65 protein-coding genes (2 of these 65 only partly in view) are annotated in these 55,304 nt (G+C 67.1%); 9 read left to right on the top strand and 56 right to left on the bottom strand.

The window, feature by feature from the left end:
* On the top strand, window positions 1–202 hold the end of the coding sequence (locus H074_RS15960; protein WP_007031064.1) for a type VII secretion-associated serine protease mycosin. It extends 1,448 nt beyond the left edge of the window; 202 of the gene's 1,650 nt are visible here — the last part of the coding sequence; its start codon lies beyond the left edge, outside the window; the stop codon is at window positions 200–202.
* A 100-nt stretch (window positions 203–302) separates the two neighbouring features.
* On the opposite strand, the gene H074_RS15955 is transcribed toward H074_RS15960, so the two are convergent.
* The 3 genes from H074_RS15955 to eccB form a co-directional block, all read right to left on the bottom strand.
* Window positions 303–1,451 carry a WXG100 family type VII secretion target gene (locus H074_RS15955; RefSeq protein ID WP_007031063.1) on the bottom strand — a complete coding sequence of 383 codons (1,149 nt, stop codon included), beginning with the start codon at window positions 1,449–1,451 and terminating at the stop codon, window positions 303–305.
* 5 nt (window positions 1,452–1,456) lie between these two features.
* On the bottom strand, window positions 1,457–1,771 hold the full coding sequence (locus H074_RS15950; RefSeq protein ID WP_007031062.1) for a hypothetical protein: 315 nt from the start codon (window positions 1,769–1,771) through the stop codon (window positions 1,457–1,459).
* Between the two features lie 68 nt (window positions 1,772–1,839).
* The gene (eccB, locus tag H074_RS15945; RefSeq protein ID WP_083920422.1) at window positions 1,840–3,453 is read right to left on the bottom strand and encodes a type VII secretion protein EccB; all 1,614 of its coding nucleotides are present in this window, start codon (window positions 3,451–3,453) and stop codon (window positions 1,840–1,842) included.
* Window positions 3,454–3,993: 540 nt separating this feature from the next.
* Between eccB and eccE the strand changes: the two genes are divergently transcribed.
* The 3 genes from eccE to H074_RS15925 all read left to right on the top strand — a co-directional run bounded on the left by eccE (window position 3,994) and on the right by H074_RS15925 (window position 7,098).
* A complete protein-coding gene (eccE, locus tag H074_RS15935) occupies window positions 3,994–5,175 on the top strand; it encodes a type VII secretion protein EccE (protein WP_007031059.1) in 1,182 nt (393 codons plus the stop codon).
* Window positions 5,172–5,894 (top strand): hypothetical protein, encoded by a 723-nt coding sequence (locus H074_RS15930; protein ID WP_007031058.1) that lies wholly within the window; start codon window positions 5,172–5,174, stop codon window positions 5,892–5,894. The genes eccE and H074_RS15930 overlap by 4 nt, the downstream gene beginning before the upstream one ends.
* Window positions 5,895–6,138: 244 nt before the next feature.
* Complete coding sequence (locus H074_RS15925) at window positions 6,139–7,098, top strand: endonuclease domain-containing protein (protein WP_007031057.1); 960 nt, start codon at window positions 6,139–6,141, stop codon at window positions 7,096–7,098.
* Here the strand turns inward: H074_RS15925 and truA are convergent.
* From truA to H074_RS41010, 40 genes are all read right to left on the bottom strand, one after another.
* On the bottom strand, window positions 7,068–7,901 hold the full coding sequence (gene truA, locus H074_RS15920) for a tRNA pseudouridine(38-40) synthase TruA (RefSeq protein WP_083920424.1): 834 nt from the start codon (window positions 7,899–7,901) through the stop codon (window positions 7,068–7,070). The genes H074_RS15925 and truA overlap by 31 nt on opposite strands.
* Before the next feature lie 73 nt (window positions 7,902–7,974).
* Window positions 7,975–8,538: a 50S ribosomal protein L17 gene (rplQ, locus tag H074_RS15915; protein WP_007031055.1), complete on the bottom strand. Its 564-nt coding sequence runs from the start codon at window positions 8,536–8,538 to the stop codon at window positions 7,975–7,977.
* A gap of 75 nt (window positions 8,539–8,613) precedes the next feature.
* Complete coding sequence (locus tag H074_RS15910) at window positions 8,614–9,687, bottom strand: DNA-directed RNA polymerase subunit alpha (RefSeq protein ID WP_005166811.1); 1,074 nt, start codon at window positions 9,685–9,687, stop codon at window positions 8,614–8,616.
* Window positions 9,688–9,814: 127 nt separating this feature from the next.
* Window positions 9,815–10,420, bottom strand: a complete 606-nt coding sequence (gene rpsD / locus H074_RS15905) for a 30S ribosomal protein S4 (RefSeq protein WP_007031054.1) — start codon at window positions 10,418–10,420, stop codon at window positions 9,815–9,817.
* Between the two features lie 23 nt (window positions 10,421–10,443).
* Window positions 10,444–10,851: a 30S ribosomal protein S11 gene (gene rpsK / locus H074_RS15900; RefSeq protein WP_004558885.1), complete on the bottom strand. Its 408-nt coding sequence runs from the start codon at window positions 10,849–10,851 to the stop codon at window positions 10,444–10,446.
* 18 nt (window positions 10,852–10,869) lie between these two features.
* Window positions 10,870–11,055, bottom strand: a complete 186-nt coding sequence (locus tag H074_RS15895) for a hypothetical protein (RefSeq protein ID WP_005166807.1) — start codon at window positions 11,053–11,055, stop codon at window positions 10,870–10,872.
* Window positions 11,052–11,432, bottom strand: coding sequence for a 30S ribosomal protein S13 (rpsM, locus tag H074_RS15890; RefSeq protein WP_005166805.1), 381 nt, complete (start codon window positions 11,430–11,432; stop codon window positions 11,052–11,054). The genes H074_RS15895 and rpsM overlap by 4 nt, the downstream gene beginning before the upstream one ends.
* 205 nt (window positions 11,433–11,637) lie before the next feature.
* A complete protein-coding gene (gene rpmJ, locus H074_RS15885; protein ID WP_004558882.1) occupies window positions 11,638–11,751 on the bottom strand; it encodes a 50S ribosomal protein L36 in 114 nt (37 codons plus the stop codon).
* A 36-nt stretch (window positions 11,752–11,787) separates the two neighbouring features.
* Entirely contained in the window at window positions 11,788–12,009 is a 222-nt protein-coding gene (infA, locus tag H074_RS15880) for a translation initiation factor IF-1 (RefSeq protein ID WP_005166804.1), read from the bottom strand.
* A gap of 474 nt (window positions 12,010–12,483) precedes the next feature.
* Window positions 12,484–13,260, bottom strand: coding sequence for a type I methionyl aminopeptidase (map, locus tag H074_RS15875; RefSeq protein ID WP_039922464.1), 777 nt, complete (start codon window positions 13,258–13,260; stop codon window positions 12,484–12,486).
* Between the two features lie 44 nt (window positions 13,261–13,304).
* Window positions 13,305–13,859 carry an adenylate kinase gene (locus H074_RS15870; protein WP_007031052.1) on the bottom strand — a complete coding sequence of 185 codons (555 nt, stop codon included), beginning with the start codon at window positions 13,857–13,859 and terminating at the stop codon, window positions 13,305–13,307.
* Entirely contained in the window at window positions 13,856–15,163 is a 1,308-nt protein-coding gene (gene secY / locus H074_RS15865; protein ID WP_007031051.1) for a preprotein translocase subunit SecY, read from the bottom strand. The genes H074_RS15870 and secY overlap by 4 nt, the downstream gene beginning before the upstream one ends.
* Window positions 15,164–15,484: 321 nt before the next feature.
* Window positions 15,485–16,117 carry a LysE family translocator gene (locus H074_RS15860; protein WP_007031050.1) on the bottom strand — a complete coding sequence of 211 codons (633 nt, stop codon included), beginning with the start codon at window positions 16,115–16,117 and terminating at the stop codon, window positions 15,485–15,487.
* A gap of 50 nt (window positions 16,118–16,167) precedes the next feature.
* Window positions 16,168–16,974, bottom strand: coding sequence for a hypothetical protein (locus H074_RS15855; protein WP_235096774.1), 807 nt, complete (start codon window positions 16,972–16,974; stop codon window positions 16,168–16,170).
* Window positions 16,975–17,304: 330 nt separating this feature from the next.
* The gene (gene rplO, locus H074_RS15850; RefSeq protein ID WP_007031048.1) at window positions 17,305–17,751 is read right to left on the bottom strand and encodes a 50S ribosomal protein L15; all 447 of its coding nucleotides are present in this window, start codon (window positions 17,749–17,751) and stop codon (window positions 17,305–17,307) included.
* Complete coding sequence (rpmD, locus tag H074_RS15845) at window positions 17,748–17,933, bottom strand: 50S ribosomal protein L30 (protein ID WP_007031047.1); 186 nt, start codon at window positions 17,931–17,933, stop codon at window positions 17,748–17,750. The genes rplO and rpmD overlap by 4 nt, the downstream gene beginning before the upstream one ends.
* A 1-nt stretch (window position 17,934) precedes the next feature.
* Window positions 17,935–18,579 (bottom strand): 30S ribosomal protein S5, encoded by a 645-nt coding sequence (gene rpsE / locus H074_RS15840; protein ID WP_007031046.1) that lies wholly within the window; start codon window positions 18,577–18,579, stop codon window positions 17,935–17,937.
* A gap of 31 nt (window positions 18,580–18,610) precedes the next feature.
* Window positions 18,611–19,009 carry a 50S ribosomal protein L18 gene (gene rplR, locus H074_RS15835; protein ID WP_007031045.1) on the bottom strand — a complete coding sequence of 133 codons (399 nt, stop codon included), beginning with the start codon at window positions 19,007–19,009 and terminating at the stop codon, window positions 18,611–18,613.
* Between the two features lie 2 nt (window positions 19,010–19,011).
* Complete coding sequence (rplF, locus tag H074_RS15830; RefSeq protein ID WP_007031044.1) at window positions 19,012–19,551, bottom strand: 50S ribosomal protein L6; 540 nt, start codon at window positions 19,549–19,551, stop codon at window positions 19,012–19,014.
* Between the two features lie 16 nt (window positions 19,552–19,567).
* Window positions 19,568–19,966, bottom strand: a complete 399-nt coding sequence (rpsH, locus tag H074_RS15825) for a 30S ribosomal protein S8 (protein WP_007031043.1) — start codon at window positions 19,964–19,966, stop codon at window positions 19,568–19,570.
* An 80-nt stretch (window positions 19,967–20,046) separates the two neighbouring features.
* Window positions 20,047–20,232 carry a type Z 30S ribosomal protein S14 gene (locus H074_RS15820; protein WP_005166789.1) on the bottom strand — a complete coding sequence of 62 codons (186 nt, stop codon included), beginning with the start codon at window positions 20,230–20,232 and terminating at the stop codon, window positions 20,047–20,049.
* Window positions 20,233–20,236: 4 nt separating this feature from the next.
* A complete protein-coding gene (rplE, locus tag H074_RS15815; RefSeq protein WP_007031042.1) occupies window positions 20,237–20,800 on the bottom strand; it encodes a 50S ribosomal protein L5 in 564 nt (187 codons plus the stop codon).
* 2 nt (window positions 20,801–20,802) lie between these two features.
* Window positions 20,803–21,117, bottom strand: a complete 315-nt coding sequence (rplX, locus tag H074_RS15810; RefSeq protein WP_005166786.1) for a 50S ribosomal protein L24 — start codon at window positions 21,115–21,117, stop codon at window positions 20,803–20,805.
* A gap of 3 nt (window positions 21,118–21,120) precedes the next feature.
* Window positions 21,121–21,489: a 50S ribosomal protein L14 gene (gene rplN, locus H074_RS15805; RefSeq protein ID WP_005166785.1), complete on the bottom strand. Its 369-nt coding sequence runs from the start codon at window positions 21,487–21,489 to the stop codon at window positions 21,121–21,123.
* Window positions 21,490–21,568: 79 nt separating this feature from the next.
* Window positions 21,569–21,850, bottom strand: coding sequence for a 30S ribosomal protein S17 (gene rpsQ / locus H074_RS15800; protein WP_007031041.1), 282 nt, complete (start codon window positions 21,848–21,850; stop codon window positions 21,569–21,571).
* Window positions 21,847–22,095: a 50S ribosomal protein L29 gene (rpmC, locus tag H074_RS15795; protein ID WP_007031040.1), complete on the bottom strand. Its 249-nt coding sequence runs from the start codon at window positions 22,093–22,095 to the stop codon at window positions 21,847–21,849. Before rpmC ends, rpsQ begins: the two co-directional genes overlap by 4 nt.
* Window positions 22,095–22,514, bottom strand: a complete 420-nt coding sequence (gene rplP / locus H074_RS15790) for a 50S ribosomal protein L16 (protein WP_005166782.1) — start codon at window positions 22,512–22,514, stop codon at window positions 22,095–22,097. The genes rpmC and rplP overlap by 1 nt, the downstream gene beginning before the upstream one ends.
* A 3-nt stretch (window positions 22,515–22,517) precedes the next feature.
* Window positions 22,518–23,369, bottom strand: coding sequence for a 30S ribosomal protein S3 (rpsC, locus tag H074_RS15785; protein ID WP_007031039.1), 852 nt, complete (start codon window positions 23,367–23,369; stop codon window positions 22,518–22,520).
* Window positions 23,369–23,785 carry a 50S ribosomal protein L22 gene (gene rplV / locus H074_RS15780; protein WP_007031038.1) on the bottom strand — a complete coding sequence of 139 codons (417 nt, stop codon included), beginning with the start codon at window positions 23,783–23,785 and terminating at the stop codon, window positions 23,369–23,371. The genes rpsC and rplV overlap by 1 nt, the downstream gene beginning before the upstream one ends.
* 29 nt (window positions 23,786–23,814) lie before the next feature.
* The gene (gene rpsS / locus H074_RS15775; protein ID WP_003102083.1) at window positions 23,815–24,096 is read right to left on the bottom strand and encodes a 30S ribosomal protein S19; all 282 of its coding nucleotides are present in this window, start codon (window positions 24,094–24,096) and stop codon (window positions 23,815–23,817) included.
* A gap of 18 nt (window positions 24,097–24,114) precedes the next feature.
* Window positions 24,115–24,948, bottom strand: a complete 834-nt coding sequence (rplB, locus tag H074_RS15770) for a 50S ribosomal protein L2 (RefSeq protein WP_005166779.1) — start codon at window positions 24,946–24,948, stop codon at window positions 24,115–24,117.
* Window positions 24,949–24,964: 16 nt separating this feature from the next.
* Window positions 24,965–25,276: a 50S ribosomal protein L23 gene (gene rplW / locus H074_RS15765; protein WP_005166778.1), complete on the bottom strand. Its 312-nt coding sequence runs from the start codon at window positions 25,274–25,276 to the stop codon at window positions 24,965–24,967.
* On the bottom strand, window positions 25,273–25,959 hold the full coding sequence (gene rplD, locus H074_RS15760; RefSeq protein WP_007031037.1) for a 50S ribosomal protein L4: 687 nt from the start codon (window positions 25,957–25,959) through the stop codon (window positions 25,273–25,275). Before rplD ends, rplW begins: the two co-directional genes overlap by 4 nt.
* A gap of 2 nt (window positions 25,960–25,961) precedes the next feature.
* A complete protein-coding gene (rplC, locus tag H074_RS15755; protein WP_007031036.1) occupies window positions 25,962–26,612 on the bottom strand; it encodes a 50S ribosomal protein L3 in 651 nt (216 codons plus the stop codon).
* A gap of 34 nt (window positions 26,613–26,646) precedes the next feature.
* Window positions 26,647–26,952: a 30S ribosomal protein S10 gene (rpsJ, locus tag H074_RS15750; protein ID WP_003102098.1), complete on the bottom strand. Its 306-nt coding sequence runs from the start codon at window positions 26,950–26,952 to the stop codon at window positions 26,647–26,649.
* A gap of 397 nt (window positions 26,953–27,349) precedes the next feature.
* Window positions 27,350–28,543 carry an elongation factor Tu gene (gene tuf / locus H074_RS15745; protein WP_007031035.1) on the bottom strand — a complete coding sequence of 398 codons (1,194 nt, stop codon included), beginning with the start codon at window positions 28,541–28,543 and terminating at the stop codon, window positions 27,350–27,352.
* Between the two features lie 124 nt (window positions 28,544–28,667).
* A complete protein-coding gene (gene fusA / locus H074_RS15740; protein WP_007031034.1) occupies window positions 28,668–30,767 on the bottom strand; it encodes an elongation factor G in 2,100 nt (699 codons plus the stop codon).
* 63 nt (window positions 30,768–30,830) lie between these two features.
* Window positions 30,831–31,301: a 30S ribosomal protein S7 gene (rpsG, locus tag H074_RS15735; RefSeq protein WP_007031033.1), complete on the bottom strand. Its 471-nt coding sequence runs from the start codon at window positions 31,299–31,301 to the stop codon at window positions 30,831–30,833.
* Window positions 31,301–31,675, bottom strand: coding sequence for a 30S ribosomal protein S12 (gene rpsL / locus H074_RS15730; RefSeq protein WP_003102113.1), 375 nt, complete (start codon window positions 31,673–31,675; stop codon window positions 31,301–31,303). The genes rpsG and rpsL overlap by 1 nt, the downstream gene beginning before the upstream one ends.
* A 344-nt stretch (window positions 31,676–32,019) precedes the next feature.
* Window positions 32,020–32,166 (bottom strand): hypothetical protein, encoded by a 147-nt coding sequence (locus H074_RS41010; protein ID WP_007031032.1) that lies wholly within the window; start codon window positions 32,164–32,166, stop codon window positions 32,020–32,022.
* Window positions 32,167–32,345: 179 nt separating this feature from the next.
* Here H074_RS41010 and H074_RS15725 point away from each other — a divergent pair, with 179 nt between their 5' ends.
* The 4 genes from H074_RS15725 to H074_RS15710 are packed head-to-tail and all read left to right on the top strand — an operon-like array spanning window position 32,346 to window position 35,882.
* Window positions 32,346–32,924: a YbaB/EbfC family nucleoid-associated protein gene (locus H074_RS15725; RefSeq protein ID WP_007031031.1), complete on the top strand. Its 579-nt coding sequence runs from the start codon at window positions 32,346–32,348 to the stop codon at window positions 32,922–32,924.
* A complete protein-coding gene (locus H074_RS15720; RefSeq protein ID WP_007031030.1) occupies window positions 32,921–33,259 on the top strand; it encodes a hypothetical protein in 339 nt (112 codons plus the stop codon). Before H074_RS15725 ends, H074_RS15720 begins: the two co-directional genes overlap by 4 nt.
* Window positions 33,260–33,272: 13 nt before the next feature.
* The gene (locus H074_RS15715; protein ID WP_007031029.1) at window positions 33,273–34,436 is read left to right on the top strand and encodes a hypothetical protein; all 1,164 of its coding nucleotides are present in this window, start codon (window positions 33,273–33,275) and stop codon (window positions 34,434–34,436) included.
* Window positions 34,437–34,445: 9 nt separating this feature from the next.
* The gene (locus H074_RS15710) at window positions 34,446–35,882 is read left to right on the top strand and encodes a hypothetical protein (protein ID WP_007031028.1); all 1,437 of its coding nucleotides are present in this window, start codon (window positions 34,446–34,448) and stop codon (window positions 35,880–35,882) included.
* Between the two features lie 4 nt (window positions 35,883–35,886).
* On the opposite strand, the gene H074_RS15705 is transcribed toward H074_RS15710, so the two are convergent.
* The 6 genes from H074_RS15705 to H074_RS15680 all read right to left on the bottom strand — a co-directional run bounded on the left by H074_RS15705 (window position 35,887) and on the right by H074_RS15680 (window position 41,235).
* The gene (locus tag H074_RS15705) at window positions 35,887–36,387 is read right to left on the bottom strand and encodes a GNAT family N-acetyltransferase (RefSeq protein WP_007031027.1); all 501 of its coding nucleotides are present in this window, start codon (window positions 36,385–36,387) and stop codon (window positions 35,887–35,889) included.
* A gap of 97 nt (window positions 36,388–36,484) precedes the next feature.
* Complete coding sequence (locus tag H074_RS15700; protein ID WP_007031026.1) at window positions 36,485–37,000, bottom strand: hypothetical protein; 516 nt, start codon at window positions 36,998–37,000, stop codon at window positions 36,485–36,487.
* Window positions 37,001–37,055: 55 nt separating this feature from the next.
* Window positions 37,056–37,289: a hypothetical protein gene (locus tag H074_RS15695; RefSeq protein ID WP_007031025.1), complete on the bottom strand. Its 234-nt coding sequence runs from the start codon at window positions 37,287–37,289 to the stop codon at window positions 37,056–37,058.
* Between the two features lie 26 nt (window positions 37,290–37,315).
* Window positions 37,316–37,549, bottom strand: coding sequence for a hypothetical protein (locus H074_RS15690; protein ID WP_007031024.1), 234 nt, complete (start codon window positions 37,547–37,549; stop codon window positions 37,316–37,318).
* Between the two features lie 45 nt (window positions 37,550–37,594).
* Window positions 37,595–39,355, bottom strand: coding sequence for a hypothetical protein (locus tag H074_RS15685; protein ID WP_007031023.1), 1,761 nt, complete (start codon window positions 39,353–39,355; stop codon window positions 37,595–37,597).
* An 80-nt stretch (window positions 39,356–39,435) separates the two neighbouring features.
* On the bottom strand, window positions 39,436–41,235 hold the full coding sequence (locus H074_RS15680) for a hypothetical protein (RefSeq protein WP_007031022.1): 1,800 nt from the start codon (window positions 41,233–41,235) through the stop codon (window positions 39,436–39,438).
* A gap of 610 nt (window positions 41,236–41,845) precedes the next feature.
* Between H074_RS15680 and H074_RS42360 the strand changes: the two genes are divergently transcribed.
* Window positions 41,846–42,046, top strand: coding sequence for a M15 family metallopeptidase domain-containing protein (locus H074_RS42360; RefSeq protein ID WP_007031021.1), 201 nt, complete (start codon window positions 41,846–41,848; stop codon window positions 42,044–42,046).
* Here the strand turns inward: H074_RS42360 and H074_RS42355 are convergent.
* The 7 genes from H074_RS42355 to H074_RS15645 form a co-directional block, all read right to left on the bottom strand.
* Window positions 42,043–42,231: a hypothetical protein gene (locus tag H074_RS42355; RefSeq protein WP_420805382.1), complete on the bottom strand. Its 189-nt coding sequence runs from the start codon at window positions 42,229–42,231 to the stop codon at window positions 42,043–42,045. The genes H074_RS42360 and H074_RS42355 overlap by 4 nt on opposite strands.
* A 356-nt stretch (window positions 42,232–42,587) precedes the next feature.
* Complete coding sequence (locus H074_RS15670; RefSeq protein ID WP_051071945.1) at window positions 42,588–43,712, bottom strand: serine hydrolase domain-containing protein; 1,125 nt, start codon at window positions 43,710–43,712, stop codon at window positions 42,588–42,590.
* 188 nt (window positions 43,713–43,900) lie between these two features.
* Window positions 43,901–47,812: a DNA-directed RNA polymerase subunit beta' gene (locus H074_RS15665; RefSeq protein WP_007031018.1), complete on the bottom strand. Its 3,912-nt coding sequence runs from the start codon at window positions 47,810–47,812 to the stop codon at window positions 43,901–43,903.
* 85 nt (window positions 47,813–47,897) lie between these two features.
* Complete coding sequence (gene rpoB / locus H074_RS15660) at window positions 47,898–51,398, bottom strand: DNA-directed RNA polymerase subunit beta (protein ID WP_039922458.1); 3,501 nt, start codon at window positions 51,396–51,398, stop codon at window positions 47,898–47,900.
* Between the two features lie 1,074 nt (window positions 51,399–52,472).
* Window positions 52,473–53,453: a hypothetical protein gene (locus tag H074_RS15655; protein ID WP_039922456.1), complete on the bottom strand. Its 981-nt coding sequence runs from the start codon at window positions 53,451–53,453 to the stop codon at window positions 52,473–52,475.
* Between the two features lie 84 nt (window positions 53,454–53,537).
* Window positions 53,538–54,059: a hypothetical protein gene (locus H074_RS15650; RefSeq protein WP_007031015.1), complete on the bottom strand. Its 522-nt coding sequence runs from the start codon at window positions 54,057–54,059 to the stop codon at window positions 53,538–53,540.
* 31 nt (window positions 54,060–54,090) lie between these two features.
* Window positions 54,091–55,304, bottom strand: the 3' portion of a protein-coding gene (locus tag H074_RS15645; RefSeq protein ID WP_007031014.1) for an MCE family protein. 52 nt of this gene lie beyond the right edge of the window; only the last 1,214 of its 1,266 coding nucleotides appear in the window; its start codon lies beyond the right edge, outside the window; the stop codon is at window positions 54,091–54,093.

Below are 55,304 nucleotides of genomic sequence, written 5' to 3'. Positions count from 1 at the left end.
CGTGCCGTCGGAGGCGGACAAGGCGAAGCCGGTCCAGCTGCCCGCGAACCTGCCGCCCGCGAACGACCGTGACCCCGCCCCGATGATCGTCGCGCTCGCCGGAACGGGCGGGGGTCTCGTGGCGCTGCTCGTCACGCTGTTCGTGGTGCACTCGGTCCGCCGCAACCGGCAGACCGCCTCACCAGGCCGCAAGACCCCGTAGGACTTGCGTTTAGCGGGCTAAGTGCGATCTGAGCCGGATTCGACTCCGAGCCGTCCAGATCACACTTAGCCCGCTAAAGTCGCTCGGCCCCTGGGGGCACCTACTTGGCGGGCTTGGGCTTCGGAGCGGGCTTCGCCGGGGTCTCGTCCTCGCCGATCACGGGCGGGACGACCTGACCGGGCTCGCCGACCACATCGGACGGCTTCGACGCGGGCCGCGTCTTCGACTGGTGAGCCGTCTGGCCTCCCCCGCCCATGCCGCCCATCCCCATCATGGGCGCCATCCCCATCGGCATCATCGCCGATCCGGCCCCGGCGACACCCTGTCCGTGAGCCGGAGCGGCCTGAACGGGCGCGACCTCCGGGATCAGTGCCTGCCCTTGTTCGATCAGAGGTTCCTGCGATCCGGTCTGCCTGCCGTCGGCCGCGGACGGCGCCGTCGACTGTTCCTCGGACGCGGCACCGGAATCCGCCTCTGCGGCGGCCTTCTCCGGCACCGGCGCACCGTGCGCCTCGGATTCGTCGTGGAGCTTGAACTCGTCCTGCGGGTACCGGTGAGCGATCTCGATGCTCCGCGAACCGGCGTCAGGATCGTCGACGCCGTCGCAAAACCGCGCGAAGCCTTCGAGGACGTTACGAGCGGCTTCGAACAGCGCTTTGGCCGACTCCTGCGCCTCTTCCAGCTGGGTTCGCGCCCGCCGGACGCCGCCGACCGGCAGCATCGCGGTCTCGGAGGTCAGTTCCGCCGTGTCGACCAGTACCTCGACGAGGTCGGTCAGGATGCGACGGATCGACAGCACCAGCTCGTCGAGCGAGCTCGCCAGCGTGGTGAGGGCGTCTTCGACATCAGAACCCGCGGCGTTGATGTCCACGATGTACGCGACGAACGCGTCAGCGTCCTTGCCTGACCACCCGGCGTCGAGGCGCCCGAGGTCCTCGGACAGCTCTTTCGACACGTTGCCCGCGGTCTTCGCCGCTTTCCGGAGCAGGTCCGCCTCGACCTTCAAGTCCTCCCAGCGCCCAGCCAGCGGGGTCAGATAGGTCTCGACCGGATCGATCAGCCCCAGATGGCCGGACAGCTCCGAAACGAAGGCGAGATGCGGTGCCGCGGCCTCGACCAGCTCCTCACCGCCCGAGCCTGTCGCGTTTAGCGGGCTAACCGTGATCGGGGGCGCCGCGGGAGCAGTGGGGCGTGCGGCCGCCATCGGGTGCGGGATGGAATCCGTCGGGTTCTCCGACTCGGCGATCATGCGGTTCAGAGCTCCACGGCGCGCTTGATCATCTGCGCGGCCTCGTCGTCGTGCCCGGCATGCCGCGCGGTCACCGTGTGCAGGGCCTCCGACGCCGACCTCAACGCGGCCGCGCCTTCCACAAGCTGACGCCGGATGGCCTCGGCCGCGCGCCCGTAGGACGCGCCAAGGCCTAGTTCCTCCCCCAGCGTGCCGTAGGACTCGACGGTGACACCCTCTCCCGTCACCTCCGCGGCCGCCAGATCGAGCTCTCCGGCGGCCGCGTCCACCCGCTTCGCATAGTCACCGACGGCACTGCCGTCGATCTTCAGGCCGGCCACTGCACCCTCCACTCACCCGATACCGCTCGGGCGTTGAGACGCTCGCGCCGTCCGAGGGGTTCCCGTGATCAGTTACCCGCCGGAGCCTGCTGCGACTGCGTGACGACCGAACCGGCCCTGTCGTCGATCGGCACCGTGTCGAACGTCCGGAGCACGTCCTGCGTGTTCAGCGAAGCCCCGGTGGGCAGGATCCTGACGATGGACTCGGGCGCGGGTACCCGCTTGTTGAGCCCGATCGAATCCGCCGTGACGGCGTCGGGGACGCCGTAGCGGATCCCGCGATCGGAGATCAGCTGAATCGGTCCCTTGTCGAAGGTTTCCTTGCCGGTCGCCGACTGGACGACGGCCGCGAAGCCGGGCTCCATGTAGAAGCTGTTGATCGGCGCGCCGACCGGACCGGGGGTGCCGATCTTGACGCCCGGGGCGGATCCGTCGGCGTTCCTGCCCTTCGGCAGCTTGTCGTCGACGAACACCGCCGTGTGCCCGTCCCGGCCGGCGCCTTCGCCCGTGATGGACCAGCTCAGGCAGGAGACCCGGGAACCCTGGGTCGCGTTGAGCACCGTCGGCACGGTCTGGGGGTAGGCATCGAGCTCGACGACCTGGGAGACACGTGTGAGGTTGCGGATCTTGCCCAGCGGCACGGACATGACCGAGGTGCTGCCGTCGTTCTTCCCGGTCTGCACGATGTCCGCGACGGCCGGGGAAATGGCCTGGATGCCTTCCCTCGTGATGAGGTAGAAGTCCTTGCGCCCTTCGGCCTGCTCCGTCGAGAAGACGTCGCCGACCTTCATGCCTTCGATCTCGTAGTTGGGGCTCTCGCCCTTGCCCGGAACGTCCGGGAGCTTCAGCTCCGGCACCTCGGGAATCGCGTCCAGCAGGCCCTGGGAGATACCGCGGGGCTGATCGGACAGCTTCAACGCGGAACGGACGGCGTTGGCGTCGACCTTGATCTCGGCCTTGACGGCGTTCGCGTTCCGGAGGTTGGGGTCCGGCTTCTGCCGGTAGATCAGGTACTCCCGACCGTTGGCGCCTTTGGCCAGCAAGGCTTCGTTCTGGCCGAGTTCGCGGTTCCCGAGCTGCTTCACGCCCGCGTAGACGGTCGTCTCCGTCTTCGAGAGGTCCGGCTGGGGTACCGACGGGTCGTACATGACCTCGTCGCACACGCCCCAGTCCGGGGAGGCGCGCTGGGTGTCCGTCGGCATCAGCTGCGGGCCGTTGGGAATGCCCATGAGCTGGCCCCGGGGAATGTTCTTCAGCTGTTCATCCGAAACGACTGTGGGGTTCTTCACTTCGGATGCCTGCGCGGGCCCGGAAGGCTTGCTGCCCGACTGCTGCGCCCCTTGCTTCGATTGCGCGATGATCAGCAGCCGCGCGGAAGCGAGGTTGAAAGTCGGAATCAGTTTCTTCGGGTTTCCGGCCACGACGTACACCGTTCCGGACTGCTCGCCGATGACGATGTTGCCCGCCTCCGGCACGGAGGGCTTCGGGCTCAGCAGGCCCCAGATGACGAAGACCAGGACGCCCAGCGCGGCCAGCACGACACCCACGATGGTGGCCCGTGTGTGCGTGCGCATCGGATCGTGGAGCATGACGGCGTCGCGACGGACCAGCGCGGATTGCATCCGTCGCAGAACGAACTGATAAGCCTGAACTTGAGACTTAGTAGTCGGTGTTGATGGCATTCTCGACCTACAGTCCTCCCCGTCGCGGTACGGTTCCGCAGGATAGCCGTACGGGGACCGTCTGGTGTGGGGTTTCTACCAACTCCAGCTAGTGTCAAGTTCCTCGGGACCGGCTTTCCGGGTACGCAGCAAGCACGAGGGGAAGAGAAAGCGCGGATGTCCGTCACCACTCCTCCACGTCCGCCCGGCCCTCCGGGGCCGCAACCTCCTGGTCGTCCGCCGGGGCCGCCGCCAAGGCCCGGCAGACCGGGTGGTCCGGGCGGCCCGGCCGGAGGCCCGGGAGGTCCCGGTGTTCCTCGCGGTCCCGGGGGCCCGGGCGGCCCTGGAGGGCCTGGCGGACCGCAGGGTCCTGGCGGCCCCGGTGGTCCCGGAGGCCCCAAGGGCCCCGGCGGACCTGGTGGTCCGGGAGGACCAGGCGGCCCGGGCGGTCCCCCGCCCGGCGGCCCCGGCCCGCAGTCCGGCCCTCCGCCCGCTCCGGCGGCACGGATCGCCGCGCCCGCGCGGCGCCGGACCGGCGGGATCAACCTCGGCCCGCTGCCCGTGGCGAATCTGGTCGTGCTCGAACTCGGGCTCGCGATCGGCCTCGTCCTGCTGGCCATCGACATGAAGCTGAAGTACGTCGCGATCGGCGTACTCGGGTTAGCGATCATCATCGCGTTCCTGCGCTGGGGCGGCCGCTGGTTCACCCAATGGGCTGGACTCACCATGCGGTACATGCTCCGTTCGCACGATCGTGTGGCGAATCCGCTTCCGCCGAGCAGCATCGAGTCGCTCGCCGCCGAAGAGGACGCCGTCACCGGCCCCGACGACGCCCGCGTGAACCTGCTTCGCCTCGCCGTTCCCGATCTCGTCGTCGCGCACGGTGTGGACCACGAACGCCAGCAGGTCGGCATCGCATGGAACGACGGGACGTGGACCGCTGTCCTGCTCGTCGAACCCGCGCCCGCGCTGATCACCCAGGCGGGTGGCGCGCCGAGCCTGCCGCTGTCCGCGCTCGCGCCGTGCCTCGAAGACCGCGGTGTGGTCCTCGACTCGATCCAGATGATCTGGCACTGCTACCCGGGCAGTGCCGCGCTTCCGTCGGACTCGCCGGCCCTCAGCTCCTACATGGAGGTGCTCGGCCCGCTTCCCGCGGCCGCGCGGCGGACGACTTGGGTCGCCATCCGGCTCGACCCGCGCCGGTGCCCGGCCGCCATCCGCGAACGTGGCGGCGGAGTCGTCGGTGCGCATCGCGCGCTGATCGGCGCGCTCTCGCGGGTGCGCAACGCCCTGGAATCGCAGGGTGTGCCGACCCGGCCGCTCGATCCGGACGAGCTGTTGCGGTCCAGTATTTCGGCCGCGGAGCTGACCGCCGTCGCCGGTTCGCAGGGGAAGGTCGGTCTGCAGGAACGCTGGACCGGCGTCACCGCGGCGGGCATCGGGCACGCGAGCTACGCGATCACCAGCTGGCCGAAGGGCAAGATCAGCGGCAGCCTGAACGCGCTGACCAGTGTTCGCGCGCTGTCGGCGACGGTGGCTATGTCGATTTCGCCGTCCGCGGACGAAGGCAAGATCGGACTGCGGGGAATCGTTCGACTGAGCGCGCGGAACCCGCGTGAACTGGACGCGGCCGACCAGCGGCTGCAGGGCATCTCGGATCGGCTGGGTGTGACGCTGACGCCGCTGCGCGGCCTGCAGATCTCCGGGTTCTCCGCGACTTTGCCGATCGGAGGCACGGCATGAGCACCCGCATGCGCGACGCCGGCCAGAGCGCCGGTGTCGCCCCGGAGTTCACCGTCGACCCGGCGATGCTCGACGCGATCAGCCCGTCCGGTGACCGAGGCGGGATCGTCCTCGGCTCAGGACTCAAGGGTGAGCCGCTGACGATCTCCGCGCTGCGCTCGACGCCCACCCGGATCGTGCTGGTCGGTGGTCTCTATCTGGCCCGCCAGGTGGCGCTGCGGGCGATGGCGGTCGGGGCGTGGGTCGTCGTGGCGACCGGGCGTCCGGCCGCGTGGCAGGTGCTCCCGCAGGCCGCGGGAAATCAGCCCAACGGCAGGCCTTCGCCGCTGGTGCAGATCCGGCGGCTGTCGCCGGTGGACCTCCCGCGCCCGTCCGAGGACGCGCCGCTGCTGGTGGTGACCGACGGTGGCCCGACACCGCAGGACCTGTTCCCGCCGCGGTCGCCGTGGCAGACGACGGTCTACGTGCTGCCGTACCTGCACCCGCAGGCCGGGGCGACCGCGAACGCGGCCGACCTGGTGCTGATGCAGCGGCTCCCGCCGGGGCAGGCCGAGCTGGCCGCGCGGATCTGGCGGCTCCCGCCGCAGATGATGAAGCAGCTCACGACGTTGAAGGACGACCAGGTCGTCGCTTTGGGCCGGAACCTCTGGCGTCCTCTTCGCCTGGTCACCACGGCGAAAGAGCAGCAGATCCTGGGCCCTGTACGCCGCGGCGACTAACCCGCCCGCGTCGACTTTAGCGGGCTAAGTGTGCTCTGCGGGGACACTGTCCATATCGGACAGTGCCCCCGTTTTGCGTCCTGCCCGCGTCACGCTTAGGCCGCTAAACGCGACGCGGGGCGTGGGGTTTAGCAGTCAAGGGGTAATCCCGCCGACTGTGGATAAGCCGGGGGTTGTGGATAAACCACCCTCGAATAGGCAGTGACGGCCAGGGGGTGTCGGTCTTGTCGGTCACCGTGTCGATATGACCAAACCCTTCGATTCATCTCATCTCCCCGATGTCTTCCGCGGATCAGAGGCGCGCAAGGCGGGCCTCATCACGGCCAGCCAACTGCGTGGCTCGAGTGTCCGGAGGCTGTTCCAAGACGTCTACACGCGCGCTGACGTCGAGGTCACGCACGAGCTGCGTTGCCGAGGCGCCGCACTGCTGGCGCCTCCGGAAGCAGTGCTGACCGGGCGATCGGCCGCGACCGTTCACGGCGTCGAGCTGGCCAAGCCCAACGATCCGGTCGAGATGGTCGTACCGGAGAAGAATCGCTTCGGGCCGATTGTCGGCATCAAGGTTCGGCGTACCGAAGTCAAACCTGAAGAATCGAGGCCATGGAACGGCATTCGCATCGCGCGGAAAAGCCGAATCGCACTGGATCTTCTGCTCCGGCTTTCTCCCCGCAAATCCGGGTGGGTACGACGGCTCCGCATCGGCGTCCCGGATCTGGACCAGTACATGAGAGCCGAGAACCTGACCGATCTGCGCCTCAACGGGGAGTTCTACGGGCGCCGCAATCGGGGAATCCGCTTGGCCAGGCATGCTTTACGCCTGTCCGATCCTCGCGCGGAGTCGCCTCCGGAATCGGAACTCCGTATCGTGCTGGCCGCCGGCGGCATCACAGCGACACCTCAGCTCAAGGTCGTTGCACGGACCGGTCATTTCCTCGCTCGTCTCGACCTCGGGGACGAGAAGTACCGAGTCGCCATCGAGTACGACGGCCGATGGCACAACACGCCGAAGCAACGAGCCCACGACCGAAAACGCCGAAGACGAGTGGAGGCCGAGGGCTGGCGTTTCGTCATCGTCACCGCGGAAGACCTGGCGAACGACTTCAAGGGCATCGTCGAGGCCGTCTGGCAGGCCCGCCGCCGCGCGTTTAGCCCGCTAACCGCGCCGCGGCCGGATCAGGAGGGAGTGCGCATGGCGCGCGTTTGATCGGCACGGGCGGCGAGTTCGGCGTCCGGCGGGTAGTCGACGGCCATCAACGTCAGGCCGTGTGCGGGTGCGACTGCGCTATCGCGCGTCCGGCTCTCCAGGACATCACCGGGCCAATCGGCCGGACGACGGCCGTCACCGACCAAGAGCAGCGCACCCACCAGGCTGCGCACCATCGAGTGGCAGAACGCGTCGGCAGAGACTGCGACCTCGACCGCGTACGGTCCGATCCGCCGCCAAACAAGGCGCTGCAGCTCGCGAATGGTCGTCCCGCCTTCGCGCTGTTTGCAGAAGGCCGCGAAATCCTGGAGCCCCAAGAGAGCCGCCGAAGCCTCATTCATCGCGTCGACCGAGAGCGGACGGCCCCAGGCCAGAGTGTCGTGACGTCTCAACGGATCCACGCCCCATGGCGCGTCCGAAACGCGGTAAAGGTAGTGACGCCGCACGGCCGAGAACCGCGCGTCGAACCCGGGTGCCGCCACCCGGGCATCCAGCACCCGCACGTCACCCGGCAGGTACCGATTCCAGCGGTGGCGCATCCGTCCCAGGTCAGGAATGCCCCGCTCGTCCAGCTCCAGGCGACCGGATCGCGTTTTGCCCGCTAAAGGCGACACGTCGACGTGGACCACCTGGCCGGACGCGTGCACACCGGCATCGGTGCGGCCGGCGACCACGACGGACTTCGGGACCGAGGCCCCTGGAGGTTGTTTCGCGAGCGCCTCTTCGAGGACTCCCTGGACCGTGCGCCGTCCGGGCTGCCGCGCCCAACCGGAGAACTCGGTGCCGTCGTAGGAAACATCCAGACGCAGACGAACGAGCCCGCCCTCCGCAGTGGGAGTGGCGGGCTCGTCCGGGGTGTTCGGTGCCGTCAGGACGTCAGTCCTTCTTGCTGTCCGCGTCCGCGGCGGGGGCCTCAGCGGCCTCGTCGGCGGCGGGAGCCTCGGTGACCTCCGGAGCCTCGGTGGCGGCCGTGTCGGCAACCTCAGGGGCCTCGGTGGTCTCCTCGGCGGCCGGGGCGGCAGCCTTCGGCTCGTCCTTGGCGAACTTCGTCTTGCGCGCGGCCTCGGCCTCGGCGGTGACGGTCTTCTCGGCCACCAGCTCGATCACGGCCATGGGGGCGTTGTCGCCCTTGCGCGCCATCGTCTTGGTGATCCGGGTGTAGCCACCCGGGCGCTCCGCGAAGAACGGGCCGATTTCGGCGATCAGCTTGTGCACGACGTCCTTGTCGCGCACGACGCGCTGAATCTGACGACGGTTGTGCAGGTCGCCCCGCTTCGCCTTCGTGATCAGCTTCTCGGCCAGCGGGCGCACCCGCCGGGCCTTCGCCTCGGTCGTCGTGATCTTGCCGTGCTCGAACAGCTGGGTGGCCAGGTTGGCCAGGATCAGCCGTTCGTGCGCGGGCGACCCGCCGAGACGGGGTCCCTTTGTGGGGGTGGGCATCGGTTCTCCTCGTTCAGCTCACAGCTGGAGGCCGGGGCTCCCCCACCCCTACCGGTGAGGGAGCCGTGGCTGGCCTTACAGCTGCTCCGTCTCTGCGTAGTCCTGGCCATCGTCGTGGCCGTTGTCCGAAATTCCGTCCGTGATGCTGTCGACGCCCTCGGACCAGCCTTCACCGTCGTAGCTGGCCGCGGCCGCGGTCGGGTCGAACCCGGGCGGGCTGTCCTTCAGCGCGAGGCCGAGACCGACGAGCTTGAGCTTGACCTCGTCGATCGACTTCGCACCGAAGTTGCGGATGTCCAGCAGGTCGGCCTCGCTGCGCGAGACCAGTTCGCCGACGGTGTGGATGCCCTCGCGCTTGAGGCAGTTGTACGACCGGACGGTGAGGTCCAGGTCCTCGATCGGCATCGCGTAGGCGGCGATGGTGTCCGCCTCCTGCGGCGACGGGCCGATCTCGATGCCTTCGGCGTCGACGTTCAGCTCGCGCGCGAGACCGAACAGCTCCACCAGCGTCTTACCGGCCGACGCGACAGCGTCCCGCGGCGTGATCGACGGCTTCGTCTCCACGTCCAGGATCAGCTTGTCGAAGTCGGTGCGCTGCTCGACACGAGTCGCCTCGACCTTGTAGGTCACCTTCAGCACCGGGGAGTAGATGGAGTCGACCGGGATCCGGCCGATCTCCGCGCCCGCCTGCTTGTTCTGCAGGGCCGGAACGTAACCGCGGCCGCGCTCGACGACGAGCTCGATCTCGAGCTTGCCCTTGCCGTTCAGCGACGCGATGTGCAGATCCGGGTTGTGCACGGTGACACCGGCCGGGGGCACGATGTCGGCGGCGGTGACCTCACCGGGGCCCTGCTTGCGCAGGTACATGGTGACCGGCTCGTCCTCTTCCGAGGAGACCACGAGCTCCTTGAGGTTCAGGATGATGTCGGTGACGTCTTCCTTCACCCCGGGAACGGTGGTGAACTCGTGCAGCACGCCGTCGATGCGGATGCTCGTCACGGCCGCGCCCGGAATGGACGACAGCAGCGTGCGCCGCAGCGAGTTGCCGAGCGTGTAGCCGAAGCCGGGCTCCAGCGGTTCGATGGTGAACCGGGAGCGGGTCTCGTTGACCGTCTCTTCGCCGAGAGCCGGTCGCTGGGAAATCAGCATCTTTCCTAATTCCTTTCCAAACGGCGCCCGCCATATGACACCGAAAGGGATGGCGAAGCGGCGGCGCACTCCGGGCGCCGCCGCCCGTGCCCACATCGGGCCGGGGAAACCCCGGCCCGATGATGGATCACTTCGAGTACAGCTCGACGATCAGCTGTTCCTGGACCGGAACATCGATCTGAGCGCGCTCCGGGAGCTGGTGGACCAGCACACGGAGGTTGGACGGAACGACCTGGAGCCACGCGGGAACGGGACGCTCGCCGAAGGACTCCTTGGCCGCGACGAAGGGCAGCATCGCGAACGACTTCGGCCGCACGTCGATGATGTCCCACTTCGTGACCTGGTAGGACGGGACGTTGACCTTGACGCCGTTGACCAGGAAGTGGCCATGGCTCACCAGCTGACGCGCCTGACGGCGGGTGCGGGCGATGCCGGCGCGGTAGATCACGTTGTCCAGACGGGACTCGAGGATCTGCAGCAGGTTCTCACCGGTCTTACCCGGACGCCGGACGGCTTCCTTGTAGTACCGGACGAACTGACGCTCGAGAACGCCGTAGGTGTAGCGAGCCTTCTGCTTCTCCTGCGACTGCAGGAGGTACTCGGACTCCTTGATGCGCCCGCGGCCGTGCTGGCCCGGCGGGTAGGGGCGACGCTCGAAAGCCTGGTCGCCGCCGATGAGGTCAACCTTGAGGCGACGCGAAATACGCGTCGCGGGGCCGGTGTAACGAGCCATTTCTTCTTACTCCTCCCCGTTCCTCAGACCCGGCGCCGCTTGGGCGGGCGGCAGCCGTTGTGAGGCTGCGGGGTCACGTCCTGGATGGTGCCGACCTCGAGGCCGGCCGCCTGCAGCGAGCGGATCGCCGTCTCGCGACCCGAACCCGGGCCCTTCACGAAGACGTCGACCTTCTTCATGCCGTGCTCGGCAGCCTTGCGGGCGGCGTTCTCGGCGGCCATCTGCGCGGCGAACGGGGTGGACTTACGCGAGCCCTTGAAGCCCACGTGACCACTCGACGCCCACGCGATCACGGCACCGGTCGGGTCCGTGATCGAGACGATGGTGTTGTTGAAGGTGCTCTTGATGTGCGCGTGACCGTGCGCGACATTCTTCTTTTCCTTACGGCGGACCTTCTTGGCCCCCGCCGCAGTACGAGACTTCGGTGGCATGTTCTGAGGGTTCTCCTGTTAGCGCGCGTTCTCTTGGTGAGCGGCGACCGCTTCGGCCTGGCCGCGCCGGATGATCGAACCGGCGTCGGTGTACAGGTTGCGGAGCGCCATCGGGCGGGCGTAGAGCGCCTTGGGCGAGACACAAGCCGAGCCGCGGCGATGAACGCCGCCCATCCGCACGACCTTCTTGCCCTGGACGCTCACTTCTTGCCAGCCTTCTTCTTGCCGGCGACCGTCTTCTTCGGACCCTTACGGGTGCGGGCGTTCGTCTTGGTGCGCTGACCACGGACGGGAAGTCCGCGACGCCAGCGAAGGCCCTCGTAGCACCCGATCTCGATCTTCCGACGGATGTCGGCGTTCACCTCACGGCGAAGGTCACCCTCGACCTTGAAGTTCTCCTCGATGTAGACCCGCAGCTTGGCGAGGTCGTCATCGCTCAGATCCTTGACGCGAGTGTCCGCGTTGAGCTCGGCAGCCGCGATGAGCTGCTTCGAGCGGGTACGGCCGATGCCGTAGATGTAGGTCAGCGCGATCTCCAACCGCTTTTCGCGGGGGAGGTCTACGCCAGCGAGTCGTGCCATTGGCGTTGATGCTCCTTCATAGAATTCATCTCCAGGTCTGCTCCCCGTCCGGTCCCGGGACCGACTCGCCTGTCGTGCCCTCGGCTTGCGCTTCGGGTGTCCCGGCCCCGGCCTGAAGTCCGGGGGTGAACCGGGCCGTTCGCACGGCCCGGCAGGTGCGGGGAGATTGTGTAGCCGTCAATCCACTCTGTACGAGTGCGAGTGATCAGCCCTGCCGCTGCTTGTGCCGCAGGTTCTCGCAGATCACCATGATCCGGCCGTGACGGCGGATCACCTTGCACTTGTCGCAGATCTTCTTGACGCTCGGCTGGACCTTCACGTCTCCTGCTCTCCTGCTTGTGCTAACTCGTCGTGATCACTTGTAGCGGTAGACGATGCGACCACGTGACAAGTCGTAGGGCGAGAGCTCCACGACAACCCTGTCCTCGGGCAGGATGCGGATGTAGTGCTGCCGCATCTTGCCACTGATGTGTGCAAGGACCTTGTGGCCGTTCTCCAACTCGACGCGGAACATCGCGTTGGGGAGCGGCTCGACTACGCGGCCTTCGACCTCGATGGCCCCGTCTTTCTTGCCCATGTCCTCCGCATTTCCTGTCGCTACACTGTGTGATCAGTCAAAGCTTGAGTGCTTGGCTGGGTGGTGCTTCGGCACACTCCTGCCCGGCTCCAATGTCCGTTCGCGAGAATTCACGAGCGCGCAGGATCCGGGCGCGATGAGTACACCGACTTGACAGTGTACGCAACCCGTGTCGTGAGCCCCAAACGGGGGGTGACTGTGTTAGGTGACCCCTGGACCCGCCGGACGTAAGCCCCACCATCATACGCCCGCGCCCACCTGCGTTTAGCGGCCTAACCGCGATCCGGCAGACCCGTGACCTGGCACGCTCGACGGGCGTGGTGCACCCGATAGAGGCAGCGGCCGGACGCCTCGACGGCGGGTCCGGGCGCTGCGCCGGCCAGCGGGCGGACTTGCGTTTAGCGGCCTAACCGCGCTCCGGGGCACATTCGCCTTTAGCGGGCTAAACGCGATCCGGGGGGCCGAAGGCCGAGGTCAGGCGTCTTCGGGGGCGGTCAGCACCCACGGGCCGTCGTCGGTGATGGCGACGGTGTGCTCCCAGTGCGCGGCCCGCGAGCCGTCCGCGGTCACGACGGTCCACCCGTCCTCGAGCTCGACGGTCTCCCCGCCGCCACCGGTCAGCATGGGCTCGATCGCGAGCGCCATGCCGGTCTTGAGCCGCGGTCCCTTGCCCGGTTTGCCCAGGTTCGGCAGGAACGGGTCCATGTGCATCTGGCGCCCGATGCCGTGACCGCCGTACTCGACGATCATCCCGTACTCGATGCCGTCTTCCCGGCCGGCTTTCTCGGCCGCGGTCTGCACAGCGTGCGAGATGTCCGTGAGCCGCCCACCGGACGACACTGCGGCGATCCCCGCCCACATCGCCGCCTCGGTGGCGGCCGAGAGCGCGAGATCCGCCTTCGACACCTCGCCGATCGCGAGAGTGACCGCGGAGTCGCCGTGCCAGCCGTCGAGGATGGCGCCGCAGTCCACGGAGATGATGTCGCCGTCGTTCAGGACCTGCGTCTTCGACGGGATGCCATGGACGATCTGCTCGTTCACCGAAGCGCAGATCGACGCCGGGAAGCCGTGGTACCCCTTGAACGAGGGCACCGCGCCGGCGTCGCGGATCGTCTGCTCGGCGAGTTCGTCGAGATCGGCCGTGGTCGCTCCAGGCTTGGCGATCTCGCGCACCGCGGTGAGGGTGCGCCAGACGACCAGACCGGCGGCCCTCATCGCCTGGAGCTCGCCAGGAGTCTTGAGTTCGATCATGCGCCCACGACGAAGCCGTTGCAGTACACGCAGTCCTCCGAGGTTCACGTGCGGTCGCGCAGCGCTTCCAGCACGCGGGCGGAGATCTCGTCGACCGAGCCGACGCCGTCGACCGTAACCAGGATGTCCGCGTAGTACTCGAGCAGCGGAGCCGTCTCGGACACGTAGATCTGCTGACGACGACGGATGACCTCTTCGGTGTCGTCCGAGCGGCCGCGGGACAGCAGCCGCTCGACGACGACGTCTTCCGAGACCTGGAGCTGGATGACCGCGTTGAGCTTGGTGTCGACCTCGCCGAGGATCTCACCGAGGACATCGGCCTGCTTCGTGTTCCGGGGGAACCCGTCGAGCAGGAAACCGACCTTGGCGTCGGGTTCGGCGAGGCGCTCGCGCACCATCTCGTTCGTGACCGAGTCGGGCACGAGTTCACCGGAATCCAGGTAGCGCTTGGCTTCCTGTCCCAGCGGCGTCTGCTCACCCACGTGCGCGCGGAACAGATCGCCGGTCGAGATGTGCGGGATCCGGAGCTTCTCCGACAGTGCTACCGCCTGAGTACCTTTGCCCGCGCCAGGAGGGCCAACGAGAACCAGGCGCGTCACTTCAAGAACCCTTCGTAGTTACGTTGCATCAGCTGGCTTTCGATCTGCTTCACGGTGTCGAGACCGACACCGACCATGATCAGCACAGCCGTGCCACCGAACGGGAAGTTCTGGTTGTTCCCGCTGCCGGTGACGGACAGGAAGAAGTTCGGAAGGATCGCGATGATGCCCAGGTACAGCGAGCCCGGCAGGGTGATGCGGCCGAGGACGTAGCTGAGGTACTCCGCGGTGGGACGGCCCGGGCGGATACCCGGGATGAAGCCACCGAACTTCTTCATTTCTTCCGCACGCTCGTCCACATTGAACGTGATCGTGATGTAGAAGTACGTGAAGAAGATGATCAACGCGAAGTACAGCAGGACGTGCGCCCAGCTGGACTGGTTGACGATGTAGTTCTGGATGAAGACCTGCCAGCCCGCGTTGCTGTTGGCGTCGCCGACGAGGCGGCTGATCAGGTCCGGCAGGTAGAGCAGCGACGAGGCGAAGATGACCGGGATGACACCGGCCTGGTTCACCTTGATCGGCAGGTAGGTCGAGGTCCCGCCGTACATGCGGCGGCCGATCATGCGCTTGGCGTACTGCACCGGGATCCGGCGCTGGCCCTGCTCGACGAAGATGACGCTGGCGATGATCACCAGGCCGAACACGCAGATCAGGGCGAAGACGACGCCACCCGCGCTGCTGAGGATGTTGCCACCCTCGATCGGGATCCGGGCCGCGATGTTCAGGAAGATGAGGACGGACATGCCGTTGCCGACGCCGCGCTCGGTGATCAGCTCACCCAGCCACATCATGACGGCCGTACCGGCGGTCATCGTGATGACGATGATGGCCAGCGTGTAGACGCTGTTGTCCGGGATGATCGCGGTGTCGCACTGCGGGAAGAGCTGCTTGCGGTCGGCAAGCGCCACCACACCGGTGGCCTGCAGGACCGCGAGGGCGATCGTCAGGTACCGGGTGTACTGGGTCAGCTTGCCCTGGCCGGCCTGGCCTTCCTTCTTCAGTTCCTCGAACCGCGGGATGACCACGGTGAGGAGCTGGACGATGATGCTCGCCGTGATGTACGGCATGATGCCGGTCGAGAACAGCGACAGCTGCAGCAGTGCACCGCCACTGAACAGGTTCAGCAGCTGATAGACGCCCTCCTGCGACCCGGTCTCCGTGCATTGCTGCACGGCGGAATACGAGATGCCCGGGGCCGGAATGGTGGCACCGATTCGGTAGACCGCGACGATGGCTAGCGTGAACAGGATCTTCTTACGTAGATCCGGCGTCGCTAGAGCCGAGCGGAAGGCGCTGAGCACGCGGGGAACCTCCTCGGCGTCGTCGGCTGTCTGACCGACGATCGGCTTGGCCGGCCTGGGCCGGCGGGAACACACAGTTTCTGGCACAAGCCAGGAACGCTTCGGGGCACACTCGTCCCGAAGCGTGCCGCCGACTCTAACAGCTTCACAGGGCGTGTCCGCAGTGCGTGTGGGTTTTCCGGACGAAGGTTGGTCCGCGGGGTCGATCGACTTGTGCTTCTCGCTCCGGAACCTTGACAGATAGCCCTACCGTTTCTCATTTTCCTGGCCCCCACCGGATCGCACTTAGCCTGCTAAACGCACTGTGATCAGGGAGCGTGTTCAGGAGCTCGAAGCGGCGAGGGCGCCCGCCATGCCGAGGAGCACGACGCCGGTGCCGCGGTCGACGTTGCGAGTCGCCCGGCGGGACAGCCGGAACGACTTCACGAGCGCGCCCGCACCGATGTAGGTCGCGCCCGCGACGAACTCGGCGAGCAGGTAGACGGTGCCGAGAATCGCGATCCGGGCGGAAAAGGAGCCATGAGCTGCGTCGATGAACTGGGGCACGAACGCGGTGAAGATGAGGATCGCCTTCGGATTCGTGATCGCGACGACGAATTCCTTCCTCGCGATCCGCGGCGCCGGTACGGATTCAGTGCTTCGCGGGGCCTGGACATGCGCGGTTCGCCCGGTACGGAACGTCGACCACAGCAGACGCCCGCCGAGCCAGACCAGATAGGCGACGCCCGCCCATTTGATCACCGTGAGTGCAAGCTCGGAAGCCGCGAGGAGCTGTCCGAGCCCCGCGGCGACTGCCGCGATCAATACCGTGAATGCGGCCAATCGGCCTAACAGACCGGCGAGCCCTTTCCAGACTCCCTGTGTCATGCCGTGATGCAGGCCGAGCAGATTGTTCGCCCCTGGCGTAAAAGCCACGAGCACCGCCGCTCCGAAAAAGACCACCGCCCAAGTCATCGGCCACCTCCTCCCCCACCGTATCGGCGACCGCGAGCGCGTTTAGCGGGCTAATCGCGCTCTTTCGCGCCGGGAACCGGCGGAGGCGCGAAGGCCGAATAGTCGGGTGTCTGCGGCTGCGGCTCCGGTGGGAGGACCGTGATGGAGATGCCGTCCTTCGGTGTGGGCATGTCCGCGAGCCCCGGATCACCGCTCACCGGGAACTCGTTCTCCTGGACGCGGTGGCTCATGACAGCCGCGCCCGCAGCGGCGACCGTCGCGGCGAAGAGGGCCCACATACCCGCTCCCAAGCTCTGGCTCACCTCGATGCCCTCTCCCATCTGCCGTCCGTATCCCAGCGTGGCGACACTGATGACGACTCCGGCCAGGAAGACCGCCGCGATGGTGGTGAGCCATCTGTCCAAAGCGCCCGGACGTTGGAGCCCGGCTACGCGCGCGCTGACGACGGTGGCCGCCAGGAGGATTGTCGCGGCGATCAGGAGCGGGATACCGACAGGCGACGTCGAGGTGGTGAAGGTGGGTTGGCCGACCTGATTCACCGTCATGTCCCACGCGCCTTGCACGAACACGAGCACGACCTGCTCGCTGGAATCGAAGCCGAGCCGATGCTCGGTGTTGACGAGTGGGAAGAAGCAACCCATGAGGGTCAGCACCAGGGCCAGAGCGGACAGTCCCGCTGCGACGAGCCTGCGAGGCTCAAGCCGGCCGGACCGCTTTGGTTCGTCCGTGGGATCCATGGGACCTGAAACCGATACGACCATCGGTGGGGCGTCCGGCTGCTGTTGAAAGGGCTGCGGATCCTGCCCAGGAGGTATGGCCACCTGACAATCCTTCCAGCTCAGGACCCCTGCCGCCACGCTCGCGGTTCCGGTGGCCGACGTGCGTTTAGCGGGCTAACCGCGATCCGGGCGGCGGGCACCTGGGCGACCAGCGGAGCGCGTTTAGCCCGCTAAACGCGGGTCGGGGCTGAAAAGGCTGTCCGCGGCCGGGATCGCGATTAGGGGGCTAAACGCAAGTCGACGGGAGCGCCGGGCGAAAGGGGCCAGATCGCGGTTAGGCCGCTAAACGCAGGTCGGCGGCGGAGTGAGCGCAAGCGAAAGGCCCGCCGGGCGGAGCCGGGCGGGCCTTTCGGTGAAGCTGAGGCTCCCGCAGCGAAGCGGAGGGAGCCGGGTGAAGCGGGAGCGAGCTCAGAGCGTGGTGGCGGAGCCACCGGCGGCGGCGAGCTTCTCCTTGGCGGAGCCGGAGAAAGCGTCGGCGGTGACGTCCAGCTTGACGCCGTTCACGTCGCCGTTGCCGAGCACCTTCACGAGCTTGCCCTTGCGGACCAGACCGTTCGCGACGAGCTCCTCGGCGCCGACCTTGCCACCGTCCGGGAAGACGCGGGCGATGTCGCCCACGTTCACCGGCTGGTACTCGGTGCGGAACCGGTTCTTGAAGCCACGCAGCTTCGGCAGCCGCATGTGGATGGGCATCTGCCCACCCTCGAAACCGGCGGGCACGTTCTTCCGGGCCTTGGTGCCCTTGGTACCGCGACCGGCGGTCTTGCCCTTCGAGCCCTCACCACGGCCGACGCGGATCTTGTCGCGCTTCGCGCCCGGAGCCGGACGAAGGTGGTGGATCTTGATGGCAGTCATGCCTTGACCTCCTCGACCTCCACCAGGTGGCGGACGGTGTGGATAAGGCCGCGCACCTCGGGAGTGTCATCACGCACGACGCTCTGGCGGATCTTGCGCAGCCCGAGGGTGCGCAGCGACTCGCGGTGAGCGTGCTTCGTGCCGATCTTGCTCTTGACCTGGGTCACCTTGAGCTGAGTCATGTCAGACCCCCTGGCCGGCACGCTGGCGCAGCATCCGAGCCGGGGCGACGTCCTCGAGCGGGAGACCACGGCGGGCCGCGACCTCTTCGGGACGCTGCAGGCCCTTCAGGGCCGCCACGGTCGCGTGCACGATGTTGATCGCGTTGTCGGAGCCGAGCGACTTCGACAGCACGTCGTGGACACCCGCGCACTCCAGGACCGCGCGCACCGGGCCACCGGCGATGACACCGGTACCGGCCGAGGCCGGACGGAGCAGCACGACACCGGCGGCTTCCTCACCCTGGATCGGGTGGGGGATGGTGCCGGCGACGCGGGGAACGCGGAAGAAGTTCTTCTTCGCTTCCTCGACGCCCTTGGCGATGGCCGCGGGAACTTCCTTGGCCTTGCCGTAGCCGACGCCGACCTGACCGTCGCCGTCACCGACGACCACCAGAGCGGTGAAGCTGAAGCGACGACCACCCTTGACGACCTTGGCGACGCGGTTGATCGTCACGACCTTCTCGAGGTGCGGGGTCTTTTCCTGGCCGGCCCCGCCACGGCCGCTGTCGCGCCGGTCCCGGCGGTCGCGACGGTCATTGCGGTCGTTGCCGCCCTGCCCGCCGGGTCCGCCCTGGCCGCCGCCGAATTGCCGTGTACGTCCCGGCATCAGGCTTTCCTTCCATTCACGAGCATCTGCATCAGAACTCCAACCCCGCCTCACGGGCAGCGTCGGCGAGCGCCGCGATGCGGCCGTGGTAGGCGTTGCCACCACGGTCGAACACCACGGTCGAGACGCCGGCGTTCTTGGCGCGGGCGGCGACGAGCTCCCCGACCTTGGCGGCCTTGGCCTTCTTGTCGCCTTCCAGCGCGCGAACGTCCGCCTCGAGGGTGGACGCCGACGCCAGGGTCTTGCCGGCGAGGTCGTCGATCAGCTGCACGGCGATGTGCCGCGACGAACGCTTGACGACCAGGCGCGGACGCTGGTCCGTGCCGTTGATCTTCTTGCGAAGGCGGAAGTGCCGACGGGCCTTCGCGACGCGGCGGCGGGTCGAGATGTCCTTGCCGACCGGCTTGCGCTTCGTAGTCGTGTCGCTCATGATCACTTACCCGTCTTTCCGACCTTGCGGCGGATCTTCTCACCCTCGTAGCGCAGGCCCTTGCCCTTGTACGGGTCCGGGCGGCGCAGCTTGCGGATGACCGCGGCGATCTGGCCGACCTTCTGCTTGTCGATGCCCGAGACCGAGAACCGGGTGGGGGTCTCGACCTTGAAGGTGATGCCTTCCGGGGCCTCGATCTTCACCGGGTGGCTGTAGCCGAGGGCGAACTCGAGGTCCGAGCCCTTGGCCTGCACGCGGTAACCGACACCGTGGATCTCGAGCTTCTTCTCGTAGCCCTCGGTCACACCGACGACGAGGTTGTTGACCAGCGTCCGGGTGAGACCGTGCAGGGCACGGCTGGTGCGCTCCTCGTCGGGACGCTTCACCTGCAGCGTGCCGTCTTCGGCGCGCTCCACGGTGATCGGCTCGGCGATGGTGTGCTCAAGGGTGCCCTTGGGCCCCTTGACCTTGATCTGCTGACCTTCGATGGTCACCTCGACCCCGGAGGGGACGGCGACCGGCAGCTTTCCAATGCGTGACATGTCTTTGCCCCCTTCCTTACCAGACGTAGGCGAGGACTTCGCCGCCCACGCTGTTGCGCTTGGCCTGACGGTCGGTCTGGAGGCCGGACGACGTCGAGATGATCGCGACGCCGAGGCCACCGAGAACCGACGGCAGTTCGGTCGATTTTGCGTAGACCCGCAGGCCGGGCTTGGACACGCGGCGGAGGCCGGCGATGCTGCGCTCACGGTTGGGGCCGTACTTCAGCTCCACGACGAGGTTCTTGTGCTTCTCGCCCGGCTCGTCGCGGTAGCCCGAGATGTAGCCTTCGCGCTTGAGGATCTCGGCGATGTTCGCCTTGATCTTCGAGTGGGGAAGCACGACCTCGTCGTGGTAAGCCGAGTTCGCGTTACGCAGACGGGTCAAGAAGTCTGCGATGGGGTCGGTCATCGTCATGGTGACCTGTCAACCTTTCTCGCCCTGGTTCCCTGCAATCGCTGCAAGGCCTGTGGCGAAGTGGGAGTTAAAAAAGACTCTTACCAGCTGGACTTGCGGACGCCGGGCAGCTCGCCCGCGTGTGCCATCTCGCGAAGGCAGATCCGGCAGAGCCCGAACTTGCGGAACACCGAGTGCGGGCGACCGCACCGCTGGCAGCGCGTGTAACCGCGAACCTTGAACTTCGGCGTCTTCGCGGCCTTGTGGACCAGTGCTTTCTTGGCCATCGACTCAGTTCTCCTTGAACGGGAAGCCGAGCTTGCGAAGCAGCGCGCGGCCCTCGTCGTCGGTGTTGGCGGTGGTGACGACAGTGACGTCCATACCGCGCGGGCGGTCGATGGCGTCCGGGTCGATCTCGTGGAACATGGACTGCTCGTTGAGACCGAACGTGTAGTTGCCGTTGCCGTCGAACTGCTTCGGCGAAAGCCCGCGGAAGTCACGGATACGCGGCAGCGCGATGGTCAGCAGCCGGTCGAGGAACTCCCACATCCGGTCGCCGCGCAGCGTGACGCGCGCGCCGATCGGCTGGCCCTCGCGCAGCTTGAACTGCGCGATGGACTTGCGAGCCTTGCGGACCTCGGGCTTCTGCCCGGTGATCGCGGCCAGGTCGCGGATGGCGCCTTCGATCAGCTTGCTGTCACGGGCGGCGTCACCGACACCCATGTTCACGACGACCTTGACGACGCCCGGGATCTGGTGGACGTTCTCGAAGGAGAACTCCTGCTGGAGCTGTCCCTTGATCTCCTCGCGGTACCGCACCTTGAGGCGCGGGGCGATCTTCTCTGCGGTGGTCATGATCAGATGTCCTTACCGTTCCGGCGCGAGACCCGGACCTTCTTGCCGTCCTCGCCGATGCGGTAGCCCACCCGGGTCGGCTTGCCGTCGGAGTCGACGACCATCACGTTCGAGACGTGGATGGGCGCTTCCTGCGTGACGATGCCGCCGGACTGCGCGCCGCGCTGGGTCTGGGAGATCCGCGTGTGCTTCTTGATCCGGTTCACGCCCTCGACCAGCACGCGCTCGCGCTCGGGGTAGGCCTGGATGACCTTGCCCTTGGCACCCTTGTCCTTGCCGGCGATGACGACGACCGTGTCGCCCTTCTTCACCTTCATGCTCTACAACACCTCCGGCGCGAGCGAAATGATCTTCATGAACTTTCGGTCGCGCAGCTCGCGGCCGACCGGCCCGAAGATGCGGGTGCCGCGGGGCTCATTGTCGTTCTTGATGAGCACAGCAGCGTTCTCGTCGAAGCGGATGTAAGAACCGTCCGGACGACGGCGCTCCTTGCGCGTGCGAACGATGACCGCCTTGACGACGTCACCCTTCTTCACGCCCGCAGCCGGCATGGCGTCCTTCACGGTGGCGACGATGATGTCGCCGATGCCCGCGTAGCGCCGCCCCGAGCCGCCGAGAACGCGGATGCAAAGGATCTCCTTCGCGCCCGTGTTGTCGGCAACCCGAAGCCGCGACTCCTGCTGGATCACGTCTACTCCTGTATGTCGCGCTGGTTCTCGCGTCGAATCGCGAGCCTTGCGGAACTAAGGGACTCAAAAAGAGCCCTACTTACTTGGCCTTCTCCACGATCTGCACCAGACGCCAGCGCTTGGTCGCCGACAGCGGGCGGGTCTCCATCAGGGTGACCCGGTCGCCCACGCCCGCCTCGTTGTTCTCGTCGTGCACCTTGACCTTGCTGGTGCTGCGGAGAACCTTGGCGTAACGACGGTGCTTCTTGCGGTCCTCGAGCTCGACCACGATCGTCTTGTTCATCTTGTCCGAGACGACGTAACCCTCACGGACCTTGCGGTCGTTGCGGGGGGCCGCCTCAGCGTTGGGCTGCTCGCTCATGCGGCACCTTCACTCTCGGCGTCAGGGGAAACGGACAGGCCGAGTTCACGCTCGCGCATGACCGTGTAGATCCGCGCGATGTCCGTACGGACGGTGCGCAGACGGCGGTTGTTGTCGAGCTGTCCGGTCGCCATCTGGAAACGGAGGTTGAAGAGCTCCTCCTTGTATTCCTTCAGACGCAGAACGAGCTCTTCCGCGGTGAGCTCACGCAGCTCCGATGCCTGGGCGGCACCTGCCTTCGCCATCAGAACTCACCACCTTCACGGGTCACGATGCGGCACTTCATGGGCAGCTTGTGGATCGCGCGACGGAGCGCCTCGCGGGCGGTCTCCTCGTTCGGGAACGAGATCTCGAACATCACGCGGCCCGGCTTCACGTTGGCGATCCACCACTCGGGCGAACCCTTACCGGAACCCATGCGGGTTTCCGCCGGCTTCTTGGTCAGCGGGCGGTCCGGGTAGATGGTCGTCCACACCTTGCCGCCACGCTTGATGTGACGCGTCATGGCGATACGAGCGGACTCGATCTGCCGGTTGGTCACGTAGCTGTGCTCAAGCGCCTGGATGCCGTACTCGCCGAAGTTCACCTTCGTACCGCCCTTGGCGGCACCGTGGCGCTTCGGGGAGTGCTGCTTCCGGTGCTTGACCCTGCGCGGGATGAGCACGTGTCAGCCCTCCGTCTTTTCTGCAGTCTCAGCAGCCGGGGCCTCGGTGGCCGCGGGGGTGGTGTCGTCGCTCTTGGCGGCGGCAGCGGCCCGGCCGGCTTCGGTCGAGGTCGGCGTCGTGCCCGACGAGCCGGAACGGCGCGGTCGGGACGGACGGTCACCACGGTCACGGCGCGGGGCGCGCTCGGCGGCCGCGGCGGCGTCACGCGCCTCCTTGGCCTTGAGGCCACCCACGAGCTCGCCCTTGTAGATCCACACCTTCACGCCGATGCGACCGAACGTCGTCTTGGCCTCGAAGAAGCCGTAGTCGATGTCGGCGCGCAGGGTGTGCAGCGGGACGCGGCCATCGCGGTAGTGCTCGGAGCGGGACATCTCGGCACCACCGAGACGACCGCCGCACTGCACGCGGATGCCCTTGACCTGCGGCGAGCGCATCGAGGTCTGGATCGCCTTGCGCATCGCGCGGCGGAACGCCACACGGTTGCTCAGCTGCTCCGCGACACCCTGCGCGACGAGCTGGGCGTCGGCCTCGGGGTTCTTGACCTCGAGGATGTTCAGCTGAACCTGCTTGGCGGTCAGCTTCTCCAGCGCGCCGCGGATGCGGTCGGCCTCCGCGCCGCGGCGGCCGATGACGATGCCCGGCCGGGCGGTGTGGATGTCGACGCGGACCCGGTCACGGGTGCGCTCGATCTCGACCTTGGAGATCCCGGCGCGCTCCATGCCCGTGGACAGCAGCTTCCGGATCTTGACGTCCTCGGCCACGTACTCCGCGTACTGCTTGTCGGCGTACCAACGCGACTTCCAGTCCGTGGTGATACCCAGGCGGAAGCCGTGCGGGTTGATCTTCTGGCCCACTACCGGCCACCTGCCTTCTTCTTGCCCTGTGCCTTCTTGGCCTCGGCCTTCGGACGCGACTCCACCTCGACGGTGATGTGGCTGGTCCGCTTGCGGATCCGGTACGCGCGGCCCTGGGCCCGCGGACGGATGCGCTTGAGGGTCGGGCCCTCGTCGGCGTAGGCGTTCTTGACCCAGAGGGTGTCCGGGTCGAGATCGAGGTTGTTCTCGGCGTTGGCCATGGCGCTGGCGAGCACCTTCGCGACCGGCTCGCTTGCCGCCTGCGGGGCGAACTGGAGCACGGCCAAGGCGTCGGCGGCGCTACGTCCCTTGATCAGCTCGATCACCCGGCGCACCTTGGTAGGCGAGTCCCGGACGAAGCGAGCCCGCGCGTAAGCCGTCGGCAAAGCCTCGGCCACGTCGTTCTGGGCGTTCATCGCTAGCTTCCTTGTTCTCTCGTGCCCGCTCAGCGGCGGCGCGACTTGCGGTCGTCCTTGATGTGGCCCTTGAAGGTCCGAGTCGGCGCGAATTCGCCCAACTTGTGACCCACCATCGCCTCGGTGACGAACACCGGGACGTGCTTGCGGCCGTCGTGCACAGCGATCGTGTGACCCAGGAAATCCGGGATGATCGTGGAGCGACGCGACCACGTCTTGATCACGGTCTTCTTGCCCGACTCGTTGAGAGCGTCCACCTTCTTGAGCAGGTGGTCGTCCACGAAGGGGCCCTTTTTAAGGCTACGTGGCATGTTCTTCTACCTCCCTGCTCAGCGCTTCTTGCCGGTACGCCGGCGGCGGACGATCATGGCGTCGGAGGCCTTGCGGCGGCGGGTGCGGCCTTCGGGCTTTCCGTTCGGGTTCACCGGGTGGCGACCACCGGAGGTCTTACCCTCACCACCACCGTGCGGGTGGTCGACCGGGTTCATGACGACACCACGGACGGTGGGGCGCTTGCCGCGCCAGCGGTTACGGCCCGCCTTGCCCCAGTTGATGTTGGAGTGCTCGGAGTTGCCGACCTCGCCGATGGTGGCGCGGTTGCGCACGTCGACGTTGCGGATCTCGCCCGAGGGGAGACGAAGCTGGGCGTAAGGCCCGTCCTTCGCCACCAGCTGCACCTTGGCACCGGCGGACCGCGCCATCTTCGCGCCGCCACCGGGGCGGAGCTCGATCGCGTGGATCACGGTGCCGACCGGGATGTTGCGCAGCGGCAGGTTGTTACCCGGCTTGATGTCGGCGCGGGGGCCGTTCTCGACCGTGTCACCCTGCTTGAGCTTCTCCGGGGCGATGATGTAGCGCTTCTCGCCGTCGGCGTAGTGCAGCAGCGCGATACGAGCGGACCGGTTGGGGTCGTACTCGATGTGCGCGACCTTGGCGGGAACGCCGTCCTTGTCGTTCCGGCGGAAGTCGATCAGCCGGTACGCGCGCTTGTGGCCACCACCCTTGTGCCGGGTGGTGATCTTGCCGCTGGAGTTACGGCCGCCGGACTTGCTCAGCGGACGCAGCAGCGACTTCTCCGGGGTGGACCGAGTGATCTCGGCGAAGTCGGAGACGCTGGAACCGCGACGACCCGGGGTCGTCGGCTTGTACTTGCGGATGCCCATGTGTCAGCTCAGTCCTTTACGCGGTGGGTCCGCCGAAGATCTCGATCGGCTTGCTCTCAGCCGAAAGAGTCACGATGGCGCGCTTGGTGTCCTTGCGCTTGCCGAAGCCGGCGCGAGTCCGCTTACGCTTGCCCTGGCGGTTGGCCGTGTTGACGCTGACCACCTTGACGCCGAACACCTTCTCGACCGCGATCTTGATCTGGGTCTTGTTGGCGTCCGGGCGGACGATGAACGTGTACTTGTGGTCCTCGAGCAGCCCGTAGGACTTCTCGGAGATCACCGGCGCGAGCAAGATGTCGCGGGGATCGGGGATGGCGATCGCACTCACTGCTCGTCACTCCCTTCAACCTCGCTCGACCGCGCGCTGGCCTTCGCGCCCTTGCCCCGGACGGGACCGGCGACGAACACGTCGTAAGCGGCCTTGGTGAACACCACGTCGTCGTTGACCAACACGTCGTAGGTGTTGAGCTGGTCGGGCGTGATGATGTGGACCTCGGCCAGGTTGCGCACGGAGTTCCAGCTCAGCTCGTCGTCGCGGTGCAGGACCACGAGAACGCGCTTGGCCTGGGTCACCGCGGCGATGGCGGCCTTGGCGGACTTGGTGGACGGCTTCTCGCCGGTCACCAGTTCGGTGACGACGTGCAGCTGTCCGGCACGGGCCCGGTCGGAGAGGGCGCCACGCAGGGCGGCGGCCTTCATCTTCTTCGGGGTCCGCTGGGTGTAGTCACGCGGCGTGGGGCCGTGGACGACGCCACCACCGGTGAACTGCGGCGCACGGGTCGAACCCTGGCGGGCGCGGCCGGTGCCCTTCTGGCGGTACGGCTTCTTGCCACCACCGCGGACTTCACCGCGGGTCTTGGTGTCATGCGTGCCCTGGCGGGCGGCGGCCAGCTGGGCCACCACGACCTGGTGCATGAGGGGCACGTTGGCCTGCACGTCGAAGATCTCCGAGGGGAGCTCGACCGTGCCGTCGGCTTTACCGGCCGGGGTCTTCAGCTCGACGCTGGTCATGTTCAGTTACCACCCTTCGCGGCGCTGCGAACGAACAGCAGGCCGCCCTTGGGACCGGGCACGGCGCCCTTGATCAGCAGCAGGCCGTCCTCGGCACGCACCGCGTGCACGGTCAGGTTCTGCGTGGTGACCCGGTCGTTGCCCATCCGGCCCGCCATGCGCAGGCCCTTGAAGACGCGGCCCGGGGTGGCGCAGCCACCGATCGAGCCGGGCTTGCGGTGCACGGCCTGGGCACCGTGGCTCGCGCCCTGGCCCTTGAAGCCGTGACGCTTCATGACACCGGCGTAGCCCTTGCCCTTGCTGGTACCGGTCACGTCGACCTCGATACCGGCCTCGAACACCTCGGCGGTGATCTCCTGGCCGACCTCGTAGGTCTCGGCGTCGGTGGTACGCAGCTCCGCAAGGTAACGGCGCGGGGTCACGCTCGCCTTGTCGAAGTGGCCGGTGCGCGGCTTGTTGACCCGGCGCGGGTCGACCGCGCCGAAAGCCAGCTGCACGGCCTTGTAGCCGTCGTTCTCCTGGGTCCGAACCTGGGTGACCACGTTCGGCCCGGCCTGCACGACGGTCACCGGGACGACCCGGTTGTTCTCGTCGAAGACCTGGGTCATGCCGAGCTTGGTGCCCAGGATGCCCTTCACTTGCCTGTCAGACATGAGTCTCTTACTCTCCGCCGCTCGCCAGCCGCTGCTACTGGATGTTGACGTCGACGCTCGCCGGCAGGTCGATGCGCATGAGCGCGTCGACCGTCTTCGGCGTCGGGTCGAGGATGTCGATCAGACGCTTGTGCGTGCGCATCTCGAAGTGCTCGCGCGAGTCCTTGTACTTGTGCGGCGAGCGGATGACGCAGTAAACGTTCTTCTCGGTGGGCAGCGGCACCGGCCCGACAACACGGGCGCCGGTGCGCGTGACCGTCTCGACGATCTTGCGCGCCGAGGTGTCGATCGCCTCGTGGTCGTAGGCCTTGAGCCGGATGCGGATCTTCTGTCCCGCCATGGTGGCTGCTCGTTCCTTGTCGTCTCGTGCCGCTTTTGTCTTTTCAAACCTCAGTCCGACTGAGGTTTTCCCAGTTCAACGGCCCTGTCCCCGGTCCACGCGGTCGGGCGTGTCGAGCCCGACGCACAGACGGATCCCGCGGGATCTTCGTCTTGCCTGGTCTTCCTCAACGTGAGGAGGCATCGAGCCGGCGGAAATGCTTGGATCGCCGTCTCAAACGCCCTTGCCCGCTAGCCTCACCCGAAGGAAGTGCTCCGCGGACCGTGGCCGCTCATACCAGGGCGGCCGGAACCCCGAAGGATTCGGCCGCCCCAGGACGAGCAACCTGAATAGTGTCGCACACGTGATTTGACGCCCCTAACCCGGGGGTGTATTGCCCCCGGGCGGGGCGTCTAAATCACTTGATGATCTTGGTGACCTGGCCGGCGCCGACGGTCCGTCCACCCTCACGGATGGCGAAACGCAGGCCCTCGTCCATGGCGACCGGCTGGATCAGCACAACGCTGATGTCCGTGTTGTCGCCCGGCATGACCATCTCGACACCCTCCTTGAGGGTGACGACGCCGGTCACGTCCGTGGTACGGAAGTAGAACTGCGGGCGGTAGTTGTTGAAGAACGGGGTGTGACGGCCACCCTCGTCCTTCGACAGGATGTAGACCGAGCCCTCGAACTCCGTGTGCGGGGTGGTGGTGCCCGGCTTCACGACGACCTGGCCGCGCTCGACGTCCTCGCGCTTGATACCGCGGACCAGCAGACCGACGTTGTCGCCGGCCTCACCCTGGTCGAGCAGCTTGCGGAACATCTCGACACCGGTGACGGTGGTCTTGGTCGACTTCTCCTTGATGCCGACGATCTCGACCTCTTCGTTCACGTTGACGCGGCCACGCTCGATACGGCCGGTCACGACCGTGCCACGGCCGGTGATCGTGAAGACGTCTTCGATCGGCATCAGGAACGGCTTGTCGAGCTCGCGCACCGGGTCCGGCACGTTCTCGTCGACGGCTTCCATCAGCTCGAGAACGCTCTCGCCCCACTTGGCGTCGCCCTCGAGGGCCTTCAGGCCGGAGACCTTGATGACCGGAGCGTCGTCACCCGGGAAGTCCTGGGAGGACAGCAGCTCGCGGACCTCGAGCTCGACGAGCTCCAGGATCTCCTCGTCGTCGACCATGTCGGCCTTGTTCAGCGCGACCACGATGTAGGGCACGCCGACCTGCTTCGCGAGCAGCACGTGCTCACGGGTCTGCGGCATCGGGCCGTCGGTCGCCGCGACCACGAGGATCGCGCCGTCCATCTGCGCCGCACCGGTGATCATGTTCTTGATGTAGTCCGCGTGACCGGGGGCGTCCACGTGGGCGTAGTGACGCTTCTCGGTCTGGTACTCGACGTGCGAGATGTTGATCGTGATACCGCGCTGCTTCTCTTCCGGCGCGTTGTCGATCTGGTCGAACGCCGAAGCGGTGTTCAGCTCGGGGTACTTGTCGTGCAGAACCTTGGTGATCGCCGCGGTCAGAGTGGTCTTACCGTGGTCGACGTGACCGATGGTCCCGATGTTGACGTGCGGCTTGGTCCGCTCGAATTTCGCCTTCGCCACTGGAATGTCCTCCTGGACTGTTTTGCTTACTCACCGGCCAACGTGGCTGTCGGACGGGGATTCGTTTCTTGACGGATGCTGCGGACGTTCAGGAGTGTTCCTTATGCCCGCGAGCGGACGGGAACTACTCCCCCGTCGCCTTCGCGATGATTTCCTTCGCGACGTTCGCGGGAACCTCGGCGTAGGAGTCGAACACCATGGAGTAGTTGGCACGTCCCTGCGTACGCGAACGCAGGTCGCCGACGTAACCGAACATCTCCGACAGCGGGACCAGTGCCTTGACGACACGGGTACCGGCGCGCTCCTCCATGGCCTGGATCTGGCCACGGCGGGAGTTGAGGTCGCCGATCACATCGCCCATGTAGTCCTCGGGCGTGGTGACCTCGACGGCCATCAGCGGCTCGAGGATGACCGGACCGGCCTTCTTCGCGGCTTCCTTCATCGCCATGGAACCGGCGATCTTGAAGGCCATTTCCGAAGAGTCGACCTCGTGGTACGCGCCGTCCAACAAGGTGAACTTCAACCCGACGAGCGGGTAGCCGGCCAGCACGCCGTACTGCATGGCGTCCTGCGCGCCCGCGTCGACCGACGGGATGTACTCCCGCGGCACGCGGCCACCGGTGACCTTGTTGTCGAACTCGTAGAGGGCACCGTCGGTGGACTCGAGCGGCTCGAGCTTGACGATGACCTTCGCGAACTGACCGGAACCACCGGTCTGCTTCTTGTGCACGTAGTCGAGCTTCTCGACCGTCTTGCGCACCGTCTCGCGGTAGGCGACCTGCGGCTTACCGATGTTCGCCTCGACCTTGTAGTCGGACTTCATGCGGTTGACCAGCACCTCGAGGTGCAGCTCGCCCATACCGGCGATGATCGTCTGGCCGGTGTCCTCGTCCAGGTTGACCTGGAACGTCGGGTCCTCTTCGGCCAGCTTCTGGATCGCCAGGGACAGCTTCTCCTGGTCGGCCTTGGTCTTCGGCTCGATCGCGACGCGGATGACCGGCGCCGGGAACGTCATCGACTCGAGGACGACCGGGTTCTGCGGGTCGGCGAGGGTGTCACCGGTGGTGGTGTCCTTCAGGCCGATGACCGCGTAGATGTGGCCGGCCTGGGCCTCGTCGACCGGGTTCTCCTTGTTGGAGTGCATCTGGAAGAGCTTCCCGATGCGCTCCTTGCGCTCCTTGGTGGCGTTGATCAGCTGCGCGCCGGAGGCGACCTTGCCCGAGTACACCCGGATGTAGGTCAGCTTGCCGAAGAACGGGTGCGCGGCGATCTTGAACGCCAGAGCGGAGAACGGCTCCTCGACGGACGGCTTCCGGGTGACGGGGGTCTCGCCGTCGGGCAGCGTGCCCTCGACGGCCGGGACGTCCAGCGGCGACGGAAGGTAGTCGATGACCGCGTCGAGCATGGGCTGAACGCCCTTGTTCTTGAACGCGGAACCGGTGAGCACCGGGTACGCCTCGCGGGCGACGGTGAGCTTCCGGATGCCGGCCTTGATCTCGGCCTCGGTCAGCTCCTCGCCCTCGAGGAACTTCTCCATCAGGGAGTCGTCGGTCTCGGCGACGGCCTCGACCAGCTTCTCCCGGTACTCGGCCGCCTTGTCGGCGAGCTCGGCCGGGATGTCCTCGACGGCGTAGTCCTCGCCCTTCTGGACCTCGCCGCGCCAGGTCAGCGCCTTCATGCGGACCAGGTCGACGACGCCTTCGAATTCGCTCTCGGCGCCGATCGGCAGCTGGATGACCAGCGGGCGGGCGCCGAGGCGCTCCTCGATGGTGCGGACGGTGAAGTAGAAGTCCGCGCCGAGCTTGTCCATCTTGTTGACGAAGCAGATACGAGGAACCTCGTACTTGTCCGCCTGACGCCAGACCTGCTCGGACTGCGGCTCGACACCTTCCTTGCCGTCGAAGACCGCGACGGCACCGTCGAGCACGCGGAGCGAGCGCTCCACCTCGACGGTGAAGTCGACGTGGCCCGGCGTGTCGATGATGTTGATCTGGTGATCGGCCCAGAAAGTGGTGGTGGCAGCCGAGGTGATGGTGATACCCCGCTTCTGCTCCTCCTCCATCCAGTCCATGGTGGCGGCGCCATCGTGGACTTCACCGATCTTGTAGTTGACCCCGGTGTAGAACAGGATCCGCTCGGTGGTGGTGGTCTTACCGGCGTCGATGTGGGCCATGATGCCGATGTTGCGGACCTTGTTCAGGTCGGTCAGCACTTCACGTGCCACGAGAGTGTTCCCCTGTCTCAAAATTGGGGCCCGGCAAGGCTTTGATCGGCAGCCGGGCGGTCATCACCAGCGGTAGTGCGCGAAGGCCTTGTTGGACTCGGCCATCTTGTGGGTGTCCTCACGCCGCTTCACGCTGGCGCCGAGGCCGTTGCTCGCGTCGAGAAGCTCGTTCTGCAGACGCTCGATCATGGTCTTCTCGCGACGGGCCTGCGAGAAGGAGACCAGCCAGCGGAGCGCGAGGGTCGTGGAGCGGCCCGGCTTGACCTCGATCGGCACCTGGTAGGTGGCACCACCGACGCGGCGGCTCTTCACCTCGATGGTGGGCTTCACGTTGTCGAGGGCGCGCTTCAGCGTGACGACCGGGTCGGTGCCGGTCTTCTCGCGAGCGCCTTCGAGGGCGCCGTAGACGATGCGCTCGGCCAGGGACCGCTTGCCGTCCTTCAGCACCTTGTTCACCAGCTGGGTGACCAGCGGGGATGCGTAGACGGGGTCAGAGATCAGCGGCCGCTTCGGGGCCGGACCCTTGCGGGGCATTAGCTCTTCTCCTTCTTCGCGCCGTACCGGCTGCGCGCCTGCTTACGGTTCTTGACACCCTGGGTGTCGAGCGAACCGCGGATGATCTTGTAGCGGACACCCGGCAGGTCCTTCACACGACCACCGCGCACGAGCACCATCGAGTGCTCCTGCAGGTTGTGGCCTTCACCGGGAATGTAGGCGGTGACCTCGATGCCGCTGGTCAGCTTCACACGAGCGACCTTGCGAAGCGCCGAGTTCGGCTTCTTGGGGGTTGTGGTGTACACGCGAGTGCACACGCCACGCCGCTGCGGGCTCCCCTTGAGGGCCGCGGTCTTCTGCTTGGCAGCCTTGTCCTGGCGGCCCTTACGGACCAGCTGCTGGATCGTGGGCAATGGACCAGCTTTCTGTTCGCGATCTTGCTACTACGTGTTGTCTCCGGCCCCCGCGGTCGGGCGTGTCGGCCCGCGTCACGGTCTCGCGACCGGTAACTTCCCGTAGGGATTTTCCGTCGGATCCCGCGTGGGCGAAGCCGGTGGACCGGATGCCTGAGCACCCCGTCCATGCCGCACGGCACACGGGACGGCCCGACGCCTGCCGGGCACGGTCTCCAAAGATACCCGGCCACTTCCGGACCGGCCAAGTCGGGGGGTCGATAACTATATCGTGCCGGGCGTCACGCCGCGGCCACCCTGATGGAACGGCGTTTCGGGCCGTTTCATTCCTCGTCGGGCTTGGCTCATTCCTCGTCGGGCTTGGCGTGGTCCGCCCGGCCCGGATGCGGATCCCGGGAGAGGTCGATCAACGGATGCACGGGTGCCCCCTCCGGCGCCGCGTGACTCCCCCGCCTGGGTTCCTCGGTGCTTTCCTGCTGCTCGGCGTCCACGACGCCCTCCCCTCGCTGTACTGATACCGCCTTACTCGGCGGTCCACGCTACCTATTCCCCTAACGGGTGAGCCGGATGGATCCGGAAAGCACACCGTCGCGTCAAACCGGCGAATGGGTCACGATGACACCGGTCACAGTGATGACCGGACGACGCACCGCAAGCACGGGGAGGCTCCATGTCGGCCGAGTTCGAACAGCTCGTCGCGGAATTCGAGAAATTCCAATCCAGGATCAAACAGGCCGAGACGCAGTTCGCGAAGGTCGGCGAGATGCAGGGCGAACTGGCGGAACTGGAGTCGGTCGCGACGACACCGGACCGCTCCGTCACCGTCGTCGCGGGGCCGGGAGGGTCCGTGAAGGACATTCGCCTCAGCCCGGAAGCCCTTCGGCAGCAACCACAACAGCTCGCCGCCGCCATTCTGTCCACTTTGCACACCGCGGTGGCCGACGCGGCGCGGAAGCAGGCGGGGATCGTCGACGCGCAGTTCGGCGGGACCTTCCATTTGAACGTCGAAGAACAGGTCCTCGAAGCCCAAGCGGAAGCTTGGGGAACCACGGCGGGCGATCTGCGGTCTCAGATGTCGGAGGAGCCACCACAGGCCACCGTCCGCCGCCCTCGGAACGAGGACGACTTCAGCGAGGAGACGGTGCTGCGGCGGTCGGACGAACCGACTCCCGGACCGGCGCCGTCCGGTGGGAACTCGGCCGGTGACCAGTTCCTCAAGAACCTGTTCGACGAGGAGGATCACCGATGACCGGACCAGGCGCCGGCGGGCACGCGGTCAAGACGCAGGCTCTGACCGACTACGCGAACAAGCTCGGTTATTACAAGGAAGAGGCGGGCAAGTTCGGCGGCCTCGTCGACCAGGCCGACGTCACGGACAAGTCGTGGGGCCTGATCGGGCTCGCGGTGAAGCAGACCTACACCGGCAAGCTCGCCGATCTGCGGGAGCTGCTCGAACTGATGAAGACCGGGGTCGACGCGTTCTCCGGGAAGATGACCCAGGCTGCGTCGATCTACAACGGCTTCGAAAACGACGCGACGATCACCCTGGGGAAGTACGAAGCCAAGATCGACGGACCGAACTGAGCTGGGGGACGGCATGACCGACGAGAAGGCGAGCATCGCCGCCGGGGTCAAGATCACGGGTGACGACAGCTTCGGCAAGAACGCGCTCGACGCGGCGAAGAAGGTGCCGATCGCGGGTAAGGGCGTCACCACCGTCGCCAACGCCTACGACAAGTTCAGCGCCGCGCAAGGCCCGGGCGACCTGGTGGCCGCCGGCGGGCAGCTGGTGCAGGACGGTGCCGGGTTCATCGCGGGGGCGGGCGCGGATCTCGCGAGCTTCGTGCTCGACCCGGTGGGCTGGCTGGTCAGCAACGGCCTCAACATCCTGATCGAACTGATCCAGCCGCTGCAGGACGCGCTGCACTTCGTCACGGGTGACGGTCCGGCGCTCAAGACCGCGGCGGGCAACTTCGGCAACATCGCCAAGGGCTTCGTCACGCTGGCCGACGACTTCGTCAAGACCGGCGACGAGTCCTTGAAGGACTGGGTGGGCGACGCGGGCGACGCCGCCCGGAACGCGCTCGGCGACTTCGCCGTCGGCATCAAGGGCATCGGCAACAGCGCCGGGACGGTGGCCGAGACGCTGCAGATGTGGTCGATGGTGATGACCGTCATCGAAGAGGTCGTCAAATCGATCATCTCCGAGCTGGTCACCTGGGCCATCTACATCTGGCTGCCCGCGCTGGCCGCTTCCGTCGTCAGCCTCGGCTCGTCGGTGGCCGGCGCGATGACCGCGACGATCGCCAAGGCCGCGAGCGCGATGGGCAAGATCACCAAGCACCTCGGCAAGCTCGGCAAGCTGCTCGACAAGTTCATGGGCTTCATGCTCAAGTGGACGGACGACCTGGTCAAGCAGGGTTCGAAGCTGACGAAGGCCGGCAAGATCGGGATGACGCCCGGTCAGGAGAAGTCGATCGTCGGCGCGTTCGCCAAGGGATCCGGAACGCAGCTGGGCACCTTCGGCGATGCCGCGAAGGACGTTCTCAAGGGCGTGCCGAACCAGGCGATCAAGCAGGTGGTCGGGGTCAATCCCGCCGACCTGTCGAAGGGGTCGGCGTACCAGGGCAAGGCGGCTTTCGACGTCGCGAACAAGGCCATCGACAACACCAAGAACATCACCGCCGGGCAGGAGTACGGCCGCACCGGCGGTCGCCACAGTGAAGCGGAGACCCGCGAGAACCTCGACATGGACCAGTAGGGTCGCCCGATGGACGATCAGCTGGCCGGGCCGTGGCTCATCGCCGGTGGCTACACGCTGGCCCTGGCGCTACTGCTGCTCGGCGGGCGCTTCGACGGACGGCGGCCCACCGCGGCGGCCGTCAGCTACGCGCTTTGCGGGATCCTCGTCTCCGAGACGTCGCTGTATTGGCTCTCGGCGGGGTCCGGCAGCGCGGTGCCCGGCTGGCCGTGGTTCGCGTTCCCGCTGGTCATCGCCGCTCTGGCAGCGTGGCGGGGGTATCGGCAGAAGACGTGGGCCGGCAGGCTGGACGCGTCCGGTGAGCCGAGCTTCGGCGTGCTTCCCTCGCGCGGTATCGCCGTCAGCCACGCTTCGCCCGAGTCGGTGGAAACGGCGATCGAGTTCGACCACAACGGGCATCGACTGCTCGGGGTCGAGTACCGGCTCGGTGGCTCGGAGGGCTTCCCGGAGCTGGCCAGGACAGCCGACCTGAGTGATGGGACGTACGCCCTGATCCAGCTTCGGACGCCTGTCGTGCCGTCGGTCGTCATCACCCCCGCGGCGGGCGCCTTCGAGCCGGAGCGGTTCACACCGCTGGAGGACGCCCGGATCACGCGGAACACCGTCGGGGCGCCGAAGCCGGACGCCCTGCTCCAACGGTTCGAGACCGGCACGGGGTTCGACCGCCGGTTCACCGTGACGACGTCCGATCCGGAGTTCGCCGAGGCTCTGCTCTCCCCTGGCGTCCGCGCGCTGCTGGACGGCGATCCGTGGTTCCGGGTCCGCGAGGTCGCCTTCCACGGCGGTTCACTGTGGACCTCCGAAGCCGGGACGCTGACCGAAGAGATGATGTTCGCCGACTCGCGCCGCCTGGCCGTCCTGGCATCCGAAGTGGACTGGAGCGACGCGGATTTCAAGTCTGTCGTAACCGCTTCCGACACCAGCGACGCCGGATGGCTCGGCGGACGGCGGGGTCCGCTCGCCGGGCTCCGCGGCCCGCTCAACCGGCGCCGGGAAGCGGCGGGCCGTCAGCCGCTGTCGTCGCTGTCGCTGGTGGCGCGCACGGTCGTCGCGCTCGCGCTGGTGCTGCCGGGGCTGGCGCTCGCGGTGAACTCGCTGACCGCGTTGACCGGGCTCGCCCCCGAGGCGCGGCTCACCGTGACCGCGACCCTGCGGGCGGAGGCGAGCACGTCGAGCTGCACCGGCTGCGGCAACGGCAACCTGGTGGACGGCACCTACGAACTCGACGGCGAGACGCACGAGGTCAAGGACCTGCGGTGGATGTCGTTCGGGACGTTCCCGGAGCGGGGTGACGTCGTCGACATCGCCGTGACGCCGCTGTGGTGGCATCCGCTGATCGAGGGGAAGGACACCGGCGTCTTCCTGCTGCTGATCGGGCTGGCCCCCGTCCTCGCCGGTGCCCTCCTCACCAACGCCACCTTCCGCCCGCGCCCGCGTCGCGTTTAGCGGGCTAAACGCGATCCGGCACGGCCGGGGCCAGGGGCTTCGCGAAGTAGTAGTGCGCGAAGGGGTCGTCGTTGAAGGGCTCGACCTCCTCGTAGCCGAGGCGCGCGTACAGGGCCCTCGCCTCGACGAGGTCGCTACGGGTGTCGAGGCGGATGGTCGTGGCCCCGAGGCCGCGGGCGACCTCCTCGGCGGCGGCCACGAGCAGCGCCGCGCCGCCCTTGCCGCGCTCGGACTTCCGCAGGAAGACGCGTTTGAGTTCGGTGGTGTCGGGCGCGACGACCCGGAGCCCGGCGCAGCCTGCCAGCACCCCGTCCCGCCGCGCGAGGAGGAAGGCGCCGGTCGGCGGGACCATGTCCCGGCTGTGGTGCTCCTCCAGCGCGGCGTCGAGCTCCTCTTCGGTGACCTGGCGCTCGTAGTAGCGGGACGCGATCTCGTCCAGGTACTCGCGCAGCAGCTGAGCGGCGTCCGGGTGATCGACGGGGGTGACTTCGAAGCTCCAGGTCATGGCTACATTCTGCCTAGCATGGCCACCGGTTTTCCCCACCACCGGATCGCGTTTAGGGGGCTGAACGCAAGTCCGCCTCCCGCCGCCCGGATCGCGGTTAGCCCGCGAAAGTCGACGCGGGTCGGGAGGGGGCAAGGCGGCCGGCGCAGGTCGCGACCTCGCCGGGGGTGGACTTCTCCGAGGTGACGACGGCTCCGCCCACGGCCACCCGGCATTCGACGGCGCCCTCGCCCTGACCCATCACCTGGACGGTCGGCGGGGTGCCGGTGTTCTTCCACGTGAGCTCCTTGCGCCACGGCAGCGGCACCTGCAGCTCCTGGTGCACGAGCCCCAGCCCGTTCGAGTCGTAGACCACGGTCGCGGTCCCCGTCCCGACGAGTTCGTAGACGATCCGCCAGTCGTTCGACACCGGCTGCGGCTGCGCCTGGCTCAGCGTCCTCGTGATCGTGCGGTCCGGCCCCCGCGACGGCGCGGCCTCGGTCGGCTCGCCGACCACGGCCACGGTCTCGGCCTGCGGCTCCGCACCACCGTTGAGCAGCACCACACAGGTCGCGAGCGCGGCCACCACGATCCCCGCGATGGCGGTGCGCCCGATCAGTTGTCTATCGGCCATCGATCCTCCTCACCGAAAGCGGCGGCGCGGCCCGAGAGCCGCGCCGCCACGGAAGTCAGGACGGCAGCAACCGGCCGGGGACGCCGTTGAGGGACTGGATGAGGCCCAGCACCGGGACGCCGAGCGGCGCGAACGTCCAGATGTTGTCGAGGTCGCTCGTGTCGGGCTCGTCGACGACCACGACATCGTCCGGGACGTCCTGCGCGGCGAGCGCCGGAGCGACCGAGCCGAGCACGACGAGGCCGGCGAGTGCGGCGCCGATGACCGCACGAACGAAGGTCTTCTTCATGAGATTCTCCTTTGCTGGTAACGGTTTTACGAAATCGGCGTGATGATCCCGTAGATCGGGGCAAGGACTTCGGTGGGCACTGGGACGGTCGGGCCGAGCAGTCCGCCGAGGTCGAGGCCGGGGATCAGCCAGACCGCGGGGCTGCCGCCACCGGTGGGCAGACCCGGCAGCGGATCGGCCGAGGCGACCCCGTCGGCGAGTCCGGACAGCGCGCCCGCGACGGCGAGCGGCAGCAGCACACGGGCCGCGATTCGCTTCATCTCTTCTCCCTTTTCCTTACCGCTGCTGGAATCGAGCGGAATCCTTCACCGCGGTACCGTGCTGACCGGCACGATGGTGCCGTCGGGAATCCATTGCCCCGCGTAGTTCCGGTCGGCGATCATCCCGACGGCATGCGGTTCGCCCGGGTACATCGGCATGGCGTTGACCTGCGCCGCCGCGAAGATCTGGACGTCGCCGTCGATCGACCTCCCTTGGTCGCCCAGCCAGCTCCGGAAGCCGCCGAGTGTGGGACTTTCACCGCCGAAGGCATTGCCCGCGGCAACCGCGAAACTCACGGCGACCTGCTCGCGCGGATCGAACCTCAGCGGCACCGAAGAACTCGCGACGGAGTTGACGATCGGCCCGTTCAGCAGCCACGGCGCCAGGTACAGGCCGTATTGATGGGTCGGCTTGAGCCGCTGGGACTCGGCCGCGCGGGTCATCGCCGTGTAACCGCCCGCCCAACCGGACACGACGATCAGCGCGGTATTCGGCCCCGCCTCGGCCTGCACCGGCAGACCGGACCGCGCGGCGGTCTCGCGGACGAGCTTCGCGGCGGCTACACCGCGCGGTGAGGTGTCCTCGACGAGCGTGAGCGCGGAAGGCTTGCGCCCGGCGAGGAATTCGACGAGTTTGACGAGAGAGCCACTGTCCTCACTCGAAAGCGCGTCCGCAGGGCATGAGGTGAGGACTTCGCGGCGGTCGGCGATCAGGCCGCCCAGCGCCGCCGAAGCGCACTCGGGCGCGTCCGTGTCGGCGATGACGGGCCCCTGCTCCTCCCCCGCGTCGACCTCGATGGTCGTCTTCTCCTCGCCGCGGCCGATGATCAGGTCGCTGCGGCCCTTCGGCAGATCGATCTCGGCCCAGGTGCCTTCGGCGCCGGGGCGCACGATGGCCTTGCCGATCAGGCCGCCTTCGATGCCGGCGGAGAGCTCTTCGCCCGCACTCGCGGGAAAGTGGACGAGGTTCTTGCCGGGCCGCTGCGGACTCACCAGGACAGGGAACCCCTGCTCACCGAGGGAGGCATCGGCGAGCAACGCGACACCGGGAATCGGAAGCTCGGGCGGTTTGGGAATGGCCGCGAGAGCACTCCAGGCAACGAAACCGACGGCCACGGCGGCCGCGCCGAGCCGATAGGAGCGCGTGGATTCCTTGCCTGAGAAGAAGAAGCCGGCGACCACGGTGGCGGCGACCGGCAGCAGAGCGATCGCCAGCAACGTGAGACCGAAGAGTGTGCCGTAGATCCGGCGGTCGAAGCCCAGGCCGGAGGAGAACAGCTGGACCGCGCCCGCGACGACGAGAAGTCCGCCCAGTGTCAGGGAAAGCGGGCCGAGCCGGAAGTTCGTCTGGCGCCACTGATCGGCGGGTATCCAGCCGGAAAGAACGGTGACACCGAACCACAAGGCCGCCGCGGCGACATAGACGGTGTCGATGGCGAATTCGACACCTGTCCGCCCGAGCGAGGTTTCGAGCACCACCAACGCGGCGAGCGCTAGGGAGGCCCAGCGGCCCGCCGTCGGCCGCCGGACCAGGACGGGAACGGCAAGTGCGAGCACGAGATGCACGATCAGCGCGATGACATTGACGTCGGTCGCGAAGGTGGAAGCCGCGGCGAGCGCGGCGGAAACCCCGCCGAGGGCGGCGATGGTGAGGTGGAGACGCAAGGGCAGCTCACCCACCAGCGGGCGCAGGATTCCCGTACCGGCAAGGAAAGCGGTCGTCAGCAGGAGGCCGAGCCTGAGCAGGACCAGTGCGATGTCGACTCCGGTCGAACCCGAGCTCGCCGGTATGACGTGGTGATCCATGGGACCTTCTCCGAGCAGATCGGCGGGGCCGTGGGTGGCGGAGTGTGCCCACCACCCACGACCTTCCGCGCCGAGCAGGGTCACTTGAGGTCCGCGTCCGCCACGACGAACAGTTCGGAGTGCGGCTTGGCGTTGCCGAAGGACCCATGCGGCCAGGTCTTCCGGTTGAAGTTGATCCCGACCTGTCCGGTGAATTCGTCCCGGAAGTTCTGGTCGACCGCGATCTTCCCGTCCTCGCCGAGGTTCAACAGGTTGACCTTGTGGTCACCGTCCAAACCGGACCGTGCGACGAAGTAGTTCGACACCGCGAGGTGCCGCGGCTTGTCGGTTTCGTGGTAGTACCCGTCGTCACCGAGCACGAAGTTGTCGTACGCGCCCCAGTGCGGGCCACCCCCCGGCGTTCCCGGGTTGATCGGCGCCGCGCCGACGACGGTCGGCAGGTCGCCGCCACCGCCCTGCTGGGACTTCTCCTTCGTGTCGATCCGGCCCTTGATGTTCTCGACCTTGTCGCCGGCGGCGAGCAGCTTCTGGATGTCGAGGATGTACACGCCACCGGTGGTGCCAGGGTCGTCCGGGCCGAGCGCGCCCTTGGACCGTCCGGTGATGGCGCGGTAGAGGTACCTGTCGTCGGGGCTGGTCTGGATCCAGCCACCGTTCGACCCGCCGCCGTTGGAGTCGTTGTTCGGGTGGATCGCCTTGTTCGCGGCGCCGTCGTCGAACACCTGGATCCAGTGCGGCTCCTTGGCGGTGATGTCCGGCGTGTAGAACACCGCGCCGCCCTGCATGGTCTGGGCGAACGCGCCCTTGTGACCGGGCAGGTTGGTCACCGTGGTCTCCATGACCGCGCGGCTCTCGGCGTGCAGCGGGTCGGCGGGATCGGCCCTCGGACCGTCCGGCAGGTACGAGACCGCCTTGAGCTTCGGCTTGTTGCGGTCGGAGATGTCCCAGGTGCGGACGGTCGGACGCCGCAGATACGGCGACGGCTGCTTCACCGGGTCGAGGATGATGTTGCGCGGCTCGGCGTAGTCACTGGTAACGAGAGTGTTGAGGTCCTCCCGGGCCTGGATGCCGTGCGGGTTGGCGCAGGTCGGCTTGTCCAGTTGCGGGAGGTTGTCGCACAACTTCTTGTTGTCGCCCTGCGGCGTGGCGGCCGGGGATTCGGAAAGCACCTGTGCGTTCTGGTCGAAGCGGACGACCTCGCCGGGGCTGCCGGCGAAACCGTTGCCCACCACGGTGGAACCGTTGGCGTAGGTGTGCGGGCCCGGCACGACCGGGCCGCCCATGTACGTGCCGTACGCGGTGCCGTCCTTGAGCACCCAATACGCGTCCGGCACGGAACCGCCGAGGGTCTGGGTCGGGAGGCTGACGCCCTTGAGCTTCAGTCGTGGCAACGCGGAGACGTCGAAGGCGTACGTCGCCGCGGCGAACAGCGCGCCAGCGTAGATCGTGTCACCCTTGTGCCACACGTACTGCATGTGGTGCGGCTCATTCTCGACGAGCGGTCCGACGGTGGCGGTGTTGACGACCTTGCCGTAGGTCGGCGAACCCTGCGTCGCGTCGATCACGGCGAGGAAGTCCGGACCGGGCAACGCGTTCTTGAACTTGTTCAGGCCGCCGCCGAGCGAACCCGGCAGGTTCTTGATGTCCTTGACCACGGTGTCGGCGATGTTCTCGTCGCCGGCCCAGACCAGCAGCCACTTCTTGCGCCCGCCGTCCGCGCCCCGGGACGCCGCGACATCCTTGGACACCAGGTGGTTCTGGACCCAGTACTCCTTGCCGTCGGCCGCCTTCTTCGCGTCCTTGACGACCTGGACGTCGGCGTAGGCGCTCGTCGTGGAGCCGGTATAGGTCACCGTGCCTACGGCGAGCGTCGCCGCCAAGGCGCCTATCACCACTTTTTGCCACCTGGGCGAGTTGGATAGCATTCTTTCTCCCTCTTTTCGCTACCGAAGCGCCAGACAACCGGCACATCTCTCCCCCATTTCGCGCAGGCGTCACCGGCACGGATCAAAGGGAAAGCAATCGACCGCGGGTTCAAGCAGGGAACCATTGCGGCACAGCGGAAAGTGTCAGCGCGCGAGGAACGGGCGCATCCGTTTCGGATACGCGAATTCAGTTACGCCGCGACAAGCCCGGAATAGGTCAGGAATCCATACACAGCGCGCTTGCTTGCTGCCGCAAGTCAACGTGCCGGCGCCACACCAAGGCGACTGGGGATCGCATGGGCGGAATACTCGTGCGAAGGCGCCCGAGTGTCAATCTCGTGATCAAAGAATGGGACATGCCACAGCAGGGTGAATTTCCCACGATGCGGAAGCGTCATTAGTCCGTACGAGTGGCCGTTTTCCGCGCACTGAGATTAGACCACCTGGCGGCACTACCGCAGGTCACAACGGACCAGTAACCCACATCGAGCGAACAGCGGTGCCGTTATGGGTTCGTTACACGATCTCGGCAAGTCGACAGCCACCGGGCCCGTTCAGAAGAGCGTTGGCCGTTGCCACTCTCGCCGTACTCGCCGCGATTCCCGCGCCGGCCCAGGCTTCGGAGCTGAAGGCGCCATCCGAGTTCGTCGCGCTCTCCGATGTCACGCCGACGATCCTGCATGAGATCCGATACCAGCGGGGAGCACAACTTCGTCGGCCGCAGCGCGCCGTCGACCACTTCGTCCGGTGGGCCAAGGACCTCTAGAACGAGAAGATGAAGGCGGAGTTCGCCGACGGGTACATCGCGGGGAAGTCCGGGCACAGCCGTGGGAGCACGGTGGACCTGACGATCGTGAGACTGCCGCCCCGGCCGCAGCGCCCATATCGGCCGGGCGAGACGCTGATGCTCTGCTTCGCGCCGGACCGGTTCCCGGACAACACGGTCGACATGGGCACCGGGTACGACTGCTTCGACACGCTCTCGCACACCGACGACCCGCGGATCACCGGCGAGGCCGGGCGAACCGGCAACTCCTCAAGGCACGCTCGCGGCGGCCGGGTTCCGGGAACCTCGCCGAGGAGTGGTGGCACTACACGCTCAACGGGAGCCGTTCCCGGGCACCTACTTCGACTTCCCCGTCTCCCGATACTCCCTGACCTGCGCCCCCTCCCCCGCGGATCGCGATTAGGGGGCTGAACGCAAGTCAGGCCGCCCACCCACCAGATCACGATTAGGGGGCTAAACGCAGGTCGCGCCGCCTGCGGGCGGAGCGCGATTAGGGGGCTAAACGCGCTCCGGACGGCGGTCAGGCGGGGCCGCACAGGGCTTGGTGCTTGAGGGTCGCCAGCGCGTCGTCGATGGGGTGCGGGGACTCCTCGGCATCCGGCTTGCGCCACCGCACGAGGTTCATCGCGGCGGAGAACTGCCGTCCGCCATCGGCGCGGGTCCAGGACATCGTCAGGGCTCCCCACACCGTGCCGTCGTGCCCCCAGAAGGTGCCGTGACCCGGGATCTCGGTCTTGTACAGGCCGAGGCCGTAGTCGATCAGCCGCCCGTCCTGCGCGATGACCGGGACCAGGCGCTGCATCTCCGCCAGCGACGACCGGCTGACGATCTCTCCATCGAGCAGCTTTCGATAAAAGCGGTTGAGATCCCCGACGGTCGAGATCAGACCTGCGCCGGTCATCACCCAGGACATGTCGTAAACGCTGTAATCGCGCGGCGGATCGATCGCACCGAACAACGCCTCGTACATCCGCGAGTGCGGTTCCTCGATCTTCGGGCCGGCCGGAAACCCGGTGTGCGTGAGGCCTGCGGGCTTGATGATGGCTCGGGAGATGTGCTCCTCCACCGGGGTGCCGGTCAGGTGTTCCAGGAGCTCGCCCAAGAGCAGGTAGTTCGTGTTGGAGTAAATGCCGGGCGTACTCCCCGGCTCGCCGGTGGCGGGCGCGCCGACGCCCATCGCGATCAACTCGGCCGGCCGAAAGGTCTGGAACCGGTTGTCGTCGAGGCTCCCGGGAGCGAACTCCCTGAGCGACGGGAACGCGTACGGCAGATACTCCGCGAGGCCACTGGTGTGGTTGAGCAGCATGCGGATCGTGATCTTCCGGCCGCGCTCGCCGGGGACCAGCCGAGGCAGGTAGTCACCGATCGGCGCGTCGAGTTCGAGTCGCCCGTCCTCGACCTGTCGCAGGACCGCGGCGGAGACGAAGGTCTTCGTGACGCTGCCGACGCGCTGCCGCATCCCGGGCTCGACGGGGCGGCCGGTTTCGAGGTCGGCGACTCCGGCGGCGCCACGCCAGATCCGCTCGCCCGCACGCACCTCGGCGAACGCGCCCGGCACACCGGCCCCGTGGACGTCGTCCAAGGCGGACCGCAGGTATTCCATCGAGGTGGGCGTCGTGTTCTCGGCTGTCACAAGGGGTTCCATGTCGACCATCTTTTCGGCCGACGGCCCCGGGATCGCCCGCCATCCGTCGCGCATTCAAGCGGATCCCGCACCGATCGTCGCCCCCAAGTCCCCGTCAGATCGCGTTTAGCCCGCTAAACGCGCTTGGGCGGGAAAAGCGAAGCGCCCCTGGCCGGGAGCCAGGGGCGCTTCGGGTGGAGCTGGGTGGATCAGCGGAAGTCGCGGCCGAAGTCGTAGTCGTCCAACGGCACCGCGGCGCCCGGCGTGGAGCCGAACACATCCGGGGTGTAGTAGCCGTCGTCGTAGGACGGGATCGCGTAAGCGGCGACCCGCGCCTCCTCGGTCGGCTGCACCTGGATGTTGCGGTACTTGTTGATCCCGGTACCGGCCGGGATCAGCTTACCGATGATCACGTTCTCCTTGAGGCCCACGAGCTTGTCCGAGCGGCCGTTGATGGCCGCGTCGGTCAGGACACGCGTGGTCTCCTGGAACGAGGCCGCCGACAGCCACGAGTCCGTGGTCAGCGAGGCCTTCGTGATCCCCATCAGCACCGGACGACCCGAGGCCGGCTCGCCGCCTTCGGCGACCGATGCCCGGTTCTTCGCCTCGAACTTGGTCCGCTCGGGCAGCTCGCCCGGCAGGAAGTCCGTGGCACCGGAGTCGATGATCGTCACGCGGCGCAGCATCTGCCGCACGATGACCTCGATGTGCTTGTCGTGGATCGACACACCCTGCGCCCGGTACACCTTCTGGACCTCGTCCACCAGGTGCATCTGCGCCTCGCGCGGCCCCATGACCCGCAGGACCTCGTGCGGGTCCGGCGTGCCCTCGAGCAGCTGCTGGCCGACCGCGACGCGGTCACCGTCGCCCAGCGGGCCGTTCGGGGTGTTCGCGAGCCGCTGACGCTTGGACAGCTTGTCGAAGACGATCTCTTCGCTGCCGTCGTCCGGGATCAGCGTGATCTTCCAGAACCGCTCGCTCTCCTCGATGCGCACACGGCCATCGACGTCGGCGATCGGCGCCTTGCCCTTCGGGACCCGGGCCTCGAACAGCTCCTGGACACGGGGCAGACCGGTCGTGATGTCGTCACCGGCGACACCACCCTGGTGGAACGTACGCATCGTCAGCTGCGTACCCGGCTCACCGATCGACTGGGCCGCGACGATACCCACGGCCTCGCCGACGTCGACGAGCTGACCGGTCGCCATGGACCGGCCGTAGCAGGTGGCGCAGATACCGACGGCCGACTCGCAGGTCAGCACCGAACGCACCTTGACCTTGGAGATCCCGCTCGAGATGAGCTTGTCGATCGCCGGGTCACCGATGTCGTCACCGGCGTTGAGCACGACGTTGCCCTTGGCGTCGACCGCGTCGGTCGCCAGGTTCCGCGCGTACACGCTGGTCTCGACGTGCTGGTCGCGCAGGACCTTGCCGTCGCCGATGTCCTCACCGATCGGCATGTTGATACCGCGGGTGGTGCCACAGTCGATCTCGCGGACGATGACGTCCTGCGACACGTCCACCAGACGACGGGTCAGGTAACCCGAGTCGGCGGTACGGAGCGCCGTGTCCGCCAGACCCTTACGGGCACCGTGCGTCGCGATGAAGTACTCCGCCACCGACAGGCCTTCACGGAAGTTGGCCTTGATCGGACGCGGGATGTACTCACCCTTCGGGTTCGACACCAGACCACGCATACCGGCCAGCGACCGGACCTGCGTCATGTTGCCCGCCGCGCCCGACTTCACGATCATCGCGATCGGGTTGTCGTCCGGCAGCGCCGTCTCCATGATCTTGTGGACCTCTTCGGTGGCCTGCGTCCACACCTTGACGAGCTCGTTGTTGCGCTCGGCGTGCGACAGCTGACCACGCTGGTACCGCTTCTCGACCTGGTCGGCCTTGCCTTCGTACTCGTCCAGAATGGCCTTCTTGCCTGCCGGGACGAGCACGTCGGAGATCGCGACCGTGACACCCGAACGGGTCGCCCAGTAGAAACCGGCGTCCTTCAGGCGGTCCAGGGTCTGCGCGACCTGGGTCATCGAGTAACGCTCGGCGAGGTCGTTCACGATCGCGGCCTGACGCTTCTTCGGCATCGGCTCGTTGATGAACGGGTAGTCCGCCGGCAGCAGCTCGTTGAACAGCACGCGGCCCAGGGTGGTCTCGGCCAGCCAAGCCTTGCCCGGCTCCCAGCCCTTCTCCGCGAGCGCCGCTTCGTCGGCCTTGGCGGGCTGACGGTCGGTGATGCGGATCTTGATCGGGGCGTGCAGGCTCAGTGCCTTGCGGTCGTACGCCATGATCGCTTCGGCCGGCGACGAGTACGCGAAACCCGCGCCATCGGCGTTCTCGTTCAGGCGGGTCAGGTGGAACAGACCGGTCACCATGTCCAGACGCGGCATGGCGAGCGGGCGGCCCGACGCCGGCGAAAGGATGTTGTTCGCCGACAGCATCAGGATGCGGGCCTCGGCCTGCGCCTCCGCGGACAGCGGAAGGTGCACGGCCATCTGGTCACCGTCGAAGTCCGCGTTGAACGCTTCACAGACCAGCGGGTGCAGCTGGATGGCCTTGCCTTCGACCAGCTGCGGCTCGAAGGCCTGGATACCGAGGCGGTGCAGGGTCGGCGCACGGTTCAGCATCACCGGGTGGCCGGTGATGACCTCTTCGAGCACGTCCCACACCTGCGGCCGCGAGCGCTCCACCATCCGCTTGGCGGACTTGATGTTCTGCGCGTGGTTCAGGTCGACCAGCCGCTTCATGACGAACGGCTTGAACAGCTCGAGCGCCATGTCTTTCGGCAGACCGCACTGGTGCAGCTTCAGCTGCGGACCGACGATGATGACCGAACGGCCCGAGTAGTCGACACGCTTGCCGAGCAGGTTCTGGCGGAACCGGCCCTGCTTGCCCTTGAGCAGGTCGGACAGCGACTTCAGCGGACGGTTACCGGGACCGGTGACCGGGCGGCCGCGGCGGCCGTTGTCGAACAGCGCGTCGACGGCCTCCTGCAGCATCCGCTTCTCGTTGTTGACGATGATCTCGGGCGCGCCGAGGTCGATCAGCCGCTTCAACCGGTTGTTCCGGTTGATGACCCGGCGGTAGAGGTCGTTCAGGTCGGAGGTGGCGAACCGGCCACCGTCGAGCTGGACCATCGGGCGCAGGTCCGGCGGGATCACCGGGACGGCGTCGAGCACCATGCCGCGCGGGTCGTTGCCGGTGGCCTGGAAGGCCGCGACGACCTTGAGCCGCTTCAGCGCGCGGAGCTTCTTCTGCCCCTTGCCGTTGCGGATGGTGTCGCGCAGGCTCTCGGCCTCGGCCGCGACGTCGAACTCGGTGGCCAGCTTCTGGATGGCCTCCGCGCCCATGCCGCCGGTGAAGTACTCGCCGTAGCGGTCGACGAGCTCGCGGTAGAGCAGCTCGTCGGCGATCAGCTGACGGGTGTCGAGCTTGGTGAAGGTCGTCCAGACCTCCTCGAGACGGTCCAGCTCGCGACCGGCGCGGTCACGCAGCTGACGCATCTCGCGCTCGCCGCCTTCCTTGACCTTGCGGCGGACGTCGGACTTGGCGCCCTCCGCCTCCAGCTCGGCCAGGTCGGCTTCCAGCTTCTGCGCCCGTGCCTCGATGTCCGCGTCGCGCTTGGTCTCGAGGTTCTTGCGCTCGACGCCGATCTCGTTCTCGAGGGTCGGCAGATCGTTGTGCCGCAGCTCGGTGTTCACACCGGTGATCACGTACGCCGCGAAGTAGATGATCTTCTCGAGGTCCTTCGGCGCCAGGTCGAGCAGATAGCCCAGGCGGGAGGGAACACCCTTGAAGTACCAGATGTGGGTGACGGGAGCGGCCAGCTCGATGTGGCCCATCCGCTCACGGCGCACCTTGGCGCGGGTGACCTCGACGCCACAGCGCTCGCAGATGATGCCCTTGAAGCGGACCCGCTTGTACTTACCGCAGTAGCACTCCCAGTCCCGGGTCGGGCCGAAGATCTTCTCGCAGAAGAGGCCGTCCTTCTCGGGCTTGAGCGTCCGGTAGTTGATGGTCTCCGGCTTCTTCACCTCGCCGAAGGACCACTGACGGATGTCGTCGGCGGTGGCGAGGCCGATGCGGAGCTCATCGAAGAAGTTGACGTCCAGCACGTCTTTACATCCCCTTGGGGTTGATGCGACTAGAGGAGTTGGCGAGCGGAGGCGGGAGCCTTGGCGGCTCCCGCCTCATCGCGGGTCAGTGCACGACGTCGTCCACCGAGGGCGACTCGTTGCGGGACAGGTTGATGCCGAGGTTGGCCGCGGCACGCTCGAGGTCCTCGTCGTCGGAGTCGCGCATCTCGATCGCGGCGCCGTCGCTGGACAGCACCTCGACGTTGAGGCAGAGCGACTGGAGCTCCTTCAGGAGCACCTTGAACGACTCCGGGATACCCGGCTCGGGGATGTTCTCCCCCTTGACGATGGCCTCGTACACCTTGACGCGGCCGACCACGTCGTCCGACTTGATCGTCAGGAGCTCCTGCAGGGTGTACGCGGCGCCGTACGCCTGCATCGCCCAGCACTCCATCTCACCGAAGCGCTGGCCACCGAACTGCGCCTTACCACCCAGCGGCTGCTGCGTGATCATCGAGTACGGACCGGTGGACCGGGCGTGGATCTTGTCGTCGACCAGGTGGTGCAGCTTCAGGATGTACATGTAGCCGACGGAGACCGGGTACGGGTACGGCTCGCCGGAGCGGCCGTCCAGCAGCGTGGCCTTGCCGTTCTGCTTGACCATGCGCTCGCCGTCGCGGTTCGGCTTGGTCGCGCCGAGCAGCCCGGTGAGCTCCTCTTCCTTGGCGCCGTCGAACACCGGGGTCGCGGTGTTCGTGCCGGGATCGACGTCGTAGAGCTCCTCGTTGAGGTTCTTCGCCCACTCCGGGTTGCCCTCGATCTTCCACCCCTGCGACGCCAGCCAGCCCAGGTGAAGCTCCAGGACCTGGCCGATGTTCATACGACGCGGGACACCGTGGGTGTTCAGGATGATGTCGACGGGCGTGCCGTCCTCCATGAACGGCATGTCCTCGGCGGGAAGGATCTTGCCGATGACACCCTTGTTCCCGTGGCGGCCGGCGAGCTTGTCGCCCGGCTGGATCTTCCGCTTCTGGGCCACGTAGACGCGGACCAGTTCGTTGACGCCCGGGGGCAGCTCGTCGTCGTCCTCGCGCGAGAACACGCGGATGCCGATGACCTTGCCGGTCTCACCGTGCGGCACCTTCAGCGAGGTGTCGCGGACCTCCCGGGCCTTCTCGCCGAAGATCGCGCGGAGCAGACGCTCCTCCGGGGTCAGCTCGGTCTCACCCTTGGGCGTGACCTTGCCGACCAGGATGTCGCCGTCGCGGACCTCGGCACCGATGCGGATGATGCCGCGCTCGTCGAGGTCGGCCAGGACCTCCTCGGAGACGTTCGGGATGTCCCGGGTGATCTCCTCGGCGCCCAGCTTGGTGTCGCGGGCGTCGATCTCGTGCTCCTCGATGTGGATCGACGTGAGCACGTCGTCCTGCACCAGGCGCTCAGAGAGGATGATCGCGTCCTCGTAGTTGTGGCCCTCCCACGGCATGACCGCGACGAGGAGGTTCTTGCCGAGCGCCATCTCACCGTTCTCGGTGGACGGGCCGTCGGCGATGACCTGCCCCTGCTCGACCCTGTCGCCCTCGTTGACGATCGGGCGGTGGTTGAAGCAGGTGCCGTGGTTCGAGCGACGGAACTTGTACAGTCCGTAGCTCTTCCGCGTGCCGTCGTCGTGCATGATCGTGATCAGGTCGGCCGAGAGCTCCTCGACCACACCGGCCTGCTCGGCGACGAGCACGTCACCGGCGTCCACCGCGGCACGCAGCTCCACGCCGGTGCCGACCAGCGGGGCCGAGTTGCGCAGCAGCGGAACGGCCTGACGCTGCATGTTCGCGCCCATGAGCGCGCGGTTCGCGTCGTCGTGCTCGAGGAACGGGATCATCGCCGTCGCGACCGAGACCATCTGCCGCGGCGAGACGTCCATGTAGTCCACGTCCAGCGGGTCGATCAGCTCGACCTCGCCGCCCTTCTTACGGACCAGGACGCGCTCTTCGACGAAGGTGCCGTCGTCCGAGATCGGCGCGTTGGCCTGCGCCTTCACGTAACGGTCTTCCTCGTCCGCGGTGAGGTAGTCGACCTGGTCGGTGACGCGACCCTCGACGACCTTGCGGTACGGGGTCTCGATGAAACCGAACGGGTTGACCCGCGCGTACGAGCAGAGCGAACCGATCAGGCCGATGTTCGGGCCTTCCGGCGTCTCGATCGGGCACATGCGGCCGTAGTGCGACGGGTGGACGTCCCGGACCTCCATGCCGGCGCGCTCACGCGACAGACCACCCGGGCCGAGGGCGGACAGACGACGCTTGTGCGTCAGCCCCGACAGCGGGTTGTTCTGGTCCATGAACTGCGACAGCTGCGAAGTGCCGAAGAACTCCTTGATCGCCGCCACGACGGGACGGATGTTGATCAGGGTCTGCGGCGTGATCGCCTCGACGTCCTGCGTGGTCATCCGCTCGCGGACGACGCGCTCCATCCGGGACAGACCCACGCGGATCTGGTTCTGGATGAGCTCGCCGACGGTGCGGAGACGACGGTTGCCGAAGTGGTCGATGTCGTCGGTCTCGACCGGGATGACCTGGTCGCCGACGGTCGCCTTGTCCTCACCGGCGTGCAGGCGGACCAGGTACTCGATCGTCGAGACGATGTCCTCTTCGGTCAGCGTCCCGGTGTCGTACGGCGTGGTCAGGCCGAGCTTCTTGTTCAGCTTGTACCGGCCGACCTTGGCCAGGTCGTAGCGCTTCGGCTTGAAGAACAGGTTCTCCAGCAGCGTCTGCGCGCTCTCCTTCGTGGGCGGTTCGCCCGGGCGCAGCTTGCGGTAGATGTCGAGCAGCGCCTCGTCGGTGCCGGCGGTGTGGTCCTTCTCGAGGGTGGCGAGCAGCGTCTCGGAGAACGAGAAGCGCTCGCGGATGGCCTCGGTGGTCCAGCCGAGCGCCTTCAGCAGCACGGTGACCGGCTGGCGGCGCTTGCGGTCGATGCGGACGCCGACGGTGTCGCGCTTGTCGACGTCGAACTCGAGCCAGGCACCCCGGCTCGGGATGACGCGGACGTTGAAGACGTCCTTGTCCGTGGTCTTGTCGACGCTGGTGTCGAAGTACACACCCGGCGAACGGACCAGCTGGGACACGACGACACGCTCGGTGCCGTTGATGACGAAGGTGCCCTTGTCGGTCATCACCGGGAAGTCGCCCATGAAGACCGTCTGGCTCTTGATCTCGCCGGTGTTGTTGTTCACGAACTCGGCGGTCACGAACAGCGGGGCCGCGTACGTCATGTCCTTGTCCTTGCACTCCTCGACGGAGGCCTTGACCTCGTCGAAGCGCGGGTCGGAGAAGGACAGCGACATGGATCCGGAGAAGTCTTCGATCGGCGAGATCTCGTTGAGGACCTCTTCCAGGCCGCCGACCGGGTTTTCTTCACCTTCTTCGACGCGGCGTTCGAACCACGCCTCGTCGCCGGTGAACCATTCAAAGGACCTGATCTGCACGTCGAGCAGGTTCGGGGTGCTGAGCGGCTCGCGAATCTTTGCGAAGGAGACCCGCTTGGGGGCTCCCGGGATTCCCGTGGACTCCGAGCGAGATACAGCCGAGGTGGTCGCAGCAGTGGCCTGGTTCGCGGGAGAGACTGCCAAGATGCGTCCTTCCGGGGACAATGAGCGGTGAGCAGCCGCGTCAGCAACAGCTGATGCGGTCTGTCAAGGGTGCCGTGTGCCCACTATCCTAACTACCGGCTCCGGGCAGCCTGAAAGAGGGCAGCGCAAAGAAGCAGTCTAGCCCGAACGTCGCGGTCTGTCCAGGGGGCGCTCCCGATGGGGCCCAGCCTGCATCGCAACGTCTTCAGGTATGCCTCTCCTCGGCCTCCCCGGACCGTCCCTCCCGCAAGGGCACCGCCGGTTCTCACCGTTGCCAGTAAGCGTGACCCCACAGGGGCTCTGAGTCAAGATGCCGCGCGGTGGTCCCGCCGGTTGGCGCAGCGTCGAAGAAGCTCCGCACGGTGTGCTTCACAGGACGATCATTCTGGTTACCGCCCAATACCCGCAGGTGACGGCGTTGGGGCGCCGACCTGCGGTTAGCGGGCTAAACGCGATCCCGTGGAGGGGGTGCTTCGGAGAGTCACCGGGTTGGGGGCGGGGTGTTCTGGAGCGTCTTCGGGTGTTCCGGGGCGTGTGGCGGTTGTGATCGGTGAGTCTTCTGGTGCGGGGCACAGGAGAGGCCCCCGGATCGCGTTTAGCCCGCTAAACGCGATCCGCTCGGAGAGCCCGGGGGCCTGGGGGCGTGAGTGGCGATTCGGGTTATTGAGGCGGAAGGCAAACGTGGGGTGTTGCGAAAGCTTCTTTCGCCACCTTCGACGTTGTGAAAGAGGCTTCCGCGACGTCGGTGGAGGCGGGGCCGCATGGTCGGCCAGGTGGGTCGGCGCGTGAAGGCCTTCACCTACTTCAGGCGACCTGAGCGGCGGACCGTAGCGGTGCTCGTGAGTGGTGGGGACGGTTCTAACCGTCCCCACCACTCACGACCACCAGACGCACCAGGTGACCGTCACGCCGGGCGGATCGCGTTTAGCGGGCTAAACGCGACTCGCGCGGGGTGTGGGCTGGAAGAGCCGTGAAGGCCTCCTTGAGGGACTCTGGGGCCCTCAAGGAGGCCTTCACGGACAAGCACGAGCGCGGCGGACCTGCGTTTAGCGGGCTAAACGCGATCCGGCGGGGTCACTTCGAGGGGGCCGGGGAAGCAGGGGGTGAGGCGGGGGCCGAGGAAGCGGCCGGGTTGGGCGGAGCGGCGTAGGTGTTCATCGCCGTGATCTTCCACTTGTCGCCCTGCAGCTCCGCGTTCAAGTGCAGCTGCGCGCTCCCGGCGGTGGTCTTGTTCGTGTCGGCCCGCGTCGAGCTCTGGTCGACGAACACCATCACGTCGGCCCGGTCGCCCTCCAGCCGGATGACGGCGCTGCGGGTGACCTTGCAGGTCACGACCATCTTCTGCTGCGGGGCCAGCCGTTTGACCTCGCCCATCAGCAGGTTGTACTTCGCCCGCACCTCGTCGTTGACCAGCAGATCGCCCGCCGCGGTCTCGGTCTTCGCGATGTTGTTGTAGTCGTACGAGAACAGCGCCTCGGTCGCCTTCGCGACCTGGTCCTTGACCTGCGCGGTCTTCGCGACGTCCAGCAGCGCCGTGTTGTTCGTCGAGCTGGAGACGTCGTCGGCCTGGATCTTGAAGAGCACGGCGGTCGCGGCCAGCAGCAGCCCGACGACGACCAGCGCGCCCGCCAGGATCAGCTGCCTGGAGCCCGGTTTCTTCTCGGCCGCTGAAGCCTCTGAAGCCTCCGAAGGCTCCGAGGCGACCTCGGCTTCGGCCTCTTCGATGTCGTCTGGCTTCTCTTCGGCGGCCGCACGGACCTTCGCACGCGGGCTCGGCTTCGCGACAACCTCGTCGTCGGGAGCTTCGGGAGCGTCGGGCGCTTCAGGAGCCTCGACAGCGGCCACCTCAGGCTCAGCAGTGTCCTCAACGGACTCCACGACCTCAGGAGCCTCAGCGGCCTCGACAGGTTCGGGTTCAGGCGCAGGACGCGGAGCCGGTCGCGGAGACGGACGGCGAACCGTCACCGGCGTCTCGTCGGCCTCGACCTCCGAAACAGGCGCTTCCGAGGCGGAAGCGGGAGCAGGAGACGCACCGGGCCGTCGCAGACCGGCCACCCGGGGGCGGCGCACCGGCGGAGTGCTGCGAGGGGGCTGGCGACGGGAGGGGGGCACTACGTGGCTCCGTTCTAGGTGACGCTCTTACTGACCGGCCGCGACGAGGGGCACGTTGTCGATCCCGGACAGCTTCCACTCATCCCCGACCCGGGTCATCGAGACCTCCAGGCGCAACGCCTTCGAGCTCGCCTTGTCGCCCTGGGTGACCTGGGTGGAGATGGCGGCGAGGAAACTCGCCTTGCCCTCGTGGTCGTCGAGTTCCTCGACCGCGATGTCCTGGATGGTGGTCACGACCTTGGTCTTCGCGTCGCCGAGCGCCTTGCGGTAGGTCGGCTCCAGCTGGGCCAGCTGCTGGCTCATCTTGTCGTCGGAGACGGCCTTCTGCTTGTTGAAGAACTCGTCGAGGTTCTCGAAGTCGACCTCGGTGTACGCCTTGATCGCGGTGCCGCCCGCCTTGACCACCTCGTCCCGCGAGCGCGCCAGGTCGGCGTTGTCGTCCGACGCGGCCACGGCCCACATGACACCGAAGATCGCCGCGGCGACGAAGGCCGCGAGCGCGAACGCCGCCGCCCCGAGGACCAGGGTCCGCGATCGAGAAGAACTCATGACGCTCCAGGTTAGATATACGGTCTCGGGCTCAGCCGGGCAGGCCCAGCAGCGTGCCGAGGGTGGGCAGGCTGACCCCGGGGCTCTGCAGGACGCTCGGCATGCCCTGCGCCGCGCGCAGGCTGGCCAGTTCCTCGGCGGAACGGCCGGCGTTCGCCGCGACGTCGCCTTCCGACGGGATCTGCGGGACCCCGTTGTACGGCACGTTCTGCGAACCGCGCACGTTGATCGGGCTGCCCTTCGGCTCGGCGCAGTACGCGTCGTCCTTCGGCGCGCGAGGCGTCGTGTCGGTGCCTTCGCGGTACTTGTCGAGTCCGATGTAGCCCTTGGTGCACGAAGGCGGGTTGAACAGGTTGAGCGCGAGGCCCAGGTGCGCGGTGCCGTCGTTGGCGACGCTGTTCGCGCCCGCCGCCAGCATCGGATAGGTCACCAGGCCCTGTTCGAGCCCGTCGAGCCGGGTCACCAGCAGGTTCGACGTCGTGAGCAGGTTCGCCGTCAGCGCGCCCAGCCCCGGTCCGGATTCGGCGAGCACCGAACTGATCTGGTTCGCCACCTGCGGGGTGATCCCGATCAGCCGACGGATGTCGGCGTCGGAGTTCTTCAGCGTGCCCGAGAGCTTGTCGAGGTCGGCGCTGAACGACTTCATCGAGCTCGCCATGTCGTTCTGCGTTTCGAGGACCTGTCCGCCCTTTTCCAGCAGCTGGACGGTCTGCGGCAGGTACTCCTGCGCGGTCGTGGTGAAGCTCCGCGCGGTGTCGAGCAGCCGCTGCAGGTCCGGGCCGGTGCCGTTGAAGGCGTTGTACGACTCGTCGACGACCTTGCGCAGCGAGTCGGTCGGCACCGACGCCGCGAGGCTGTCGAGGTCGCCGATGAGCTGCTCGGTGGGCACCGGCGTCTTGACCTTGTCGGCCGGGATGACCGAACCCGAGTTCAGGAACGGTCCCTGCTCGCTCTTCGGCCGCAGGTCGACGAACTGCTCACCGACCGCCGACCGGTTCGCGACCACGGCGTCCAGATCGGCGGGCACCTGCGGGGCGTCCGGCGCGATATTGAGGTCGGCTTCCAGTCCGGTCTTGGTCAGGCGCAGCTCGCCGACCCTGCCGATGTTGAAGCCCCGGTACGTGACCTCGGCGTTGGTGAAGATGCCGCCCGATTGCTTGAGCTGCAGCTTCACCGTGTAGCCCTCGTCGCCGAAGACCTGGCCGAGCCCGGCGAACCGGATCAGCGCGTACACGATGAAGACCA

Origin of the sequence: Amycolatopsis decaplanina DSM 44594 (assembly GCF_000342005.1) — a bacterium.
Classification (GTDB): domain Bacteria; phylum Actinomycetota; class Actinomycetes; order Mycobacteriales; family Pseudonocardiaceae; genus Amycolatopsis; species Amycolatopsis decaplanina.
This window is presented reverse-complemented; position numbering and strand designations above follow the sequence as displayed.

Bases quoted from the DNA above. Each gene is read 5' to 3' on its own strand.
- H074_RS15955 (WP_007031063.1), bottom strand. From the start codon at position 1,451: ATGATCGCCGAGTCGGAGAACCCGACGGATTCCATCCCGCACCCGATG.
- eccB (WP_083920422.1), bottom strand. From the start codon at position 3,453: ATGCCATCAACACCGACTACTAAGTCTCAAGTTCAGGCTTATCAGTTC.
- H074_RS15930 (WP_007031058.1), top strand. From the start codon at position 5,172: ATGAGCACCCGCATGCGCGACGCCGGCCAGAGCGCCGGTGTCGCCCCG.
- H074_RS15925 (WP_007031057.1), top strand. From the start codon at position 6,139: ATGACCAAACCCTTCGATTCATCTCATCTCCCCGATGTCTTCCGCGGA.
- rplQ (WP_007031055.1), bottom strand. From the start codon at position 8,538: ATGCCCACCCCCACAAAGGGACCCCGTCTCGGCGGGTCGCCCGCGCAC.
- H074_RS15910 (WP_005166811.1), bottom strand. From the start codon at position 9,687: ATGCTGATTTCCCAGCGACCGGCTCTCGGCGAAGAGACGGTCAACGAG.
- rpsD (WP_007031054.1), bottom strand. From the start codon at position 10,420: ATGGCTCGTTACACCGGCCCCGCGACGCGTATTTCGCGTCGCCTCAAG.
- rpsK (WP_004558885.1), bottom strand. From the start codon at position 10,851: ATGCCACCGAAGTCTCGTACTGCGGCGGGGGCCAAGAAGGTCCGCCGT.
- rpsM (WP_005166805.1), bottom strand. From the start codon at position 11,432: ATGGCACGACTCGCTGGCGTAGACCTCCCCCGCGAAAAGCGGTTGGAG.
- infA (WP_005166804.1), bottom strand. From the start codon at position 12,009: ATGGGCAAGAAAGACGGGGCCATCGAGGTCGAAGGCCGCGTAGTCGAG.
- map (WP_039922464.1), bottom strand. From the start codon at position 13,260: ATGATCGAACTCAAGACTCCTGGCGAGCTCCAGGCGATGAGGGCCGCC.
- H074_RS15860 (WP_007031050.1), bottom strand. From the start codon at position 16,117: ATGACTTGGGCGGTGGTCTTTTTCGGAGCGGCGGTGCTCGTGGCTTTT.
- rplO (WP_007031048.1), bottom strand. From the start codon at position 17,751: ATGACTGCCATCAAGATCCACCACCTTCGTCCGGCTCCGGGCGCGAAG.
- rpmD (WP_007031047.1), bottom strand. From the start codon at position 17,933: ATGACTCAGCTCAAGGTGACCCAGGTCAAGAGCAAGATCGGCACGAAG.
- rpsE (WP_007031046.1), bottom strand. From the start codon at position 18,579: ATGCCGGGACGTACACGGCAATTCGGCGGCGGCCAGGGCGGACCCGGC.
- rplR (WP_007031045.1), bottom strand. From the start codon at position 19,009: ATGAGCGACACGACTACGAAGCGCAAGCCGGTCGGCAAGGACATCTCG.
- rplF (WP_007031044.1), bottom strand. From the start codon at position 19,551: ATGTCACGCATTGGAAAGCTGCCGGTCGCCGTCCCCTCCGGGGTCGAG.
- rpsH (WP_007031043.1), bottom strand. From the start codon at position 19,966: ATGACGATGACCGACCCCATCGCAGACTTCTTGACCCGTCTGCGTAAC.
- H074_RS15820 (WP_005166789.1), bottom strand. From the start codon at position 20,232: ATGGCCAAGAAAGCACTGGTCCACAAGGCCGCGAAGACGCCGAAGTTC.
- rplE (WP_007031042.1), bottom strand. From the start codon at position 20,800: ATGACCACCGCAGAGAAGATCGCCCCGCGCCTCAAGGTGCGGTACCGC.
- rplX (WP_005166786.1), bottom strand. From the start codon at position 21,117: ATGAAGGTGAAGAAGGGCGACACGGTCGTCGTCATCGCCGGCAAGGAC.
- rpsQ (WP_007031041.1), bottom strand. From the start codon at position 21,850: ATGAGCGAGCAGCCCAACGCTGAGGCGGCCCCCCGCAACGACCGCAAG.
- rpmC (WP_007031040.1), bottom strand. From the start codon at position 22,095: ATGGCGAAGGCAGGTGCCGCCCAGGCATCGGAGCTGCGTGAGCTCACC.
- rplV (WP_007031038.1), bottom strand. From the start codon at position 23,785: ATGAACGCCCAGAACGACGTGGCCGAGGCTTTGCCGACGGCTTACGCG.
- rpsS (WP_003102083.1), bottom strand. From the start codon at position 24,096: ATGCCACGTAGCCTTAAAAAGGGCCCCTTCGTGGACGACCACCTGCTC.
- rplB (WP_005166779.1), bottom strand. From the start codon at position 24,948: ATGGGCATCCGCAAGTACAAGCCGACGACCCCGGGTCGTCGCGGTTCC.
- rplD (WP_007031037.1), bottom strand. From the start codon at position 25,959: ATGACCAGCGTCGAGCTGAAGACCCCGGCCGGTAAAGCCGACGGCACG.
- rplC (WP_007031036.1), bottom strand. From the start codon at position 26,612: ATGTCTGACAGGCAAGTGAAGGGCATCCTGGGCACCAAGCTCGGCATG.
- rpsJ (WP_003102098.1), bottom strand. From the start codon at position 26,952: ATGGCGGGACAGAAGATCCGCATCCGGCTCAAGGCCTACGACCACGAG.
- rpsG (WP_007031033.1), bottom strand. From the start codon at position 31,301: ATGCCCCGCAAGGGTCCGGCCCCGAAGCGGCCGCTGATCTCTGACCCC.
- H074_RS15725 (WP_007031031.1), top strand. From the start codon at position 32,346: ATGTCGGCCGAGTTCGAACAGCTCGTCGCGGAATTCGAGAAATTCCAA.
- H074_RS15720 (WP_007031030.1), top strand. From the start codon at position 32,921: ATGACCGGACCAGGCGCCGGCGGGCACGCGGTCAAGACGCAGGCTCTG.
- H074_RS15715 (WP_007031029.1), top strand. From the start codon at position 33,273: ATGACCGACGAGAAGGCGAGCATCGCCGCCGGGGTCAAGATCACGGGT.
- H074_RS15710 (WP_007031028.1), top strand. From the start codon at position 34,446: ATGGACGATCAGCTGGCCGGGCCGTGGCTCATCGCCGGTGGCTACACG.
- H074_RS15705 (WP_007031027.1), bottom strand. From the start codon at position 36,387: ATGACCTGGAGCTTCGAAGTCACCCCCGTCGATCACCCGGACGCCGCT.
- H074_RS15700 (WP_007031026.1), bottom strand. From the start codon at position 37,000: ATGGCCGATAGACAACTGATCGGGCGCACCGCCATCGCGGGGATCGTG.
- H074_RS15695 (WP_007031025.1), bottom strand. From the start codon at position 37,289: ATGAAGAAGACCTTCGTTCGTGCGGTCATCGGCGCCGCACTCGCCGGC.
- H074_RS15690 (WP_007031024.1), bottom strand. From the start codon at position 37,549: ATGAAGCGAATCGCGGCCCGTGTGCTGCTGCCGCTCGCCGTCGCGGGC.
- H074_RS15685 (WP_007031023.1), bottom strand. From the start codon at position 39,355: ATGGATCACCACGTCATACCGGCGAGCTCGGGTTCGACCGGAGTCGAC.
- H074_RS42355 (WP_420805382.1), bottom strand. From the start codon at position 42,231: ATGTCGACCGTGTTGTCCGGGAACCGGTCCGGCGCGAAGCAGAGCATC.
- H074_RS15670 (WP_051071945.1), bottom strand. From the start codon at position 43,712: ATGGAACCCCTTGTGACAGCCGAGAACACGACGCCCACCTCGATGGAA.
- H074_RS15650 (WP_007031015.1), bottom strand. From the start codon at position 54,059: ATGAGTTCTTCTCGATCGCGGACCCTGGTCCTCGGGGCGGCGGCGTTC.